Here is a 55,622-nt window from a genome sequence, read left to right as displayed (position 1 = left end):
CCCTTGGCTAGACTGTAGCGGTTTTCTTAGGGCTGGTTCAGCCAGCCTTGCCATCCCCATATTGCACAGCACTTACGCCGGCCCTGCCGGCTTTTTTTTACCTGCCAAAGCACAAAAAAAACAAGCGGCTAAGGCCACTTGCATTAATAGGGTATTCGTTTGGGGGATTTATTGGCAGTGACTGACAGGGTCAGTCTTCACAGTCCCACATCATCCGTTCGTCCAATACCAAGCCGGGGTCTAGCTGGGATATATGGGCGACTGTGGTGTGGCTGTGGTCCAGGTCACGTATGGTGACCAGGTCGTCCGAGTCGTCGATAGCGACGATACGGCCTATACCGTTTAGACTCTTGTAAAACATCCCTACCGACAACATCTCCTTACTCACCATTGGAAGCTCCTCCTTTGTCTTGCTAGGCTGCCATTAAAAAATATGGCACATGGAATAAAAAATGGCCTACTGGTTGATGAAAACCGAACCCGACCTGTTTTCTATTCAGGATCTCCTCAGTCAAAAAGTCAGTCCCTGGGACGGCGTGCGCAATTACCAGGCCCGCAATTTCATGAACGACATGGCCCTGGGGGACAGAGTCTTTATCTACCATTCCAGCTGCAAGGACGTGGGTATTGCCGGCATAGGGGAAGTGGTCAAGACTGCCTACCCGGACCATAGCCAGTTCGATCCCCAAAGCCCCTACTTCGACCCCAAGGCCAGCCCCGACAAACCCCGCTGGACCCGGGTCGATTTGGGCTTTGTGGAAGCCTGGCCGGCGGTATTGTCCCTGGCCCGCCTCAAGGCCGACCCGGCCCTGGCCGAGATGGCCTTGGTGCAAAAGGGCAGCCGGCTGTCGGTAATGCCGGTGAGCAGCGGCCAATGGCAGCACATATTGGGACTAAAACCGTGAAGAAGGCCAAGTACCTTGACGCCCTGGCGCCCCTGCAACGGGAGCTGGTGCAACTGCAGCAGTGGGTCCAGGCCCAGGGACTGAGGGTAGTGGTGCTGTTCGAAGGGCGCGACGCCGCCGGCAAGGGCGGCATCATCAAGACCCTGACCCAGCACCTCAATCCACGCCACGTCAAAGTGGTGGCCCTGGGCGTGCCTACCGAGCGGGAACAGAGCCAGTGGTATTTCCAGCGCTACAGCGCCCACCTGCCTGCTGCCGGCGAATTGGTGCTGTTCGACCGCTCCTGGTACAACAGAGCCGGGGTGGAAAAAGTAATGGGCTTTTGCAACGACGAGGAGTACGAGCGCTTTTTAGTCAGCTGCCCAGTCTTTGAAAAAATGCTGGTGGACGACGGCATAGTGCTGATCAAGTACTGGCTCAACGTCTCGCCGGAAGAACAGGAAAGGCGCTTCCAGGCCAGATTGGACAATCCCCTTAAGCGCTGGAAGTTCTCCAAGATGGATCTGGAAGGCCGCGAGCGCTGGCAGGCCTACGCCAAGGCCCGCGACCGCATGCTGGACGCCACCGACAGCGGCCATTGCCCCTGGTACATCATCGACGCCAACGACAAGAAAAAGGCCCGCCTCAACTGCATCAGCCACCTGCTTGGCCTGCTGCCTTACCGGCCCCAGCCCTACCCGCAAGTAACCCTGGGGGACGTCAAAGGCAAGGAGCTGCCCCCGGGCAAAGACCGCCACTGGATCCCTGAGCCCTATTGAAAAAGGCGCCCTGAGGCGCCTTTTTTACCCTTTGATGTCGTTTTCGAAATCGGCGCGGGCGATATGCCGCACGTCTTTACCCTTGACGAAATAGATGATGTATTCGCAGATGTTCTGGCAGCGATCGCCGATACGCTCCAGGGCACGGGCCGCCCACATCACTTCGATGACCTTGGGGATGGAGCGAGGATCTTCCATCATGTAGGTCATCAATTCCCGGAACAATGACTCGTACTCCCGGTCCACCCGCACGTCTTCGGCGTGCAGGGCCAGGGCCGCATCCACGTCCATACGGGCGAAGGCGTCCAGGGTGTCGCGCACCATTTTCAGCACATGGTGGGCCATGGATTCGAGGCTCACCAGCAGGGTCATCTGCTGGGTCTCAAAGCTGCCCTGGGCAATCTTGGCGATGCGCTCTGCAGTGTCACCGATGCGTTCCAGGTCAGCAATGGTCTTGATGATGGCGATCACCAAGCGCAGATCCGAAGCGGCTGGCTGGCGCTTGGCGATGATGCGGGTGCACTCTTCGTCGATGGCCACTTCCATGGCATTGACCTGGCGGTCACCGTCAATAACCTTTTCGGCCAGAACGGTATCCCGGTCATGAACGGCGCGGATAGCGTCATCCAACTGCTTTTCCACCAGGCCGCCCATGGTCAGCACCATGTTGCGCACATGCTCCAGTTCCTGGTTGAACTGTCCGGAGATGTGCTTGGAAAGATTCATGTTGTCCATGGCGTCTCCTTAGCCGTAACGACCTGTGATGTAGTCTTCGGTTTTCTTCTTCGCCGGTTTGGTGAAGATGGTGTTGGTGTCGGCGTACTCGATCAGTTCGCCCATGTACATAAAGGCAGTCTGGTCCGATACCCGGGCCGCCTGCTGCATGTTGTGGGTAACGATAACCACGGTGAAGTTCTTCTTCAGATCGTTGATCAGCTCTTCAATGGTCAAGGTGGAAATAGGGTCCAGGGCCGAGGTGGGTTCGTCAAGCAGCAGCACTTCGGGCTCGATGGCGATGGCGCGGGCGATCACCAGGCGCTGTTGCTGGCCGCCGGACAGGCCAAAGGCGTTGTCGTGCAGGCGGTCCTTGACCTCTTCCCAAAGGGCCGCCCCCTTAAGGGACTGCTCCACCGCTTCGTCCAGCACCCGCCTGTCATTGATGCCCTGCAGGCGCAGGCCGTAGACCACGTTCTCGTAGATGGACTTGGGGAAGGGGTTGGGACGCTGGAACACCATGCCCACCCGCCGGCGCAGGGCCGCCACGTCCACCCCCTTGTCGTAGATGTTGTTGCCGTGCAGGGCTATGCCCCCCTCGATACGGCAGCCGTCCACCAGGTCGTTCATACGGTTGATGCAGCGCAGCAAGGTGGACTTGCCGCAGCCGGACGGGCCGATAAAGGCAGTGACCTGGCCCTTGGGAATGGCCATGGAGATATTGTGCAGGGCCTGCTTCTGGCCGTAGTAGAGGTTCAGCCCCTCTATGGTCAGGGCCGTCTGCTCCGGCGTCAGCTTGTTCAGGTCCAGCTTCTGCTCGCCTGTGGTCATGTCGGGTCGGATGGAGATCATATCGTTACCCTTAAAGCTTAGTGTTCCAGCGATCGGAATTTTTCCCGCAAGTGGTTGCGGATGCCGATGGCGGTGATGTTCAAGGTCATGATCACGCTGACCAGCAGGAAGGCTGTCGCGTAGACCAGAGGCCGGGCCGCTTCCACATTGGGACTCTGGAAGCCGACGTCATAAATGTGAAAGCCCAGGTGCATGAACTTGCGGTCCAGGTGCACAAAGGGGAAGTTGCCGTCCACCGGCAGTGTCGGGGCCAGTTTGACCACCCCCACCAGCATCAGTGGCGCCACTTCACCGGCCGCCCTGGCCACCGCCAGGATAAGGCCGGTCATGATGGCGGGGCTGGCCATGGGAATGACGATACGCCACAGGGTCTCGGCCTTGGTGGCCCCCAGGGCCAAAGAGCCCTGGCGCAGGCTCGACGGAATGCGGGTCAGGCCCTCTTCGGTCGAAACGATCACCACCGGTAGGGTCAGTATGGCCAAAGTCAATGCCGACCAGAGCACCCCTGGGCTGCCGAAGGTGGGAGTGGGCAGGGCTTCTGGGTAGAAGAGCTGGTCGAGGCTGGAACCCATGAAATAGACGAAAAAGCCCAGGCCAAAGACCCCGTAGACGATGGAAGGCACCCCGGCCAGGTTGATAACGGCGATGCGGATCACCTTGGTCACCGCGTTCTTACCGGCGTATTCATGGAGGTAAATGGCGGCAATAACCCCGAAAGGTGTCACTATCACCGCCATCAGCAGCACCATGAACACGGTGCCAAAAATGGCCGGGAACACCCCCCCTTCGGTATTGGCTTCCCGGGGCGCGTCGGACACAAAGCGACCCAGCTGCACGAAGTAGCGGCCGGTCTTGGCCAGCAGCCCCATGTCGTTGGGGTAACTCACATCCAGCACCTTGTCCAAGGGTAGCTTGATATCGCGCCCGCCCATTTCCCGGACTATGACAAAGCTGCCTTGCATGGCGTCGCGCAGGGCAAAGAGTTCTTTCTCCAAACCCTGGTATTGCTCATGCAAGGCCTGGCGCTTGGCTTCCAGGTCGGCCTTGGCTGCGGCGGTCAGGGCACCGTCCAGCTCCAGGCCGCGCTCTTGCAGGCGCAGCCGCTCCAGGTCGTAGTTGATACGGCCGATGTCCTTGCTTTGCAGGTCTTGGGCCTGTTCACGCAGGGCCTCTATCTCTTCCAGGCGCGTTTCCAGCTCGGCTTTCACCGTCTCGCCGGAAATGGTCTGACCATTTATATCCAAACCCTGGATAAAACCGTAGAAATTGCCGTTCTCTTCCCGCTCCAGCACCGCCAGCCCTTGGGGGACGGTCTGGGACAGGATGTCGGGCGCCAGCAGAGTGCGAAAATCCAAGCCCACCACGTCGCGGTTACCGGTCTTGATAAGGTAGCGGGTCACGTCGGCATCGTCGGCCAGCCCCGGCAGGGCGATGTTGTTGTTGCGCAGCCGCTCGACCGGCACCTGTTCCTTGTCGTAGATCTCCCCTATCACCACCTTGGCACCGCCATCGGCCTGGCGTACCTCAAACTGGTAGACGTCGGCAGGCCAGAAGTAGGTCAGGCCGCGCCAGGCAATCAGCAACAGCAGGCCCAGCACCGAAATAAGGCTGATGCTGACGGCGCCTGCCGTCATCCAGATCCAGGGAGAGCCTGATTTAAACCAATTGTTCATGCCAATCCTCAATCCGGTGCTTAGAGAGAGCTGTATTTTTCGCGCAGCCGCTGGCGAATGAACTCAGCGACAGTGTTGAACAGGAAGGTAAAGACAAAGAGCACGAAGGCTGCCAGGAACAGTACCCGGTAATGGGAGCTGCCCACTTCCGACTCGCCCATCTCAACGGCGATGTTGGCTGACAGGGTGCGCATCCCTTCAAAGATGTTCCAATCCATGATGGCGGTATTGCCGGTGGCCATCAGCACTATCATGGTTTCACCCACGGCGCGGCCAAGGCCCATCATCACCGCCGAGAAAATACCGGGGCTGGCGGTCAGCAACACCACTCGGCTCAGGGTCTGCCAGGGGGTGGCCCCCAGGGCCAAAGACCCCTGGGTCAGATGTTTGGGCACCGAGAATACGGCGTCTTCAGCGATGGTGAAAATGGTAGGGATCACCGCAAAGCCCATGGCAATACCCACCACCAGGGAGTTGCGCTGGTCAAAGGAGATATTCCATTCATTGGTCACGTACAGGCGGGTATCACCATCGAACAGCCAATGCTCCAGCAGCGGGCTCATGGCCATGCTCAAATAGCCCATCAGCAGCAGCGGCGGCAGCAACAGCAGGGCCTGCCAGCCGTCCGGCACCAGGTGGCGGATACGCTCGGGCATCTTGTGCCAGGCAAAGGCGGTGGCCAGCATGGTCAGGGGCAACACCAACAGCAGGGTGATGATGCCGGGCAGGTGGTCTTCCACCAAAGGCGCCAGCCACAGGCCGGCCAAAAAGCCGAGGATCACCGTCGGCAGAGCTTCCATGATCTCCACCGTCGGCTTGATAAAGCGGCGCATGCCCGCCGACATGAAATAGGCGGTATAAACCGCCCCCGCCAGGGCCAGGGGGGTGGCGAACAGCATGGCATAGAAGGCAGCCTTGATGGTGCCGAACGCCAGGGGCATCAGGCTCAGCTTGGGCTCAAAATCGTCAGAGCCTGAAGTGGACTGCCAGACATAGTCCGGCTCCTTGTAGCCCTCGTACCAGACCTTTTGCCACAGGGCCTTCCAGCTCACCTCGGGGTGTTCGTTTTCCAGATGGAAAAAGTGCAGCTGTTTGCCGTCCACCGCCAGCAGGCCGTTGGCACGGGGGGCGTAAGCACTCATCAAGATGGCATCGCTGTTATTAAGTTCCGCCAGTTCCACTTCTGAGGTGGCATGGAACAGGGCCAGGCGCCCTTGGCTGCCGGTGGCCACAAAACCTTTGCGGTTAAATTCGGTGGTCAGGCTTTGCACCGGCTGACCCAGCTTGAAGTCGCGGATATGGCGAAAACGTCGGCCGTTCTCCCCTACCACTTCGAACCACTGGCCAATGATGCCCTTTTGGGTACCGATCAACAGGGAGTTGGCGCCGGACATCAGGGCCAGGGCCGTGACCGGGTTGCTGGCGTCGGTTACATCCAGCACCTGGGCCAGCTCGGCATTTTGCGGGTCGCTGATGTCGTACACCACCAGTTGGTGGCCGGCCAGGGCGTAGATCTGGCGCAGGTTGGGATTGACCCGCAAGGCAGTGAGTTTACGGCCGTCGGTGGCCAATTCCACCCGGCTCTCGGTCCATTCCTTTTCGCCGGTCAGGAAGTTCTCTTCGGCTTCCAGGCGGGTCAGCCACAGGCGCCCTGTGTCCCCCAAGGCCAAGATAACGGCGCCGTCGTTGTTGAATTCAAAGCCCAGCAGCTTGACGGTGCGCCCCTCTGGCAGCACCTGGTGGGCCTCTTCCCCCAGAGGGAAACTCAGCACAGGTACCGTCTCGCGGCCGGTCTCGGTGTAGTTGACTTGGAAATCCGGCTTGATGATGCGCACTTCATTGCCGCTTTGGGCAATGGCGTAGGCCTGCTGCACCGGCAGTGCCGGCGCCAAGGCACTGATGGGGCCACCCAGATCCAGGCTGGTGAGCGGCTGGCCAGCCTGGTCACCATTGGCGGCAAAAAAATCCAGTTTGCCGGCGGCGTCCAGGCGATAGCCAAGGGCATTTTGCTCATCCAGCCCCAGGGCCAAGGTTTGGCCCTCAACAGCCCAGCTGTGTTCCTCTTCAAGCTCGGCCCCTTTAAAGAGTGGCGCCACCACGTACAGCAGGTAGAAGAAAATCAGCAGCAGGGCCACCAGCACCATCACCCCGCCTAAAGTCACGCCATACTTGGCAAGACGATCCTTGAACAGGCGTCGGCGGTTTGCCGCCAAAAGCAGAGATTGCGCTTGAGCCATGGAGACCTCTGGGGATGGGAAACGGCGGGAATTATATGGAAGTTTTATGACACTAAAGTTACAGGTCACGGCCTTTACAGGCCGCCACCAGGGTGCTAATTCTTTTTATAACAGTAACATAAGGTAGTTTTATGCGTCACTTGGCATTATGTGTTTTTGGTCCAGACAAGCCCGGTATCGTCGAAAAACTGTCCCGACTGGTCTTTGACCACCAAGGCAGCTGGTACGGGGCCAGCCTCGCCCACCTGGCCGGCCGCTTTGCCGGCATTGTCGATGTGAAGGTTCCAGAGGAGCACTACAGCGCCTTTGCCGCCGCCCTGCAGGACATCGACGAGCTGGATATCCGCATCGCCGAAGGCAACCTGGCCCCTGGCACCGGCAACTGCCGGGACGTCACCCTTAACCTGGTGGCCAATGACAGGACCGGCATAGTCCACGAGCTGACCAGTACCCTGTCAAGGCTGGGGGTCAATATCGAAGAGATGACCACCGGCTGCCACCCGGGCCACAACTATGGTGAGCTGTTCTTTGCCAAGGCCCGCCTCAAGGTACCGGCCGAGGTGAAACTGGATGCCATCCGCCAGCAGCTGGAAGACTGCGGTGATGACTGGATGCTGGAACTGGACGAGTAGCTGTCACACAACTGTCATATTGAGGGGCGCCGCCCCCTCTAGAATGACGACTCCTCCGACTTATGGATGTGCGGTCGATGAGCCCTGTCGTTGTCCCCTTTATTGAGAAAGAATTGTCCTGGCTGTCCTTTAACGAGCGCGTGCTGCAGGAAGCCGCCGACAAGTCCGTGCCTATCATCGAACGGATCCGCTTTTTGGGCATCTATTCCAACAACATGGACGAATTTTTCCGGGTTCGGGTGGCCGACGTCAGGCGCCGAGCCCAGCAACACGAAGAAGACGGCAAAGACCCCGAGGCCTTGGTACTGCTGGGGCAGATCCAGCAAAAGGTCATGGCCCTGCAAAGCCGCTTTGACGCCCTCTACCATGAATGCATGCTGGCCCTGGCCCGCTACCACATAGTGCTGGTCAATGAACAGCAGTTGGGGGAAGGCCAAAAAGCCTGGGTGGAGAACTACTTCGAACAGAAGATACTGCGCCACGTCGCCCCCATCATCATCCGCAAGGGGGTGGACCTGGTGGTCAGCCTCAAGGACGACGCCACCTATCTGGTGGTTGAGATCAAAAAAGGCGAGGACGTTCAATACGCCATGGTGGAAGTGCCCGCCACCTCGGTACCCCGCTTCGTCAAGGTACCGGACGACAGCCCCCGCCAGCGCACCACCCTTATCCTGCTGGACAACATACTGCGCCTTTGCCTGCCCCAGGTATTCAAGGGCTTTTTCGACTTCGACAGCCTGGCCGCCTACTCCATGAAGATGACCAGGGACGCCGACTACGAGCTGGAAGACGAGATATCCCTGAGCCTGTTGGAGCAGACCAGTCTGGGGCTCAAGCAGCGATTGACCGCCGAGCTGGTGCGCCTGGTCTATGACCGGGAAATGCCCCAGACCATGCTGGACATGCTGGTGCGGGAGCTGGGGATCAGCAACCTCGATGCCATGGTGCCGGGGGGGCGTTACCATAACTTCAAAGACTTTATGGGCTTTCCCAATGTGGGCCGCAAATACCTGGAAAACCCCAAGCTGCCGCCCCTGACCAGCCGTGATTTTCGCGACCACGACACCGTTTTTGACGCCATCAGCGCCAACGACGTGCTGGTGCACTACCCCTACTACAAGTTCCGCCACTTCACCGAGTTCGTGCGCCAGGCCGCCTTCGACCCCAAGGTCAAGACCATCAAGATCAACTTCTATCGCCTGGCCGGGGACTCGCGCATCGTCCAGTCCCTGATGGACGCGGTCCATAACGGCAAGCAGGTGCTGGCGGTGATTGAACTGCGGGCCCGTTTTGACGAGGCGGCCAACATCGAGTGGGCCCAGAAGATGACCGAAGCGGGGATCCGGGTCGCCTTTGGTATTCCCAGCCTCAAGGTGCACTGCAAACTGTGCGTGGTGAGCCGGGAAGAGGAAGGGGAGCTGCGCCATTACGCCCACATCGGTACCGGCAACTTCCACGAGAAAACTGCCAAGGTCTACACCGACTACAGCCTCTTTACCAAACACCAGGAGCTGGCGACGGAAGCGGACAACGTCTTCGACTTCATCATCAACTCTTACAAACGTTTTAAGTTCAACCACTTGCTGGTATCCCCTGTCAACGCCCGGCGCCGGCTGCTGGCCCTTATCGACCAGGAAATAGAGAACGCCAAGAAAGGCCTGGCGGCGGCCATCACCTTCAAGGTCAACAACCTGGTAGACAGGGAGATAAACCAGCGCCTCTACCATGCCAGTCAAAACGGGGTCAGGGTGCGCCTTATCATCAGGGGCATGTGCTCGCTGCGCCCCGGTGTTGCCGGTCTGTCGGACAACATCAGGGCCATCAGCATTGTCGACCGCTTCCTGGAACATCCCAGGGTGATGGTGTTTCACGGCAACGGCCAGGAGCACGTCTTTATCAGCTCAGCCGATTTGATGACCCGCAACCTCGACCACAGGGTGGAAGTGGGTACCCCCATCCTTGACCCCAGGCTCAAGCGCCGTATTCTCGATACCCTGGACCTGCACTTTCGCGACACCACCAAGGCCAGGCTGCTGGATAAGGACCAGCAGAACAATTACGTCAGAAGGGGCAACAGGCGCAAACTGCGCTCCCAGGTCGCCATATATGAATACCTGATGAGACTGGAACAAGGAGAAGGCCTTGACCGATGAACCGGAGATCCCCCTGGTATGCGTGGACCTGGGCTCCAACTCTTTCCACCTGCTCAAGGCCAGCTACTGCAAGGGGGCCTTTCGGATCCTTAACAAGGCCAAGGAAAGGGTGCGCCTGGCCGAAGGCCTGAGTGACGACCACCAGCTCAGCGAGGCCGCCTTTCAGCGCGGCCTGGACTGCCTGGCCCGCTTCAAGGAGATCATCGGCAACCTGCCTGCCAGCCGGGTGCGCACCGTCGCCACCTATACCCTGCGCCGGGCCGCCAACGGCGATGCCTTTATCAAGGCCGCCAGGGCCGTCTACCCCTACCCCATCGAAGTCATTGCCGGGGCCGAGGAAGCGCGCCTTATCTACCAGGGGGTAGCCCACACCCAACCGGGCCGGGACAGCCGCCTGGTAATGGACATCGGCGGCGGCAGCACCGAGTTTGTCATAGGCCGGGGCCTGGAGACCCGGCGCCTGGCCAGCCTGGCCATGGGTTGTGTCAGCTTCCAGCAACGCTTTTTCAAAGACGGCAAGATAACCGAAGGGGGCTTCAAGGCCGCCGAAACCGCCGCCGCCCAGGAACTGGAGTCCATTGAGCAGAGCTACAAGGACGAGGGCTGGCAACAGGCCATTGGCTGTTCCGGCACCATCAAGGCCGTACAGGCCTGCATCCAGGCTAAATGGCCCAGCGAAAGCGCCATCAGCCTCAAGCGCCTCAAGGCCCTGAAAAAGCTCTGCCTGCAGGCAGGTGAGCTGCAAAAGCTCAAGTTGCCTGCCGTCAACGACGAGCGCCTGCAGGTGTTCCCTGCCGGCCTTGCCATCTTGCTGGCCAGCTTCAAGGCCCTGGATCTAGCCGGCCTGGAATACTCCGATGCCGCTCTGCGCGAAGGCTTGATGTTTCAGATGGAGCCCGGCCTCGGCTTCCAGGACGCCAGGGAACGAACCGCCGCGTCCCTGGCCGCCCAATACCATGTGGACAGGCCTCAGGCCTTGCGGGTGCGCCACCTGGCCCTGGCGTTGTACCGGGCCCTGGGGGACAACCCCGAGCACGCCATGCTGCTGGGCTGGGCCGCCGAGCTTCACGAAGTGGGGCTGCAAATTAACTTCCACGGGGTGCAGCGCCACTCGGCCTATATCCTGGAAAACAGCGACCTTATCGGTTTCAACCAGGAACAGCAGCTGCTGCTGGCCACCCTGGTGCGCTATTCCCGCAAGGGCCTCAAGCAGTTCGCCCTGCCCCGCCTCAACCTCTTTGGGGATGACGAAGTGCGGCTGTTGGTGCGGCTGCTGCGCCTGGCGGTGCTCCTAAATCGGCGCCGCCAAAGCCAGCGCCTGCCCAAGATCGCCCTGCGCCTGGACGGCCAACAGCTGACCCTGCGCTTTCCCGCCCCCTGGCTGGCCCGCCAAGACCTGGTCAGTGCCGACCTTGCCCAGGAGGCACAGTACCAAGCCCAGGCGGGCTGGCCCCTGGTCATCGAATCCCAGGAATGAAAAAGCCGGCTTGTGCCGGCTTTTTTAATTGCGGGTCAGGGCAAAGCGGTTTAGCAGCCCATCGAGCAGGTAGGCAAACACCATCAGTATCGCCACCGCCACCAGCACCGACGAGAAGCGGTAAAGGCTGCCGTAGAGGATGTCCTTGTCCGGTTGCATGTACTGGCCGAAGAGGATGCCGATTGTGGTCAGGGCACCAAAACCCATGCCGGAGCCGGCCCGCTCGATAAGGTGCAGCTTGGCGGTCAGCAACACCGTGATAAAGAGGGCCAGCACCACCAGCAGGAAGTGCTCTATCAAGTCGTACATCAGCACCTGCACCACGATCGCCAGGGCGCAGCCCAAAGCCACCCCCCTGGCCCGGTTCCAACCGGCAATCAGGGTGCCCTGGTAGGTCATGGGAAAGAGCACCAGCATGGTGGCCACCTGGGCCGACAGGGAGTCTTTGAGGTCCATGGCCTGGAACACCATAAAGGACAGGGTCGCCAGCACGGCCCCCATCAGGGTGCGGTGGTTTACCTGGGATGGACTGAGGTTCAGCTTGGGGGGCGCCGGTACCGGATCGGTCTCGGGAATAATCCAATAGAGCAAGGCGGCGCTCACCACCGACAGGGTCGAAGCCAGGCCGGTGGCCACCACCATATCCATGATGTTGGTGGTGGGGTAACTGGAAAAATGCAGCAGGGTAGACAATGTCACCAGGCCGGTGGCCCCCAGCAAAAAATAGGGGGTGGAGGCCATCAGCCGAAAATGCCAGCAATAGACCAGGAACACTCCCAGGGTCATCAACAGGGGATAAGGCTCGAAGAAGGCGCAGAGCAGCCAGATCTCCACCACGTTGAGCGCAGCCCCAAACAAGAATTGGGCGGCGATCAGGCGGTCGAACTTGGGCAGCATGCCCAGCAGCAGCATGGGGTAGACGGTAAAGAAGACCCCATAAGGCCAGTTGGCCAGCTTGGACACCAGAAAGCCGATACAGCTGCCAAGGGCTATACGCAGCAGCCGGCGTTGCTCCTGGGCGCTCAGCTCAGTAGACATAGTGCAGCAGGCTCACGACGCGCATCTGGACTTTGCCCAACCAGTCGATGACGACGTTCTGGCTGGCCTCGAGCATCACGGTAGCCCTGGACCCTGACACCAAAGAAGCCGGCAGGCGCTCGTCCAGGTTCACATAGACCCTGACCCTCTGGGCGTCACGCACCCAGCGGTCACTCTGCTCGGGCTGGGCCAATTGGCCGTTTGGCAACAGCTGCCCCTGGGCCACGCCCTGATCACGGCTGCTCAGAGTGGCGTTAAACACCTGTCCCGGCAGGGCGTCGAATACCACCCATGCCTGGGCACCGTCTTTAACCCTGGCCAGGCTCTTTTCACGAAAATCGGCGGCGATACGCTCCTTGCCGCTGACCACCAGGGACAACAACGACTGCTTGGCCTGGGTCTGGACACCGGCCACCAGCTGCAGGTTGGAGATAACGCCGTCTTCCGGCGCCCGCACCTGGGTGCGTTCCAGGTTGAGCCTGGCCTGGGCCAACTGATTACGGGCTTGGCGAAGACGCAGGTTCTGCTCGCCGCTCTCCCCCAACTGGGCTTGCACGGAGCGCTGCTGTTGCTGGGCGGCAACCAGGCTGGCGGCAGTAGCGTCAACATTGGTGGCGGTCTGGTCCAGCTGCTGCTGGCTGACCAATTTTCGCCCGCGCAGGGCCTCAAGGCGGTTGAACTCTCGCTTGGCCTCGGCGGCGGCCACCTGGGCCTGGCGCACCGCAGCCCCGGCCTGGGCCAACTGGGCCCTGAGGCTGTCATTGGTCTGCTGGGCCTCGCTCAGGGCCAGCTCGGCCTTTTCCACCGCCAACTGGTAGTCCCTGGGTTCAATGCGAAACAGCAGATCACCGGCCTTGACGGCCTGGTTGTTGCTGACCGCCACTTCCACCACCTCACCGGCGACCTGGGGCGCTATGGTCAGCACCGGGCGTTGCACCATGGAATGGGGGGTCATGGGAATGGTCATATCGGCCATCAACACATAAGCGAGCACCAGCAGGAACAGCGCCACGGCACGGCGCATCCAGCGGTTGAAATGCTTGTCGGCAGTCATTTTTTCTCCATCGCAAGAACAGACTGAGCGTTGCTAATCACGGTTTCGAGGACCTCGTGGAGGGTCTGACGCTGCTGGGAGGAAAGGCCCTCCAAAAGATCCTGGCGCCCCTTGGCGGCCAGGGCCGCCACCTCCTGGATAAGTTCCAGGCCCTTGGGGGTAAACCAGAGAGTGCGACAGCGGGCGTCAGCCGGACTGGGACGGCGCTCAACAAGGCCGGCCTCTTCCAGTTGGTTAAGGGTGCGCAGCAAGGAGGGTTGTTCGACGCCGATATTGGCGGCCAAGGCACTCTGGGTGCAGCCCTCCCCCATGCGCTGCAAGTGCAGCAAGGCTATCCAACGGGTTTGGGTCAGGCCCAGTTCGGCCATGTACTTGTCTACGGCGGCGCGCCAGCTAAAGGCAGCCCGGCTTAGCAGCCAACCTAAGTTGCTTTCCATCTGCCCTCCTTACTTAGCAGGCTAAGAATAATAGCATCTAGTTAGCAGGCTAATCAATTAGCCTATCCAAAAACGCAAAACTGGAACAATCCCGGCCGGGCAAAGCCATTATCATCAAAGCGTCAAACAGGAGGCCCGATGCTCACCAAGACACAGCTGCAACAGTATCTCGACCGGTTGGAACTGGACCGCCCTGCCTCCTTGCCCCAATTGCACCTGGCGCACCTTCGGCACCTGCCCTTTGAGAACCTCGATATCACCTTCAAAAGGCCCATAGTGCTGGGCCACGACCCCATCCTTGGCAAGCTGCTCAATGAGCAGCGCGGCGGCTTTTGCTATGAGCTGAACTACGGCTTTTACTGCCTGCTGCGCACTCTGGGCTTCGAGGTGGCGCTTATCCAGGCCAGGGTCTTTGACGGCGAGGGCAAACCCGGCCCGGACTTTGACCATATGCTGCTCAAGGTCGAGCATGCAGGCCAAAGATGGCTGGCCGATGTGGGCTTTGGGGACAGCTTCCAAGAGCCCCTGGCCCTGATTGAAGGTGAGCAAAGGGAGATGGGCGGCCGCTTTTTGCTGTCCAGGCAGCAAGAGCACTGGCTGATGCAGCGGGACGACAAGGCGGCGCTGTTGATAGACCCAAGGCCCAGGGACCTGGCCGAATTCACCCAGATGGCCGCCTGGCATCAGGGCCCGTCGTCACACTTTACCCGCAAAGCCATCTGTTCCATGGCCACAGCCAGCGGGCGCATCAGCCTCTCTGACAACCAGTTGCTGGTGACGCACCAGGGTGAGCGCAGCACGCTAGCGGTGCGTGACGAGGGCCACTACCGCCAGCTGCTGGCGAAACATTTCCAGGTCCAGCTGCCTTTTGCCGATGTAGCCGGGTGGCTGGCAAAATGGCAATAAAAAAGCCGGGATAACCCGGCTTTTTTGCGTCTTAAGCTTGGCTCAGTGGATGCCGAGCTTGGCCAGCTCACGCTTGGCGACGCTGGCAGGTACCGCCACGTAGCCGTCTTTTTCCACCACTTCCTGGCCGGTCTTGGACAGCACCATCTTCACGAACTCGGCCTGCATGGGATCCAGCGGCTTGTTGGGGTGCTTGTTCACATAGACGTAGAGGAAGCGTGACAGGGGATAGGCGCCAGTCACGGCGTTCTCGTGGGTGGCATCGATGAAAGTCTTGCCGCCATCCTTGGACAGGGGCACCGTCTTGACGCCGGAGGTCTTGTAGCCGATACCGGAGTAACCGATGGCGTTCAGGGAAGTGCTCACCGACTGCACCACGGAGGCCGAACCGGGCTGCTCGTTAACGCTGTTCTTGAAGTCGCCTTTACAGAGGGCTTCTTCCTTGAAGTAGCCGTAGGTGCCGGACACGGAGTTACGGCCGTAGAGCTGGATGTCCTTGGCTGCCCAGTCGCCGGTCAGGCCCAGCTGGCCCCAACGGTCAATAACCTGGCCACCGCACTTGAGGGTGGAGGAAAACACGCCGTCCACCTGCTCCATGGTCATACCTTTGACCGGGTTGTCCTTGTGCACGTACACCGCCAGGGCGTCGATAGCCACACGGATCTCGGTGGGCTTATAGCCGTAGCGCTTTTCGAAAGCCTCAATCTCGCCGGATTTCATCTTGCGGCTCATGGGGCCGAACTGGGCAGTACCTTCGGTCAGGGCCGGCGGCGCCGTGGAAGAACCGGCCGCCTGGATCTGGATGTTGACATTAGGGTACTGGCGTTTGAACTCTTCGGCCCAGAAGGTCATCAGGTTGGCCAGGGTATCGGACCCCACCGATGACAGATTACCGGACACCCCGGTGGTCTTTTTGTAATCGGGCAGGTTCTTGTCCACTGCGGCAGAGGCTGAAGCGGCGAAACCTGAGGCAACCATCAAGCCGACAATGCCGACCATGTTCTTAATTTTCATTACATCGCTCCTGATAAGCGGCGTTGAGAAAAGGTTCACTTCGACGAGTATGTGGCGAACCGATGACAGCCCCATTACTCATTGATGACACTTTTATGACTCACCACCAATTCCCTAGGAATATCAAAGGAAAAGGTACTGCCCTTGCCCAGTGTAGACTGGATGTCCAGCCTTGAGCGGTGACGGCTGAGCACGTGCTTGACGATGGACAGCCCCAGCCCTGAACCGCCGGTATTGCGGCTGCGGGCCTTGTCTACCCGGTAGAAACGCTCGGTCAGGCGCAGCAGGTGCTCCGAGGCAATACCATCGCCACTGTCCTTGACGCTGAAACGGGCACGGCCGTCCGGCAGCAGGCTCCAGCTCACTTCGATACGGCCACCGGCCGGGGTGTAATGAATGGCGTTGGCCACCAGGTTGGTGAAGGCCGACATCATCTGCTCGCTGTCCCCCAGCATCTGGGCCGGGGCGGCCTGGAACAGGATCTGGTGCTGTTTCTGGGCGTTGAGGGCCTGGCTGTCGGCTTCCAGCTTGGTCATCAGGGCCGGCACATCCACCGTTTTCGGGGCTTCCACGTCCTGGCGCACTTCCAGGCGCGACAGGGCCAACAATTGCTCCACCAGGCTGTACATGCGGTTGACCTGGTCGGTCATCATCAGGTGCGGCTTGGCCCAGGGCGAACCTTCCAGGCGCGGATCGTCCCCTATCATCTCCAGATAACCGCGCAGCACCGTCAGGGGGGTGCGCAGCTCGTGGGAGACGTTGGCCACGAAGTCGCGGCGCATCTGCTCCAGCTGCTGCAACCGGGTCACGTCCCTGGCCACCATCAGGGTCTCGCTGGCGGTGTAGGGAATGACCCGGATCTCAACACTGGCCGAGGACATCACCGGCGAGGGGATGATCAAGGGTTCTTGGAATTGCTGTTTCTTGATGTAGGAGACGAACTCGGGGCGGCGCAGCAGGTTATCTACCCGTTGGCCGTGATCCTCTGGCCAACGGATACCGAGGATGTTGGTGGCCAGCTTGTTGCACCAGACAATCTCCCGTTCTTCGTTCATCACCACCACGGCGTCGGGCAGGGCTTCGGTGCCCTCGCGAAAGCGCTTGAGCAGCCGGCCCAGTTCCTTGCGGCGCTTGAGGTTCTTGCGTTGCAGGAAGTAGACGCCGTCAAAGGCGAACTGCCAGGAGCCTGAGCCCCTGGGCGGCGTGAACTGGCGGCCGTCCCACAGCCAGCGGCTGAGCATATGCAGCTGCCAGTAGTGCCAGAAAACCAGGGCCAGGGCACCCAGCAGCAACACCAGCAACGGCGCCCCCAGCAGCAAGCCTACGCCCCCCAGCACCAGCCCGTAGGCCAACAGTGTCCAGCCCAGGCGCCACCAGGAAAAACTATGCATCAATCAGACCCGGCTGGAAAAACGGTAGCCGGCGCCCCGTACTGTCTGTACCAGGCGGTCATGGCCGTGGCCTTCCAGGGCCTTACGCAGGCGGCGGATATGCACATCGACAGTGCGGTCTTCCACATAGACGTTGGTTCCCCAGACGTTATCCAGCAGCTGCTCACGACTATACACCCGCTCGGGATGGGTCATGAAAAAATGCAGCAGCTTGAATTCGGTGGGGCCCATGTCAACGGAGCTGTCAAAGGCGGTCACCCTGTGGGAGACCGGGTCCAGGCGCAGCCCCTGCACTTCGATGACATCATCGACGTTGGTGGGGGACGCACGGCGCATCACCGCCTTGATCCGGGCCATCAGTTCCTTGGGGGAGAAAGGCTTGGTGATGTAGTCGTCGGCGCCCACTTCCAGGCCCCGGACCTTATCCTCTTCCTCACCTCGGGCGGTGATCATGATGATGGGGATCTGGCGGGTGTACTCGTTCTGCTTCATGACCTTGGCCAGTTGCAGGCCGGAACCGCCGGGCAGCATCCAGTCCAGCAACACCAGATCAGGAAAGGGTTCCTGCAGTTTGGCCTGGGCCGAGCCCAGATCCTCGGCCTCGACAGGCTGGTAGCCGTTCTGATCGAGAATAAAGGCGAGCATTTCCCGGATCGGGGATTCGTCTTCAACAATCAATACACGTCTTGCCATGGGGGCATCCCTGTTCATTGCAACTGGCTGACATTATTGTGAAGCATTGTGACACTTTTATGACTCGGCATGCTTCTTCAGCCAGAAATTTACGCATAAGGCACTGATAATAATAAAAAAGGAGGCAATAAGCCTCCTTCTTGCTCAACCCAGAAGCTTAGAACTTCTGTTCCAGGCCAATGCCCAGGTAGTCGGCGTCTTCTTCGCCGTTGATGGCGCTGAATTTGGTGTAGAAACCGAACACCTTGGTGCTGTCGCCCAGCTTGTAATCCACGCCGGCAGAAACGGCGTCTTCATAAGTGGTGCCGCCGATTTCGTTCAGGTCGGAATCCTGGTACTGGACCTTGAAGGTGGCCTTGTCCCACTTGTAGGCAGCGCTGACCAGGTAGCCGTCATAGTCCTTGCTGCTGTCGCCGGACTTCTCGCCGCTCTGGTACATGGCGCCCAGGATGACGGGGCCGAACTTGCCCTGCAGGGTGCCACGGACGGTGTCGTAGCCCTTGACGTCGTCGTCGTAGGCAACGGAGGCAAAGTAGTTGGCTTTCTTAAAGCCGGCATCGCCGTACATCAGGGCCAGGGAGTAACCGTCGGCGCGGTCGTTCTGGTCCACATCCTTGATGCGTTGGTCGGAGTTGTCTTCGGTGATGTAGGAGACACCGGCCTGGAACAGGCCGAACATGGGGGTCTTATAGGTGATGGAGTCACCCATGCGGTTCTCGCCCTTGAACAGGGTCTTGATGTCGCCTTCCAGGTCGTTGAACTGGTCGATGCTGCCCTGGGATTGCTTGAGCAGGGTGTCGTTGCGACCCACCAGCACTTCACCGAAGTTGCCACGCAGGCCGACGAACTGGTTACGGGCCTTGATGTTGTCTTCAGAGCTGTCGGCAGCGCTCTGGTCAGAGACGTTCACTTCCCATTCCAGTTGGTAAATCGCTTCCAGGTCTTCGGTCAGGCCGACAGCACCCTTCACACCAAAGCGAGAGGCATTGCTCTTAACTTCAGTCTTGGCGTCACCTTCATCGGAGTTTTGGACGGTCAGGTTCAGTTTGCCGTAGACGGTGACCGGCTCGGCGGCAGCAGCCACACCAGTCATACCCATCAGCAGCGCAGCAGCAACAGCGGACTTTGCAAATGTCATTTTTTCTTACCCAAAAAAGTGTGCACAAGCACGAAAGGCCTTTCGGCGAACGGCGGCATCTTGGCAAAGGTTTGTGACAGTTTTATTTCCCGAGAAGCCTTATGCCGAGAAAAATAGCAAACGTTTTCTATCGGCGCCCGGGCAAGCGCAAAGAAAGCCGATGAAAATCAGAAACTAAGAAGGGAATTTATAAGCTGGGCCTTGCTGCCAGGGCTTCTTGCCAAAGGGTGCACTGATGCTGGTCGTACCCCACCAGCCAGATCTGCTTGGACAGATGGCAGTCTTCAAAGGCCTGACATAGGCTGTTCACGGCTACCTGGGCCGCTTCCCTGGCCGGGTAACCGTAGACACCGCAACTGATGGCAGGGAACGCCAGGCTTACCACTCCCTCGGCATCCGCCAGCAACAGGCTGTTGCGATAGCAGGCGGCCAGGGCCAACGCCTCCTGCTGGCCACCGCCGTGCCAGACCGGCCCCACCGTATGCACCACATATTGGCTGGGCAGGGCAAAGCCCGGGCTAAGTTTGGCCTGGCCGGTTTCACAGCCACCAAGGCCGGCGCAATAGGTCTTCAGCTCGGGCCCGGCACTGCGGTGAATGGCGCCATCCACGCCACCGCCTCCCAACAGGGACGGATTGGCGGCATTGACGATGGCATCCACCGGCAGGGTGGTGATGTCCCCCTGCCATACCCGTAGCACCAGGGTGATGTTGCTCGATTTCATTTGCTCTGATCCGACCAGTTGAGTGGGAAAGCGTTTTCGGCTTTTTTATCAGCTGAAATTCTCTTTTACCCTGGCTAAGCTGACTTTTCCAGTTAACAGCGCTGGCATTTTGTAAGTAATTTTCATACATTCCATGACAAGAGGGAACCATGGCCAACCAACTTTCCCAGCTGGGTAGCTTTACCACCATCGTAGCGGATACCGGCGAAATTGAGGCCATTCGTCGTTACCAGCCCCAGGATGCGACCACCAACCCGTCGCTGATCCTCAAGGCTGCCGGCCTGGCCGAGTACCAGTCCCTGGTCGACGATGCCCTTGCCTATGCCAGGCTCTATGGGGGCGAGGCCCAGGTACAGCTGGACAACGCCATGGACAAGCTGGCCGTCAATTTCGGTGTGGCCATTCTCGACATAGTACCGGGGCGCATTTCCACCGAGGTGGACGCCAGGCTGTCCTTCGATACCCAGGCCACCCTGGACAAAGCCCGTAAGCTGGTCGCCCTCTACAAGGAAGCCGGTGTCGAAAAAGATCGGATACTGATCAAAATCGCCGCCACCTGGGAAGGGATCCGTGCCGCCGAAGTGCTGGAGCAGGAAGGGATCAACTGCAACCTGACCCTGCTGTTCTCCTTTGCACAGGCCAGGGCCTGCGCCGAAGCCGGGGTTTATCTGATCTCGCCCTTTGTGGGCCGCATCCTCGACTGGTATAAAGCCAGCACCGGCAAGGACTACAGCCCGGCAGAAGACCCAGGCGTATTGTCTGTTGCCCAAATTTACAGCTATTTCAAGGACCATGGTTACCCCACCGTGGTCATGGGAGCCTCCTTCAGGAACACCGGTGAGATCCTGGAACTGGCCGGCTGCGACCGCCTGACCATAGGGCCTTCGCTGCTGGCCGAACTGGAAGCCAGCGACGCCCCCGTGGTGGCCAAGCTGCAACCGAGCAAGGAGCGCAAGCCGCGCCCCGAACCCCTGAACGAGGCCCAGTACCGTTGGCAGCACAACCAGGATGCCATGGCCGTAGAAAAACTGGCCGAGGGTATCCGCAAGTTTGCCGAGGACCAGGAGAAGCTGGCCTCGCTGCTGTCGGCGAAACTCTAATTGCACCGGGGCCCAAGGGCCCCTTTTTTATTGCCAGAGGAAGCCATGACCGGATTGACCCGATACCCATGCAATGACGCCCTAGCCCAGCACCTTGACGACCTGCCGGATCTCAAAACCCTGTTCCGCCAGGACCCGAGCCGGGGTGAGCGTTACAGCCTGGATGCCGCCGGCCTGACCCTGGACTACAGCAAGAATCACCTCAACGAACAGACCCTGGCCCTCTTTGCGCGCCTGGCCGAAGAAGCCGGCCTTGAGGGCAAGATAAAAGCCATGTTTAAGGGCCAGCCCATCAACCACACCGAAGGGCGTGCCGTGCTGCATTGCGCCCTGCGTGGCAGTGTCGATAGTGACGTGATGGTGGATGGCGTCAAGGTCAGCCAGGAAGTGAGCCAGACCCTGGCCAAGATGGCCACCTTTGTCGACAGCCTCTACCAGGGCCGCTGGCTGGGCTTTACCGGCAAGGCCATTACCGACGTGGTGAGCATAGGTATCGGTGGGTCCTTCCTTGGCCCCAAGATAGTGACCGAAGCCCTCAAGCCCTTCTGGCAGCGCAAGGTAGCGGTGCACTACGTGGCCAACATCGACGGCGCCGCCCTGGCCGACAAGCTGGCCGGCCTCGACCCGCAAACCACCCTCTTTATTACCGCCTCCAAGTCCTTTGGCACCCAGGAAACCCTCAGCAACAGCGAAAGTGCCCGGGATTGGCTCAAGGCCGCCGGCGCCAGCTTTGAGGACTTGGCCAAACACTTTGTGGCGGTGACCGCCAACGTGCCCAAGGCCGAAGCCTTCGGTATTGCCGCCCAGAATTGCTTTCCCATGTGGGATTGGGTCGGCGGCCGTTACTCCCTTTGGTCCGCCATCGGCCTGCCCATCGCCCTGGCCATCGGCATGGCCAACTTCGAGGCGCTGCTGGCCGGCGCCAGGGACATGGACCAGCACTTTGTCAGCGCCCCCATCAGCGCCAACATGCCGGCGCTGATGGCCCTAATCGGCGTCAGCTATATCAACTACCAAGGGGCCAGTTCCCATGCCCTGCTGCCTTACGACCATGGCCTGCGCGCCCTGCCCGGCTATGTACAGCAACTGGATATGGAGTCCAACGGCAAGGGCTGTCACCAGGACGGCAGCGCCATCAGCCACCTGACCGGCCCCGTTATCTGGGGCGCCGAGGGCACCAATGGCCAGCACGCCTTCCACCAATTGCTGCACCAAGGCAAGCAGCTGATCCCGGCCGACTTTATCCTGCCCCTTGAGAGCCACTATAAGCTGGGCCGCCACCACGCCATGCTGGCGTCCAACTGCTTTGCCCAAAGCCAGGCGCTGATGCAGGGCAAGACCCTGGCCGAAGCCCAAGGGGAACTGCGCCAAGCCGGACTGGGCGAGGCCGAGGTTGCCGCCCTGGCCCCCCATAAGGTAATGCCCGGCAACCGCCCTTCCAATACCCTGCTGATGGACAAGGTGACCCCCCAGACCCTGGGTGCCCTTATCGCCCTTTACGAACACAAGGTGCTGGTACAGGGCCTGATTTGGGACCTGAACTCCTTCGACCAATGGGGGGTAGAACTGGGCAAGGTGCTGGGCAACGCGGTGCTGGACAAGCTCGAAGACCAAAGCCAGCCGCTGGATCTGGACAGCTCCACCAACGGCCTTATTGCCCGTTTTCGCCAACAACAGCAAAAAGGTGGCGCGCTTTAACACAAGTGCAACAAAGGTGTTTTATTTTTGAGCCTCGCGTGGTAATTAATGCGTGACAACAATTCCTACAGCGGGGAGGTTCCATGGACGATTTGTTGGATCTGCAGTCTGTTCTGACCGGGGATAAACGTGAAAGCAAGGGCCGTGGCAGTAAGAAACGGCGCTGGCGTGAAATCGAAAGCCTCAAGGAAAGGTACCGCCTCAAACGCGAGCTCGAAGACATCGATTGGAACAGCGAGTATTCGCTAGACCGCCTGGATATCTAGCAGCGCAAAAAGCCCGGCTTAAGCCGGGCTTTTTTTATTCCTCGGTTTCCTCGTTAAGCCGTTCCCAGAGCGCCCTGTGGTCGGCACGCACCTCGGCGCCGAACAAAGGGTCTTTCTCGGCTTTTTGTTCCAGGCGCTGGCGCACTGCGGCCCAGTCCTGAGTGCTGAGCTTGGCTTCAAGCACAGGGAAGAGTTTTTCCTCTTCAAAGGCCAAATGTGCCCGCTGCTCGCAGATGAATTCTTCCAAGGACCTTAACATCTCGTCCTGGGGCACCACCGCATCCAGCAGCACCATGTCCACCCGTTGACCCAGGCATTGGGTGGCGTCGTCCAGCTTGTGGTGCTGACGCTTGATGTCTGCCTTGAGGTTGTCGTCTGCCAGTATCGCCAGCAGCTCGTCCTCTTCACTGTGGTGCACACCGTCTACGTAATGATGAAGGTAATCCAGCACATCCTTGAGCAGATCGTATTGGATCTCCTGCTCGGCGCGAATGGCCGCCGCCTTGGCGTCCAGCAGGGCCAAGAGACGACGAATACGATGATGGTCCTGACGCAGCAAATCCAGCATAGGGGGTCCTCCTTACTACACCATTTAAGGATAGTAGACCCCCGTTCAAGACAGTGCCGGATCAGCTCTGCCAGTCGATGGGATCAAGCCCTTGGCGCATCAGTATGGCGTTGGCCTGGGAAAAGTGGCGACAGCCCAGAAAGCCCCGATGGGCCGACAGGGGCGAGGGGTGGGGGGCGGTCAGCACATGGTGACGCTCCCTGTCGATCATGGCGCCTTTTTTCTGGGCATGGCTGCCCCAAAGCAAAAACACCAGGCCCTGGCGCTGCTCGTTCAAAGCGGCGATCACTGCGTCGGTGAAGGTTTCCCAGCCCCAGCCGGCATGGGCATGGGCCTTGCCCCCTTCCACCGTCAACACGGTGTTGAGCAGCAGCACCCCCTGGCGGGCCCAGGCTTCCAGGTTGCCATGGCCTGGGTGCTGAAAACCGGGAATATCAGTAGCCAGTTCCTTGAACATGTTCTGCAAGGAAGGGGGCGGCGGCACCTCCCCTTTTACCGAAAAGCACAGGCCATGGGCCTGGCCCGGGCCGTGGTAGGGGTCCTGGCCGAGGATCACCACCCGTACCTGCTCAAACTCGGTAAAACGAAAGGCGTTGAACACCTCGTCCTTGGGGGGATAAATCACTTGGCCGCTGTCCCTGGCTGCCTGTACTCTGGACATCACGGCCTGGAAATACGGCTTTTGCTTTTCGCCACCTATGATGTCGGCCCATTCTTTGCTCATGGCTCGGCTCCTCGATTTTGGTGGCGCCCATGCTGCCCAAGGCCGCCGGCCGGTGCAAGTAAAGGATGCCCATGGACCCCATCAGCCAGACATTTCGCGCCTACTGGCAAGACTTCCTCCACCTGACCGCCAAGGCCAGCCAATGTTTTGCCGACGCCGACTGGCACGGCCTGCAGCAGCTGAGCCGGGTTCGCTTCGAACGTCACGACCAGGTGGTCCATGAACTGGTGACCAGCCTCAATGGCAGCCTGCTGGATTGGCCAAGGCTCAAAGCCGGCTTTTTACAGGCCCTGAGCCAGCACCCGGCCAGGGAACTGGCTTTGACCTTCTTCAACTCGGTTTATGCCCGGCTGCAGCCGGGGGAGGACAGGCCCTTTAACGGCCGTGAATTTGCCCCCATTGCCCTGGCCCCTTATCTGCGCCTGCCCATGAAGCAGGACCTGGCCGCCGTCATGGAAGCGGTGCTCGACAGCGCCAACCTGCCCATGGCCCTTAAATACAAGGGCAATGCCGCCACCCAGTTGGCCCAGCGCCTGGCTCCCATGCTCAGCCGCAGCGACTACCCCCTGCATCTGGATGTGCTGACCGAGCCCTTCTACCGCAACAAGGGCTGCTACCTGGTGGGGCGCCTCAATACCGATCACCTGGCCATTCCCTTTGCCATCGCCCTGCTTAACCACAGAGGCCAGCTCAAGGTGGATGCCCTGCTCTTTCAAAAAGACCATTTGTCGGTGCTGTTTGGCTTTGCCCGCTCCGACTTTTTGTCCCTAAGCCCCACCCCCTCGGCCCAGCTGGATTTCCTGCGCTCTTTGATGCCTCATAAGCCCGCCTCAGAGCTCTATAACGCCTTGGGCTATTACAAGCACGGCAAGAGCCTGGTGATAAGTGAACTGGAAGACGCCCTGGCCCGCCAGGGGCGCTTTATCACCGCCCCGGGTATCGCCGGCCTGGTAATGATGGTCTTTACCCTGGAAGGGCAGGACCAGGTGTTCAAGGTGATCCGCGATCGCTTCGGGGATTCGAAATCGGTGACCGCCGAGCAGGTGGTAGAGCGCTACCACCTGGTGCAGCGCCACGACCGGGTGGGCCGCATGGCCGACACTCAGGAGTTTGTCGACCTGCGCCTGCCCCTGAGCCATTTCGATTCAGACACCCTGGCCGAGCTGACCCAAAGCTGCGCCAGCCGGGTGCGCATAGAAGGAGACTGGCTGCTGCTCAGCCACTGTTTCACAGAGCGGCGCATGACCCCCATGAACATCGCCCTAGGCCAGTGGCCGGAGCGGCGCCGGGATATCCTTCGGGAATACGGCCAGGCCCTCAAGGACATTGCCACTGCCGGCATTTTCCCCGGCGATATGCTGTTTAAGAATTTTGGGGTGACCCGTCATGGACGAGTCATCTTCTATGACTATGATGAACTTTGCCCCCTTAGCGACGTGACCTTTCGCGCCCTTCCCCCAGCCCAGTATGACCAAGACCATTTGTGCAGCGAACCCAGCGTCTGCCCCGGTGACGTATTCCCCGAAGAATTCCGGTATTTTCTGTGTGTGGGTGACGACGCCAAGGCCGTGTTGGGGGAGGAATTTGCAGAGCTGTTCAGCCCCGATTTTTGGCAGCAGGCCCAGCAACAAGCTCAGGCCCAGCAGCTGGGGGACTTCTTCCCCTACCCCAAAGCCCTTCGCTTCTAAAAGGGGCTTGCTGCTAGACTAACCATTAATAAAAACGATATGAGACAACAGGATGCGTAAATCTCTTGCCATTGCAGCAGCCCTTTTCAGCCTGACGGCGGCGGCCAAGGAGCCCAAGAACATTATCCTGATGATAGGCGACGGCATGGGCCCGGCCTACACCAGCGGCTACCGTTATTTTGCCGACGATCCCACCACCCCTGTGGTAGAAAGCACCGTCTTTGACCAGTTGCTAAGCGGCATGGCCAGCACTTACCCGGACGAACCCGACACGGTAGTGACCGACTCGGCGGCGGCCGCCACCGCCCTGGCTACAGGCCACAAGACCTACAACGGTGCCGTCGGGGTTGATCGCCAAAAAGTGGCTTTGGCCTCCATCATGGAAATCGCCAAACGCCAAGGCAAGAGCACCGGCATTGCCGTCACGTCCCAGATCAACCATGCCACCCCGGCCGCCTTCCTGGCCCACAACGAGAACCGCTCCAACTACAACGCCATCGCCGACGCTTTCTTCGATGACAGGGTGGACGGGCAGTTTCGCGCCGACCTGATGTTCGGTGGCGGCAGCCAATACTTCCAGCGCCAGGACCGCGACCTGGTGGCCGAATTCGAGGCCCAGGGTTACCACTATGTCCATGACAATGCCGGCCTGGCGGCCCTCACCGCGCTGCCGGCCCTAGGACTGTTCGCCGACGTGGCTCTGCCCAGCGCCATCGACGACAAACAGGGGCCAAGGTTGGCAGCCCTGACCGCCAAGGCCGCCACTCTCTTGGCCCAAAACGACAAGGGTTTTGTGTTGTTGGTGGAAGGCAGCCAGATTGACTGGGCAGGCCACGACAACGACATCGTTACCGCCATGCACGAAATGAAAGACTTTGCCGATGCCATCCGCTGGGCCAAGGACTTTACCGAAAGCCGCGACGATACCCTGTTGGTGGTCACCGCCGACCACAGCACCGGCGGCCTGACCCTGGGGGCGGCCGGCAAGTACCAATGGCGAGCCGACTTCCTGCGAAAGGTCCCTCATTCACCGGGTGTGATAGCCACCCGCCTTGGTCAGGAAGCGGAGCCGGTCAAAGCCCTGCCTGCCCTGCTGGGCTTTACCCCCGCCAAGGACGAAACCGAAAAGCTGATGAACGCCAAGGGTGAAGGTGACGAAGCCCTGGTCAAAGCCATCAAGCGCCTGATCGATAAGCGCAGCCTCACCGGCTGGACCACCACAGGCCACACCGCCATAGATGTGCCCCTCTTTGCCGCAGGCACCGGCAAGGAAGCCTTCCAGGGCTTGTTGGACAACACCGAGATCGCCAAGCGCCTGATCGCCCTGGTACAGCCAGGTACCCAGGGTTCAGAGCAGCTTGTTAAGGATAAACAGCAGTAATTTCAGGTCCCGCTCGCCGGCCCGGTTGAGGTTTTCCATAGCCCACTGAGCCGGCGCCTCCTCAGGCCCTATCTCGGCCTTGGCCAGCACCGCCTCCAAACGGGTCCTGGCCGTTACCAGCAATCCTTCTGCTACCGTTTCCTGTTCCTGGCCGTGGTCCAGATCCTGCAGGCCATAGGCGTACAGCATCACCGCCTGGCCCAGGTTCAAAGACGGCTGGGTCTGGGCCAAGGGCAGGTAGGAACGCAGCTGGCACTGCTCCAGCTCCTCGTTGGCAAGCCCTGACTCCTCACAACCAAAGACCAGGGCAAGACGCCTGACGGCACCCTGCTGCGCCAGGGCCTGGGCCTTGAGTTCGTTGGGTGTCAGATAAATGTGCTTGCCGCTGCGGGCCCGGGCCGTGGTGCCCACCGCCAGATCGCAGTCAGCCAGGGCATCCTTGAGCTGGTCAAAGGCCTGGATCTGCGCCATCACCTCCTGGGCGCCGTGGGCAACCCACTGGGCCTGGGGTGCCAGGTGCGCGTCCGACCCCACTACCCGTAACTGGCTGAAGCCCATGGTTTTAATGGCCCTGGCCGCAGCCCCTATGTTTTCTGGCCGGGCAGGCCTCACCAGTACGAAACAGATCTCCATCTCGCCACTCCAGATTCAAAAAGGGGAACAAGCTTAATGATTTACAGCGGTCTACACTAGAGTGGACCCAAGAGGGAGAGCCTGCTATGCACCTGAGTGATGAGATCCACAACCTGGTTGAACGCCTGCTGCTGGACGAGCTAAACCAGTCCCCCCCCGATCTACCCAGCGAAGAGTGGGCCGACCTGTGCTGCCTGGTGCTGAACAAGGTGCAACCCCGTTATGTGCGCCACGACGTGGACGCCCTCTACTACATGGGAGACGGCGATTGGGACAACCTGCGCCGCCAGATCAAGGCCGCCATCAAGGAGTCATTGGATTTCCTGACCAGCGAAGGGGCCCGCCACTAGCGGGCCAATGGCAGGGCCTTCAGACCCTGGTTGAGGATATCCCGCCAGCGTTTGCCCTCTGGGCTGCGACGAAAATTCAAAAAGAGCCGTTTGTCTTCCAACAAGCGGGGCGCCATCACCAGGTCTTCGGCGAAGGGTTTTAGCTTGTCGTCGTGGGCCAGCCAATAAGCCATCACCTGGCCGTCCACCACCACCGCATCCACCCGGCCATAGGCCAGCTTCAACAGGTTTTGGCGATCCGAATCGGCCAGGTCCACCTTTTGCAGGCCTGCGGCCACCGCATCATCGAAGGATTGGGTATTGACGTAGTCACGCACTATGCCGATGCGAAAAGGATAAAGGTCGGAGGGGCTTCGCCAGAACAGCGGCTTTTCACGACGATAGGCAATGCCCAGAGGGCCCGAGGCGATGCTGTCAGAGGTGTAATAGCCCTTATCCCTTTCTACGTCCTGGTACTCGGGCCCATAGGCCAGGTAGTCGGCGTCCTGATTGACCAGCAGCAGGGCACGCTGCCAGGGCAAGAAATGCACCTCCAGTTGGTGCCCCTGGGTGGCCAGGGCGTCACGGACCCGGCTGATCATGGTGCCCTGCCCCGGCAGCTGGGCACCGGCATAAGGAGGCCACTCCAGGCTGGTGATCTTAAGGACATCGGCCCAGGACAGGCTTGGCAGCAGCAACAACAAGGCAAGAATGGAACGCATCTAGGCTCTCCCAGGGAACTGCCTCTAGGCTACCCCAAGCGCCAAAGTAAATTAACTGTTAAATAACTTCTGTGCGCCCTGGCCAGGGCGCAACCCTTCAGGGCCGCCAGGGCACGGCTTTACCTGGGGCAAAGCCTTGAAATACCTGATTGAACCAGCCGCCAATACCATTACCCTGAGAGGGCAGTTGGAACTGGACATTCCGCCGCATTCCTTGACGTCTACCCACATTTTACGGCCGCCCTTCAGGTGGCCTTTTTTCATGGAAAAATTTCTTCGGGGCCGGAAACGAAAAAAGCCCCCGTTAAGGAGCTTTTTCTGAAAAAACTTGCGAAGCAAGTGGTGCCTAGGGCCGGACTCGAACCGGCACGGTTTTACCCGGCTGATTTTGAATCAGCTGCGTCTACCAATTTCGCCACCCAGGCAGTGACGCCGCATTATACGCATTTACTTAAAGGGTGCAAGTCTTTGCTAAGTGGTGAAATTTGCTACAATTTTGCTCACCTAGCCGGTGAGACTGCCCATGCCCGAATCTTTTCCAAGAGCCCCCCTGTGGCGCCGCCTGGCGGCCCTGGTCTACGACTACCTGCTGGGAGCCGCCGTGTTCATGCTGGCCCACTTCCTGGGCTTTGTGCTGTTGGCCTTGCTGGCCCTACTGTTCCCGGGCCTGACCCAGGGTTACCCGGATCTGGCCAGCTATATCAGCGCCAGCCATCTCTACAAAGGCTATCTGCTGCTGTGCGTGCTGGGCTTTTTCGTCTGGTTCTGGACCCATGGCGGCCAAACCCTGGGGATGCGCGCCTGGCGCCTTAAGGTGCAGCGCCAAGGGGGCGGCCGCCTGGGCCTGGGCCAGGCCTTGCTACGGGCCCTGGTGGGCCTGGGGGGCGTAGGCCTGCTGTGGATGCTGGTCAGCCGCCAGCGCCTGGCACTGCACGACCGCCTGGCCGGCAGCGAGGTGGTGGAGCTGAGCCAAGAAGCAAACAAGCTGAAAAACTGGCAAGGCCTATAAAGAAGGCCGCCCATTGGGCGCCTTCTTTTTCAGGCCGGCCTTCGCATCAAATAGACCGAGAAGCCGATAAAGAGTACCGCCGGCAGCATGGCCCCCAAGACGGGCGGCACCTGGTAGACCAGGCTCAAGGGGCCGAAGATCTCGCTGACCAAAAAGAAGCTGAAACCGGCAATGATCCCCAGCAGGATACGGGCGCCCATGGTGACCGAGCGCAAGGGACCAAACACGAAGGAACAGGCCAGCAGCAGCATCACCGCCAGGTTCAGGGGGGCCATCAGCTTGCGCCAGAAGGCCAGCTTATAACGGGAACCATCCTGTTTGTTGTTCTCCAGGTATTCCACGTACTTGCTCAGGCCGCGCATGGACAGGGCTTCAGGCTTGACCGTCACCACCCCCAGCTTGTCGGGGGTCAGCTCCGACGGCAGCAACATACTGGCACTGTCGGCAATGCGGGTGCTGTCGCTCTCCAGGAAGGTTTCCTTCACATCCTGCAGACGCCAGGCGTTGTGCTCCCAGAAAGCCCGTTCGGCATGGATAAGGCGCTTGAGCTGCAGGCCATCGAATTCATAGAGGGTGACATCCCCCAGCTCTTCGGCGTCCACCAATTGCTGGATATGCACAAAAAGGTGCCCGTCCCTGGCCCAGAGGCCGTTGGCGTCAGACAGCAAGGTGCCGCCCGACATGGCTTGGGTCCGCATATCCCTGGCATAGCGCTCGGCGCCGGGAGCCACGAATTCGCTCAGGGCCACGATCACCAGCATCAGCAAAAACACCGTCTTCATGGCCGAGAAGATAATGTCGAACTTAGACATGCCCGAGGCCTGCATCACCGTCAGCTCGGAGCTGCTGGCCATCATGCCAAGGCCGATAAGCCCTCCCAGCAAGACCCCCATGGGGAAGAAGATCTCAAGGTCTCGGGGCACGGAAAACAGCACAAAGAGGCCGGCGTCGGCAATGTCATAGACGCCCCGCCCCACGTATTTAAGCTGCTCGACAAACTTGATAAGACCAGACAGGCCCACCAATACCACCAGGCACAGCAGGGTGGTGGCCAGTATCACCCGGCCTATGTAGAGATCCAGGATCCGCATCATGCTCTCCTCAGCCAGCCGCGCACCTTGGTGCCCAAGGTCCGGCCTTTGACGATCAGCGCCACCCCGATAAAGAGCGCCAGGCCATGTATCCACCACAGGCCGAGGGAGATGGGGATCTTGCCGTCCTCCAGGGCGCGGTTACCGGCCAACAGCAACAGCAGGTAGCCAAGGAAAAGCCCCAGGGCCGGCATCAGCTTGGCAAATTTGCCCTGGCGCGGCCCGGTCTGGGCCATGGGAACGGCGATCAGCGACAGCAGCATGATGGCAATGGGCAACGCCATCCGCCATTGCAGCTCGCCCCTGGCGTCCACCGAGTCGTCCGCCAATAGGTCGACCAGCGGCAGGGCCGCCAGCTTGCGGCGGCGCTTTTGCACTTCCTGATCCCCAATCTGCATCTTGTAACTGCCAAAACGCACTTCCTGCAATGCCGCCTGGCCCGCTTCCCCTTCGTAGCGGTAGCCCTGGGTCAACTCCATGGTGTCGTTGCCCTGTTCGTTCTTGGCCACTTCCCCACCCTTGGCCATCAGCACCGAAGGCGACTGGCCGTCACCGGGCAGCTGGGCCACAAACACCGAATCGAGCTTTTTGTTGTCGATGTTTTCGATAAAGACCACGGCCCTGTTGTTGGCGGTGCGCTGGAAGCGCCCTTCCTGCAGGGTGGCAAGGCCGCTGCTGGACTGGGCTTTTTCAATCAGCTGGTATTCCTGTTCCATGGCCCAGGGGGCGAACCAGAGGGTGATAAAGGCCGAGATCAGGGCAAAAACCAAGGCCACGGCCAGGGTAACCCTGGCCACATACCACTCGGAGATACCGCAGGCATGCAGCACCGGCATCTCGTGTTCCGAGTACATGCGGCTGTGGGCCATCAGTATGCCGATAAAGACCGCCAGGGGCAGAACCATCACCAGCAGGGACGGCAGGTGCAAGCCTATGACCTGGGCCACCAGGGTGCCGGGAATGTCGCCGTCGGCGGCGTCGGAGAGTACCGACACGAACTCCCGGCTGACGAAGATGGCCATCAGCACCAGGGTCACGGCCACGGTAGACTTGAATGCTTCAGCGAAGAGGTAACGGAAAACTATCAAGAGAATGCCCTGTTTTCGCGAATATTTGCCATTTTACTAAAATCCGGCCAGATCCCCGACCTAAGACTTGTTTTTACAAGTTTAAGTGGCTTTAATCGACCTATCAGGCTTTATGACAGGTTCCGGCGGAAAAAATTTCAGGCGTTATCGGGCTTGATGGCCCAGTCAAATCAAGTGCCTGCATTATCCATAAATCCGCCGCCCTTGTCTTTATGACTCCAAGGAGTGTGCATGGAATTTAGCGTTAAGAGTGGCAGCCCTGAAAAACAGCGTAGCGCCTGCATCGTGGTCGGTGTCTACGAACCCCGCCGCCTGTCCCCTGTGGCCGAACAACTGGACCGTATCAGTGACGGTTATATCTCCAATCTGCTGCGCCGTGGCGACCTGGAAGGCAAGGTAGGCCAAACCCTGCTGCTGCACCATGTGCCGGGGGTCCTGTCCGAGCGGGTACTGCTGATCGGTTGCGGCAAGGAACGGGAGCTGGACGAGCGCCAATACCGCCAAATCATCCAAAAAACCATCGCCACCCTCAATGACACCGGCTCCATGGAAGCGGTCTGCTTCCTGACCGAACTGCACGTCAAAGGGCGCGACACCTACTGGAAGGTGCGCCAGGCGGTGGAAGCCACCGAGGCCAGCCTCTACAGCTTCACCCAGCTTAAATCCAAGAAGGAAGAGCCCCGCCGCCCCCTGCGCAAGCTCACCTTCAATGTGCCCACTCGCCGCGAACTGTCCCTGGGCGAAAAGGCCATCCGCCACGGCCTGGGCGTGACCAAGGGTATGGCCCTGTGCCGCAACGTGGCCAACATGCCCCCCAATATCTGCAACCCCGCCTACCTGGCCAGCCAGGCCCAGGAACTGGCCGCCAGCTATAACAAGCTGAACATCGAGGTGGTGGGCGAAGCCCAGATGGCCGAGATCGGCATGCATTCCTACCTGGCGGTGGGCCAGGGCTCGGAAAACGAGTCCATGATGACCATCATCCGCTACAACGGCGCCAGCGACCCTGCCGCCAAGCCCATAGTGCTGGTGGGCAAGGGCCTGACCTTCGACTCCGGCGGCATCTCCATCAAGCCGTCCGAAGGCATGGACGAGATGAAATACGACATGGGCGGCGCCGCTGGCGTGATCGGTACCATGGCGGCCCTGGCCGAACTGGACCTGCCCCTGAACGTCATCGGCGTGCTGGCCGGCTGTGAAAACATGCCCGACGGCAAGTCCTATCGCCCCGGCGACATCCTCACCACCCTGTCCGGCCAGACCGTCGAAGTGCTCAACACCGACGCCGAAGGCCGCCTGGTGCTGTGCGACGTGCTGACCTATGTGGAGCGCTTCGAGCCCGAGTGCGTCGTCGACGTGGCCACCCTCACCGGCGCCTGCGTCATTGCCCTGGGTAAGGTGGCCTCCGGCCTGATGTCCACCCATAATCCCCTGGCTCACGAACTGACCAACGCCGCCGAGCAGTCCGGTGACAAGGCCTGGCGCCTGCCGCTCTTTGACGAGTACCAGGAAATGCTGGAAAGCCCCTTTGCCGACATGGCCAACATCGGGGGCCGCCCGGCCGGCGCCATCACCGCCGGGGCCTTTTTGAGCCGTTTCACCAAGAAGTACAACTGGGCACACCTGGATGTGGCCGGTACCGCCTGGGTGTCGGGCAAGAACAAGGGGTCCACCGGCCGTCCCGTGCCGCTGCTGACCCAGTTCCTGTTGAACCGTGCCGGTGAAAAGCCCGAAGATTAACGACAGATTGTCTTAGCAAGGGCAGTCTGACTGCCCTTTTTTGCATTTGGAGCCCTTATGTCGACCGTCACCTTCTGCTCCTTGCCAGGGGACGACCTGCTGGCCTTTGCCTGTGAGCTTGCCGCCCACTTTCACGGCCAAAAGCAGCCGGTGCTGATCACCTGCCAGGACAGGGCCCAGGCCGAGGCCCTGGACGAGGCCCTGTGGATCAGGGAACCGGCGTCGTTTATCCCCCACAACCTGGCGGATGAAGGCCCCAAAAGCGGCTCCCCGGTGGCTATCTACTGGCCAGAGGCGCCCATGCCCCGAGGCCGGGCCGTTTTAATCAATCTCCATGAAGCCATACCCCATGTTGCGGTACAATGTGCGCAAATTTTTGAGGCCGTGCCGAACAGCGAGCCCCTCAAGGTAGCAGCGCGGGCCCGTTTCCGTGCCTACCAGCAGCAGGGCGCGGCGCCCAAACACATGACGCTCGCGGACTTTTTGGCGCAAACCCACTGAGATAAACCATGGACAAGACTTACAATCCTTCCGCCATCGAAGAGGCGCTTTACCAGGCCTGGGAAGAAAAGGGCTACTTCAAGCCCAGTGGCAACCTTGATGCCGACAGCTACTGCATCATGATCCCGCCTCCCAACGTCACCGGCAGCCTGCACATGGGCCATGCGTTCCAGCAGACCATCATGGACGCCCTGACCCGCTACCAGCGCATGCAGGGCAAAAACGCCCTGTGGCAGGTGGGCACAGACCACGCCGGTATCGCCACCCAGATGGTGGTGGAGCGTAAACTGGCCGCCGAAGGCCAGCCTGACCGTCACGCCCTGGGCCGCGACGCCTTTATCGACAAAATTTGGCAGTGGAAGGAAGAGTCCGGCGGCACCATCACCCGCCAGATGCGCCGCCTTGGCAACTCCGTGGACTGGGAGCGCGAGCGCTTCACCATGGACGAAGGCCTGTCGGGGGCCGTGCTGGAAGTCTTTGTCCGTCTTTATGAAGACGACCTGATTTACCGTGGCAAGCGCCTGGTCAACTGGGACCCGAAACTGCACACCGCCATCTCCGACTTGGAAGTGGAGAACAAGGAGCAAAAGGGCCACATGTGGCACCTGCGCTACCCCCTGGCGGACGGCGCCAAGACCGCCGACGGCAAAGACTACCTGGTGGTGGCCACCACCCGCCCCGAGACCGTACTGGGCGACACCGGTGTGGCCGTTAACCCCGAAGATCCCCGTTATAAGGATCTGATCGGCAAATACATCGTGCTGCCCCTGGTGGGCCGGCGCATTCCCATCGTCGGCGACGAGCACGCCGACATGGAAAAAGGTACCGGCTGCGTCAAGATCACCCCGGCCCACGACTTCAACGACTACGAAGTCGGTAAGCGCCACAACCTGCCGATGATCAACATCCTGACCCTGGACGCCCATATCCGGGCCGAGGCCGAGTGCGTCAATTCCGACGGCTCCGCCAACAGCGACTTGGACAACAGCCTGCCGGCCCAATTCCAGGGCCTGGAGCGCTTTGCCGCCCGTAAGGCCGTGGTCCAGGCCTTTACCGACCTGGGTCTGCTGGAAAAAGTCGACGATCACACCCTGTCCGTGCCTTACGGCGACCGTGGCGGCGTGGTCATTGAACCCATGCTCACCGACCAGTGGTACGTGCGGGTGGCCCCCCTGGCCAAGCCCGCCATCGAAGCGGTGGAAGACGGCCGTATCCAGTTCGTGCCCAAGCAGTACGAAAACATGTACTTCTCCTGGATGCGCGATATCCAAGACTGGTGCATCAGCCGCCAGCTGTGGTGGGGCCACCGTATCCCCGCCTGGTACGACGAAGCTGGCAAGGTCTATGTGGGCCGCAGCGAAGAGGAAGTGCGCGCCAAGCACAACCTGGCTAGCGACGTGGTGCTCAAGCAGGACAACGACGTGCTGGACACCTGGTTCAGCTCGGCCCTGTGGACCTTCTCCACCCTGGGCTGGCCCGAGAAAGTTGAAGACCTGAAAGTCTTCCACCCCACCGACGTGCTGGTTACCGGCTTTGACATCATCTTCTTCTGGGTGGCGCGCATGATCATGATGACCATGCACTTCATCAAGAACGATGACGGCACGCCGCAGGTGCCCTTCAAGACCGTCTACGTCACCGGCCTTATCCGCGACGAAGAAGGCCAGAAGATGTCCAAGTCCAAGGGCAACGTCCTTGACCCCCTGGACATGATTGACGGCATCAGCCTGCCGGCTCTGCTGGAAAAGCGCACCGGCAACATGATGCAGCCGCAGCAGGCCGAGAAAATCGCCAGCCGTACCGAGAAGCAGTTCCCCGAAGGCATAGTGGCCCACGGCACCGACGCCCTGCGCTTTACCCTGGCGGCCCTGGCCACCACAGGTCGCGACATCAACTGGGACATGCGCCGCCTCGAAGGCTACCGCAACTTCTGCAACAAGCTGTGGAACGCCAGCCGCTTCGTGCTGATGAACACCGAAGACAAGGACTGCGGCTTTGACGGCGGCGAGCTGGAGCTGAGCCTGGCCGACCGCTGGGTGCTGGGCCAATTCGCCGAGACCGTTAAATCGGTACGCCAGGCCATGGACAGCTACCGCTTCGACCTGGCCGCCAACGCCCTCTACGAGTTCACCTGGAACCAGTTCTGCGACTGGTACCTGGAGTTGACCAAGCCGGTATTGTTCAAGGGCACCGAAGCCCAGCAACGCGGCACCCGCCATACCCTGGTCACCGTCCTCGAAGCCCTGCTGCGCCTGATGCACCCGGTGATGCCCTACATCACCGAAACCATCTGGCAGCGGGTCAAGCTGCTGGCCGGTATCGATGCCGACTCCATCATGCTCCAGCCCTACCCTGAGTTCGATGGGGCCCAGGTGGATGCCACCGCCATGGCGGATCTGGAGTGGATCAAGGAATTCATCTTTGCCATCCGCAACATCCGCGCCGAGATGGACATCGCCCCCAGCAAGCTGCTGGAAGTGCTGCTGGTGAACGTATCCGACACCGACCAGCGACGCCTGGAAGAGAACCTGGGCTTCTTGACCAACATGGCCAAGCTCGAGTCCATCACAGTGGCCGACGGCGAACTGCCCCCCACAGTGACCCAGCTGGTCGGCACCATGGAAGTGCGTATTCCCATGGCCGGCCTTATCGACAAGGACGCCGAACTGGCCCGCCTTGGCAAGCAGCTGGAGAAGCTGGCCCAGGATCTGGGCCGGGTCGCCGGCAAGCTGAGTAACGAAAGCTTCGTGGCCAAGGCCCCGGAGGCCGTTATCGCCAAGGAGCGCGAGAAGCTGGCCGAGCTGGAAGAAACCCAGGCCAAACTCAAGGCCCAATACGCCAGTATTGAAGCCCTCTGAGCAAATTAAGGCCCGGCCATCATGGCTGGGCCTTTTTCTTGCGGCCCATAAGTGACTAAAGTAAAGACAGAACAACAACCTTAGAGGACTGCCGTGGCAAGCACGGATACCTTGCTTGAGCATCTGCCCTGCCCTTTGGCATGGCTGACAAAGGACGGAACATTGCTGGGTCACAACCCGGCTTTAGTCGATCTGGTAGGCGACCCCCAAGCCTTTTTCCAGGACGGCCTGGGCCGCCATTGGCCCGAGCAATGCCAGACGCTCCCCCATCATTGGCAGCAGGGCTTGCCAGGCAAAGGCCTGATACGCGTCCATGTCAGCGCTTTGGACGACAAGGGCGGCCTGCTGTTCTACCTGCAACCTGTGGTGGACCCCCACGGTTCGGTGCTCGATCTGCTCGCCCACCCTATTTTCGTGCAATGTCCCGACGGTAGCCTGCTGGCCTACAATCGCAGCTTCGCCGACTTCATGAGTACCAGCCAACCGCTGCTGGGCACCCCCTGCGACCAGCTGTTCTGCCAGGATTGGCACCAGGGCCTGGACCAGGGCCGTGACGCCCTGCTGGCCGGTTCAGGCCTGCCCCCGGGCAGGGTGACCAGCCCCGACGGTAAACTCTGGTGGGTGCAAAAACGCCTGTTGACCCAGGACGGCCAGGCCATAGCCCTTATCAGCGAAATGTGGGACATGACCCGCCAGTTGCAGATGGAAGCCGAACTGAGCGGCGACCGGGGCGACAAGCTCACCGGCCTGTCGTCCAGGGAGGAATTCCTGCAGCAACTGGAAGACCAGGCCCATGTGGCCAAGCGCATCAAGATGAAGATGGGCCTGATGCTGCTGGACTTGAAGAACTTCCAGCAGATCAACGATGACTTCGGCCATCAAGTGGGGGACGCCCTGCTCAAGGCCGTCAGCCAGCGGGTCCGCCAAACGCTACGAGAAACCGACGTGCTGGCCCGCCTGGAAGGGGACCGCTTCGCTATCATGGCGGTACACCTCAATAATTCAGAGGCCATGGCCCAGGTGCACCACAAGCTGGCCCTGGCCTTTGAGAAACCTTTTGAACTGGACGGCAAGCCGGTGCCCCTGGGCTTTAGGGCCGGGGTGGCCATTTACCCGGACGACGCCGAAAAGGCCGATACCCTCTTTAACAACGCCGAGCTGGCCCTGCACCAGCTGAAAAAAGACGGTGGCGAAGTGCGCTTCTATGATGAGCGCATCGACGCCATGGTGCGCCTGACCAGAGAGCTGGGCCGGGATCTGCGCGGCGCTGCCGAGCGGGGCGAGTTTTTCCTGCGCTTCCAGCCCATTGTCAGCGCCTACGGCAACAAACTGCTGGGAGTGGAAAGCCTGGTGCGCTGGCAGCACCCCAAGCACGGCATGCTGGTACCCCAGGAGTTCGTCTATATCGCCGAGCACGTGGGCCTTATTACCGAATTGGGCAGCCATGTGCTGGATCTTTTGAACCAGGAGCTGCATCGCTGGCTGGACTACGGCATCTACAACCTGTGCATGACGGTGAACATCTCCCCCCAGCAGCTGCGCACCCCCGAGCTGTTCGACAAGACCCGGGAGCTGCTGGCCGAGCTGGGTGGCCCGGACCAGTTCGACATGGAGCTGGAGTTGAACGAAGCGGCCATCCATAACGACGGCCAACGTTACGCCCAGCAGCTGCACGACCTGAAAAAACTGGGCATACGGCTGTCCATCGACGAGTTTGGCTCCATCAACGGGGCCCTTAACAACCTCACCAAGCTGCCCATAGACACCATCAAGATAGACCGGCATTTCATTGCCAAGCTGGGCCGGGACCCGGACGCCGAAACCCTGGTCAAGGCCATCATCCGCCTGGGTAAGGACCTGGGAATAAGAACCAGCGCCGTGGGGGTGGAAGAGCTGGAACAGCTCAATTTCCTGCGCAACGAACGCTGCGACCAGGTGCAGGGCTTTGCGGTGTCCGAGCCCATGAGCGGGGAAGACTTCATCACCTGGTACCACAACTTCAATCTGGTCAGGGGCGGTATCCAGCCCTGATAAAAACGGGAGCCAAGGCTCCCGTTTTTTATGACACCAGTTTAAGCCCCACCAAAGACACCACCAGCAGTGTTAAAAAGCCCAGGCGGGCCAGGCTGGCGGGGTCGTTGAAAAAAGCGATGCCCACCATGGCGGTGCCAAGGGCACCGATACCGGTCCAGATGGCATAGGCGGTACCCACAGGGATCTGCCCCATGGCTTTGGTCAGACAGTAAAAACTGGCCGCTCCCAGGGCGATAAAGGCCACAGTCGGCCACAGCTTGGAAAAGCCGTCCGACAGCTTCAGGCAGCTGGCAAAGCCCACTTCAAAAACACCGGCAAGAATAAGAAAACCCCAGGGACCCATAAAACACCTCCAACTATCTTCCCAGAAAGATATTTCGCCGTGATAATATCTTCCAAGAAAGATAAATTCAAGGAGTCTTCCATGGCCCGCAGCCGCGCCGCCTTCAGCGAACTCAAGGACAACTGGCAGGCCCATTGGCCCCAGGCCTGTGACCAATCCGGGCTGCTGGTGGCAACCCTCTACCGCTTGCAAGAATACTTCGCCCAGCTTGACCAGCAGGTGTTCGCCCGCTTTGGCCTGCAAGGGGCCGAGTTTGAAGTGCTGGCCACCCTGCGCTCGGTGGGTGCTCCTTACTGCCTCAGCCCCACCGAGCTGTACCGGTTGATGCTGGTGAGTTCAGGGGGCATGACCAAAATTTTGGCCCGCCTGGAAGACAAGGCCCTGATCAGCCGCCCCCAAAACCCGGAAGACGGCCGCTCACGGCTGGTGCAACTGACCGGCGCCGGCCAGGCCCAGGTAGAAGCCTGCAACCAGGCCTTGCTGGCCAAGGAGCACCTTGCCACCCAATGGCTGCAAGGGGATCAGCAGGCCCTTAGCGAGCAGCTGCAACAATGGCTTAACCAACTGGAAAGTCGTGGTTAATTGTCATCTAACCGTCACACCGTTGTCATAAGCACAAGGCCGGCGACAGCGACAATAGCCCCCCGATACTGGGCCTCGCCAAGGGGCCCTTTCAGAGGGAGTGTGCGGGTACATGGCGAAGTCAGATGCAGTTTTCTTCAAGCCTTTCACCCTGCTGGGCCGGCGCCTGGCGATAAGGCTCTCCATCACCCAGAAGGTGATGTTGGGCTTTTTGATGCTGGTGCTCTGCCTCTTGGTGGGCAGCCTGGTTACCCTGCTGGCCGGCCGGCAGATCCAAAACCAGACCAGCGCCATGACCGACAAGGCCACCCCCTTGGTGCTGCAGACCAGCCAACTGTCGGTAATACTGCTTAACGCCGATCGCCAGCTCAAGGCGGTGCCCGGTAGCCAGGACAGCCACTTGGCCATTACCACCCTCAATAATTTCGACGAGCTGCAAAGCGACTTCGACCAGGCCTTGGGGCGCCTTAAAACCCTGGCCTTGGGCTCGGCCGAGCTGTTGTCACTGATCGAACCCCTGGATAACCTGGACCAAGACTACTTCGCCCTTGGCAAAGAGCTGGGGCAAAAGCAGTTGGCCCTATTGCAAAGCCTTGACGACCTGACCCGAGCCCGCCAGGACTGGCACCAGGCCCTGGCCGAGGCCGGCGGCGACCCGCAATTGGCCGATGCCGCCCAGCAAGCCCTGGGGGCCGATGACAGCTTCGCCCTCTCCGGTCCCCGCAGGCTACTTGAAGCCGCATCACCAGCCTTGGCCGAACCCGCCAAACGTCTGCTTGATACCAAGGAAAACAGCCTGACCCTGGCCCAGGACGTGCGCGATCTGGCCGACCAGAGCGGTGGCAGTATCGATTACGCCATCGCCGTATTGGGCACGGTGGACCAGACCGCCCACGATAGGGTCACCCAAGGGGCCAAGGCGGTGCGCCAGTCCCTGTCTTTAAGTTTCTGGCTATCCCTGCTGACCCTGGGGGTGTCCCTGCTATTGGCCTTGGGGGTGGCGGTCAGCATCTACCGCTCCATCAAAAAGCCCCTGGCCGAGCTGCTGGCGGTGCAGGGCGCCGCCGTTCAGGGGGACATGACCCGCAGTGTCAACTTCCAAAGCCACAACGAGTTTGGCCTGCTCTCCAGCAGTACCAATCAGCTGCTTGAGCACCTGCGCCAGCTACTGGGTCAACTCAGCCAGGGCGCCCAGCAACTGGCCCAGGTGTCGGAGCTTAACCGCAACCAGTCCGTTGAAACCCGTCAGGCCCTTGAGCAGCAGCGCCAGCAGACCCAGCAGGTGACAGTGGCCATGACCGAGATGGAAAAGGCCGTGCAGGAAGTGGCCCAGGCGGCGGCCCTGACCCTGAGCCGAGTACTGGATATGGAGCAGGCGGTCGCCAAGGGCCAGACCCGGGTCAAGGACGGTATGGCCCTGAGCCAGCAACTGGCGGGCCAGCTCAGCAGCGCCGGCCAGGCCATAGACGAAGTAGAAAGCTTTTCCCAGCGTATCGGCGGCGTGCTGGACGTGATCCAGGGAGTTGCGGAGCAGACCAACCTGCTGGCCCTGAACGCGGCCATCGAAGCGGCCCGGGCCGGTGACCATGGCCGGGGCTTTGCGGTGGTGGCCAGCGAAGTGCGGGGCCTGGCCCAGCAGACCGCCGAGTCGGCCAAGACCATTCACGGCATGATAGACAACCTGCAGCGCAGCACCCAGGGCGCCGTCAGCCTGATGGCCCAGTGCCACCAGGAAATGGATAAGGGCCTGGAGCAAAGCCAGTTGGCGGCCCAGGCCATGGGGGATATTCAGGCCCTGATCCGGGAAGTGAGCGGCAACAGCGAGCAGATCGCCACCGCCGCCGCTCAGCAGCAGGCCACCACCGAAGACATAGCCCTGAGCCTTAGCCAGATAGCCGACATCACCGAGCGCAATCACCAGGGGGTGGCCGCCTTTACCGATTCAAGCCGCCAAATTGAAGATCTGGTGTTGGCCCAGGACCAACTGGTACGCCGCTTTCAGCGATAATCCCGGCGCAATACCTCCAATATCAAGGCCACAGCTTGGGGAGCCCGATAGGCGTTATGGTCGCTGGGCACCACCAACTCGGGCAGGCCGTCCTGGTGAGCGCTCTGGTAAGTCACGACACCGTCGAAGGCGCAGCCGTCCCTAGCCTCTTCACAGCCCGCTACCTGATTGCCGATCACCGACCAGCCGGCAATGCCCTTGGCCAGGGGCAACGCCGCCAGGCGGCCCAGCAAGGGATGGTCGGCCCGCAGCACCTCCACGCTGGAAGGTCGCCCTTGTTGCAGGTAGGGGCGCATCTCGGGCCTGACCAGGTCCTGCTCCTGCTCGGTAAAAGAAAAAGCGCTGAACAGCTTTTTGGGCAGGGTCACGAAAAAGGCGGCCAGCCGCGCCAGCCAGGAGCGGGATACCGGCGCCCCCCGGTGGGGCGTATCCAAAAAGAACACCTTGTCGACCCCACTGACCGGGCTAAACGCCAGGATCTGCCGCGCCTCGTCCACCTTGCTGCCCAGGCGCTGGCGCACTTGTGGATAGGATTGGGTAAAGGCGGTATCCCACAGCGCCTCTTTTGGGTCGCTGGCCAGCAGTTTGGCGATAATGCCTCCCATGCTGTGCCCTACCAGGGCCAGCTGTGGCTGGCGCCCAGCCTGATGAAAAGGTGCCAGCCTGGTCTCAAGCTGGCGGCGGATACGGGCGGCGTTGTAAAAGGGCGGGCCGCCGGTTTCATAATAAAGGTGCCACACCTGCACCCGCTCGCGCAGCACAGGGTCGTGCAGTATGCCCAGGGTCAACTCCCGCCAGATAAGGGGGCTGGAGTTGAGGCCGTGGATCATCAGCACTATGTCCTTGTCCAAGTCCAAGGGCTGGATCTGGAAGATGCCAAAGTGCTGCTCCTTGTCGGCCGCGAAAAAACCGGCCATCTCGAAATTGTCGATGTAAGCCGCCCCCAGCAGCGCCTCGTAGCCCAGCCCTAAATCCTTACAAGCGCCTTGGGGCAGGGGTTGGCTCAGGGGTAAATAGGCTTGGAAATAGCGTTCTGCCCCCTCCCCTACCGGTAGCCAGGTTACCGGTTCAAAGACCCCTTCCACCGGATAAAAGGGCTCGGTACTGGCATCCCTGGGCCTGAACCTGTAGCCCAATGCCCCGAGGCAGCCGGATTGTTGCCGGCCCTGGGGCGCCAGGTTGTAGCCGAGACAGGGCCCCTGACATTGCACCTTCAGCTGGCAATCCTGGCCCGCCAGGCAAGCCGGCAGGCTGGCGGCAAGCAGGCGGTTAAAAAGGCCTGGGTGCTCAGCCGGGCCCTGGGCCAGGGCCTCTGTCAGGGGCGCTCCCGGCGCCAACCACCCCAGAGCCTCGGCCTCAGCTTGCAGTTCTGGGTCAGGGGGCGAACTGGCACAGGCCGCCAACCCCAGCAGTAATAACAGGTAATAGCAACGCATGGGCCTTCTCAAAATCCCAAATATTTCACTACTTTAGATTATCTTTTAGCCTCTGCACCAGCTTGGCTGACCGCTGGCCTTATCCGCAGCGACACTGGGCCTGATTGGCCTTGGGCTGCCAGGGGCTGCTTTGCTAAAGTGCCGCCTTTTGTTGCCAGGAGGCCCCATGAGCCAAGCCCAGTCCACCCAGGTTACCAGCACCGGCCTGGGCGAGTTTTCCCTCGCCATCGGCGGCCTTGCCATCGGCACCGGGGAATTTGCCGCCATGGGCATACTGCCGAACCTGGCCCAAGGCATAGGGGTGGACATTCCCACTGCCGGCCATACCATCAGCGCCTATGCCCTGGGTGTAGTGGTAGGCGCCCCGGCCTTTGCCCTGCTCTGTGCCCGGCTGCCACGGCGGCTGTTGCTGGTGATGCTGATGGCCGTGTTCGCCCTTGGCAACCTGCTGAGCGCCACCATGGACAGCTACCTGCCGCTGATGGCGGCCCGCTTTGTTTCGGGTCTGCCCCATGGTGCCTACTTCGGGGTAGCGGCCTTGGTAGCCGCAGCCATAGTGCCCCACCACCAAAGGGCCTCGGCAGTGGGGCGGGTGATGTTGGGGCTGAGCGTGGCCAATGTCATTGGGGTGCCCCTGGCCACCTGGGTAGGGCAATGGCTGGGCTGGCGCAGCCTCTTTGTAATAGTGGGTGCCCTGGCCCTGATCACCGCCTTGGCGGTGCAGCGTTTTGTGCCGCAAGTACCGGTAGCCGCCGATGCCGGCCTGCGCAACGAATTGACCGCTTTTAAAGAAGGGCAGATCTGGCTGACCCTGCTGGCTGCGTCCATCGGTTTTGGCGGCATGTTCGCCGTCTACAGCTACATTACCCCGACCCTGACCCAGGTAACGGGGCTGAGCCAGGGTAGCGTGCCCTGGCTGTTGTCCATATTTGGCCTTGGCAACATTGCCGGCAGCCTGGTGGGGGGCAAATGCGCCGACAAGTCCCTTAAGGGCACCATACTGGGGGCCTTTATCTGGAGCGCCTTGGCCCTGGGGCTCTTTGTGTTTGCCGCCCATGCCCTGTGGAGTACGGTACTGCTGGTGTTCTTTATCGGCTGTGGCGTGGCGGTGGTGCCGGCCATGCAAACCCGCTTGATGGACGTGGGCAAAAAGGCCCAAACCCTGTCCGCCGCCCTCAACCACTCGGCTTTTAATATCGCCAATGCCAACGGTGCCTGGCTGGGCGGCCTGGCCATCTCTGCCGGCCTTGGCTGGACCGCCACCGGCTGGGTAGGTGCCCTGTTGGCCGCAGGGGGCCTGCTGGTGATGCTGCTGGCCTTTGCCCTGGACAAGCCCGCCAAGGACTAGCCAACAAAAAGGCCATCCGAGGATGGCCTTTTTTCAGTGCAAGGCAGCGCCTGCCTGGCCACCTTGGCTATTGCGCTCTAAGGCCCGGCCGCATTGGTAAAGGCGACTGTAGTCAAAGAAAACCCCCGCCAGTTCGTCGCCATTGCTGCTGAATCTACCAAGGGGCTGCTGTTCGCAGCGGGCCTGGAAGTCCGCCGCCGCCAAGGGGCTGGCGTACTTGAGGGCAAAGTATTGCAGGCTTGCCTTGCGCGCCTCTTTCAAACAGGCCTGCTGGGCTCCCTTATCGGCCAACTGGTGGCGGCGGCAGTACAGCAAAGCCCCCTCTTCCACCATGTAGGCGTCCCGGATATAGGCCTTGAAGGTCTTCTCCCCTTGGGGGAAATGGCGGGTCTGGCTGAGCAGGGCCTGGGTGTCGACAATACACAGATAAAGCCGCTTATTGCTGACCCGGCCGTCGGGTTGCTGGACCTTGTGCCGGCAAAGCCGTTCCAAACGCTCACTGCGCCCGGCCTCAAGCCGGGCCAGTTTCCAGTTCAGCAGCTTGTCCGTGTAAGGTGACAAGGCGCTGTTGCAGTGCGCCGTCGCTGCCGGGGTTGTCCTGGCATCACAATAGTTGCGCTGGTCCCCTTGGGTGGCCGCCTGGTAAACCACCGTCTGGCGTGCCAACTGGTCGGCCCTTCCCGACTCGGCCGTGCTGATGCCCTGGCAAGCGGTCAACAACATAGCTGGCAGTAACAGCAATCCCCTTCTCATCCTCAGCCCCTCTCCTGTCCTTTGGCCTCAGGGGTTAGCGCCCCTTACTGACGAAAAAGCGACCTGGTAGCCAGCCAGCTTGAACCGGACGATGAGGAGAAAAGGCCAAGGCGCCAAGCATGGCGAAGTGCCCAATAAAATGCATTAACAACGCCGGGGCGGCGGGGCTACACCGGTATTATCAGCTCAGCACCAGCTGCGCCACTTGCTGGCCGCAGCCTCGTTGGCATCGCTCCCCTGGTTGATACCGGCTGTGTGGACACACCTCGAATTCAAGCTTCATGGTTACTCAGAAGATGGGCGTTCTTTATTTTCGGCGAAGAAGGGGCCAATGCCGCCAGGGCGCTGCTTAACCGCCTGAAATTCAACGGCAGTAAGCTGACGCTACCGGCCTAGCGGCCACAAAAAAGCCTCCCGGTGGGAGGCTTTTTCACAACTGCGCCCTTACAGGGTGAAGCTGTAATCCAGGTAGTATTCGGCGCCGCATTTGGCGGTAAATTCTTTGTCTTCCATCATCGCCTGGGGCTTGCCGTCGCCCTTGATCAGGCTTATCCAGTGGCGCATGGCGGCCATGCTGGGGGGCAGGGCCGGGCCCTGGCTGAAGGTGGTACAGCTTTCCAGTTGGATATCTTCAATCTCCACCAGTTCCACGGCGCCGCTGCCCTTGCGGCACCCCAAAGACAACTCCAGGTGGCAACCGCTGCCATCGCGCAGCAAGATGGCGCAGGGGTCTTCCTTCTCGCCGGTAAAGGCCACGAACTGGCTGGCGTCTTTCAGGCCGTAATGGCTGCCGTCTTTGAAGTAGGCCAGCAGGTGGTGGTAATCGATGACGTAGCAGGTTACGTCCTGGTGGGAGCCGGCATCGAGGGGGAACAGGTTGTCCAGCACCGCTTTGGCTTTGAGCTGCTTCTCGCTTTGCTCGCCGGCGCTCACCGCTTCCACCGCAAAGATGGCCTCGGCGATAACGGGTTTGTGCTGGTCGTGCAGGTCTGTTCTGTTCAATGCGGGCATGTTCATTTGTGGTTACCTCGTTGAAAGTGTCCTCGTTACTGGGCAGTTGCCCACCTGATTTTTCTGCCGCCAGGGCTTTTGAGCGGCTTGTTTTGTAGCCTAGCCAAATCCTGACTATAATTTGACAACAAAAATTTCACAGTGTGAATTTTACAAAATGGCAGTGTCAAAAAGTCTGGTAAGGCAATCCCACTTCCTCGGCACCAAGGTTAGAAACCTGCGTAAAAGCAACAGGTTAACCATGGAAGACCTGTCATCGCGCTGTATCCGAATCAACCCTGAATACGCGCCGTCGGTGTCTTACCTGTCGATGATTGAACGGGGTAAACGGGTGCCAAGCGTGGAAATGCTGGAGGTGATTGCCGAGGTTTTTCAAAAAGATGCCAAGTGGTTTTTGGACAACGAACCCGAGCAAAGCAGCGAGCTGACCCCCGACAAAGGCAGCCGTGGCGGCATCAGCGGTATGGCCCTGGAGCCGGGCTTTTTGTTCTCCAACGAGATTTTGCAAATCGCCATTCCCGAGATGCTGTCGCAAACCGGTATCACCGGCCGCCAGTTCGCTCACTTGCTGATCCGCGCCCACCAGGAAAACCTGCAAAACCACTTCCCCAACCTGGAACGTGCCGCCGAAGACATAGGCCAAAAACGCCTTAACCTAGCGGTGGACGACTTGCTGGCCATGGCCAAGGCCCAGGGCCTGAGCATCCGCTGGGTAAAAAGGCCCCCAAAAGAGGTGGTGGATGAGCTGGGCAACAGCGCCAAGCAGTTGGTGACCTCCTTCTTCGAGCCCCCCGGCACCCTCTACCTCAACGAAGTGCTGCGCCAATACCCCACCCGCCTCAAGTACGACTTGGCGGTGTATATCGGCCACAAGGTGCTGCACAGCACCGACACTTTGCAAAGCGTGCTAGCCATCGGCAATACCCAGCCCTGGGAAGAAACCCCCGACAGCCAACCCACCTCCGATCTCAACGCCCAGGACATACTGCAAGCCTGGCGGGATTTCGAGTCCAGCTTCTTCGCCGGCGCCCTGTTGTGCCCCAAGGTGCCCTTTCGGCAACTGTTGGACCGCAACGGCTACGAGATAGACGTACACACCAAGGCCGGGGTGTCGCCGTCGGTGGCGATGCGGCGGATGACGGTGGTCTCCCCCTACCCGCACTGGCACTACTTCGACGCTTACGGACCAGGCAAACTCAAAGCGGTGTACCGGGGCAACGGCATCCCTCTGCCCTGGGGCAACATGCGTAAGGTCAACGACCCTTGCCAGCATTGGGCGGTATTTCGCCGGCTCAGTGAAGCCCAGGCCAGCAGCCAAAGCTCGGCGCAGATCTCCATTCTCAACGTCGGCGACCAGCCCCGCATTTACTGCTGTGAATCGGTGAACGTTATCGACCCGGCCGGCAACAACCGGGTGCTGTGCGCCGGTATCGACCTGCTACCCGCCCTCGCCGCCCAAGGCTTTGCAGCAGACGCCATCGCCCAAGAACTCAAAGCCTCCTGCGTGAAAAACGGCGGCAGCACCGCCATTCCCAACCCCATCAAAAAAGAGCTGCGCACCGTCGCCAAGATTTTGAATATCAACTGGATAGAAAGAGGCATAGACACCGAAGCCCGCCTTATCTGCTCCCGAGGCGCGGTCTGCCCCAGAAAGCCCAGCTGCTATGCAGGGTGATTTACCTATTGGTGTCAGTGAGTTAGGCTGGAGTTCAGTTTATGGGCATGCCCAAGGAACGGGACAGCGTAGGGCTAGCAGGGAGGATGGAGCCCGTGAATCCAAGGGCGGTAGCGTGCCTTGCCAACACGGTTTATTGTTTGCCGATCACGGCACCGACGAACGGGTTTTCTTGCTTGGCCAAGAAAAGAACCAAAAGAAGGCACCCTGGCGTTAAGCGCCCTTCGGGAACTTCACTTCCCGTCGTTTACCGCTGGTGCTGCACAGGGTGCCCAGCCCCTTGTTGGATAAGTCGTTCCGTTCAGGTTTCTGGATGGGCACACAGTATATCCAGGCGCACTGTGGAAATTAGGCACCTTTATTACGAATGCCAGGCTCGTTTATCCCGGCAGGCACTAGCTACGCAACTGATTAAATTGGATTTTTTTGGTGGTCCGACTTCAAGATATGAAGCCGGTCCGATCAGCAAAAGAAGCCGGCGCGTTTTCACGCAGGGTGATTGATGGCGTCGTATAAATCACTAGGTAAATCAATTAGTTAAAATCACTATCCCAAATGATCTGATGAGTGAAAACGAGCCGGATTCATAACTATTGTTATGGCTACAAAGGAAACTAGGGTGCAGCATTTTTTATTTGCTTCTCCAAGCACAACAGACAGAAATGTTTTGAATTCAATTTCTAGTTTGGATGAAGTATGTGAAGGGTTTTTCGAAGTATATTTGTCTGGGCTAGTTGAGCTAAAAATATTGTTTAGTCTTATAGGTATCAATAATGTCACGGAAGAACCGCTTCCACGAAGTGATGATTTCGCAAGCGTAATCGACATTTCGCAATATAAAATACCAGAGTTTTCTACAGAGGATTTTGAAGGGTTCTACGAAAAATGGCTACAGGCAACTGGAAGAGAATCCACTATGGACGAATACGGGCAACTTGTTTTCTTGCAAAGCCAAAGCAAAATCTGGAATAGTCGCCCCAGCAAGGTTGTATTAAGTGAAAAGCCATAACAAAGCAAGCAAGCGGGACAATTGTTACGCTTCGCTTCACAATTGCCCCTTCTCGCGGTGTTAAATTCAAAATGTATGGAGTGAAAATGTGGGTGGGTTACCAATTCCAAAACCCTCCATTCTTGATAGCTGCAGTGTCGTAGGTATCGAAGGTGGAAGGAAGGTATACAAGGATGATGCAGAGAAAATTTACTATACCTGGGACTCACTCCATGGTGAGTTAGAAGTGTTTAATAAGAATGGTCGTCACTTAGGCGCAGCGTGTCCTCAGACCGGTGTTATTTTGAAGCCCGCCGTAAAAGGCCGCAGGATTAGTAAGCAAAACTAGGAGATGAAGATGAGTTTTGTCGATTTGTGTCTCGATGGTGACGTCCTAGAAGATGAGATTGATGATTTTGTAGAGCGTTGGCATGAAGATGAAGAAACTCCTTTGGAGTTACATGACTACCTGGGAATGACGTGGGAAGAGTATTCTGCGTGGGCAACTAAGCCCTCAATACTTCCTTTCATCCTTTCAGCAAGAAAGAGAGGGACAACTTTTGATCAAGAGATGAATCAAGAAAGGTTGGCTTTAGCTGCACGTGCTGAAACGGCTGAAGAAGCAAGAAAAATGGAATCTTGGCTGAAACTCATTGGGAAGCTCAAGTGAATCCAGTTGAAAAAATGGCCGCACGCGTACTGTCAAGACACAGGCTACGACCGCCATATGACTTGGAAAGCTTGGTAAGTGAATATGGGCAAATTGAATACCATTCGTTTCCTATTAATGCGGATGGAATAACTGTAGGGATTGGTGGGGAGACCAAGCCTAGTATTTTGATAAATACACAACTGCCTGTTACTCGGCAGAAATTTACACTTGCACATGAGCTCGGCCATATCATTATTCCGTGGCATACCGGAACAGTCGTGTCTCATATCGATAGCATTTTGGCTGATCTTGAATATAGAGAAATGGAGTCGGAAGCCAATCAGTTTGCCTCTGAGCTTTTGATCCCTCAGTTATGGCTTTTGGAGATAAAAGAGGATTTCAATTCCATTGAAGGTTTCATCAATAGAGTGCTAGTAGATACTGGCGTTTCTCGAGACGCCGTTTTAATTAAAATTTTCAACGTGTTGGATATTCCGATTGTATGTGCGCATGTAGACATATTTGGTCAAGTAGAAAAAGTTTATAGAACGAAAAGCGCTCCCAACGGTGCTAATTTAATTGGTAAAAATCCGTTCGCTGAAAAAATCTTCTCAACATACAAAACCGAAGAAGAGTTTAGCTTGGGAGATCGTGACTACAAAGCCTGGGTTTTTGATAACTTGGATGTGAAAGAAACCGATGATAGGCCTTGGAGAGATATCCTTAATCAGATATTAAGTGAGACGGCTAGCGAAAGCTTGTTGCAAAGCGTAAACGCTACTATGGCATCGAGATATAATTCCAATAAAGGAAAAAGCGAAACTGAAATATGCTCTAGGATAATACAGTCATATGATGGAGTGAAAAAATTTGAAAAGATAGCAGCGCACCCTTTGTTTTCACAGTATGTGATCAAGAGAGTGAGAGAGCTGAATATAAGAAATAAAATTTAACAATCGGCTGCACAGCGACCAGCTTTTAATAACAAGAAAAATATAAAGGAGAAATATAAAAATATAAAGGACACCCATCTTTTGAGTAACCGTAAAAATAGAAATAAAGGACATCCATCTTCTGAGTAACCAAAGTCCAATTTTTTCAATGCATTGCCTGTGCAGTATTAATCAGCCTTAAAGGGTATTTTTTAAACACTGATACCGCGTTTTGTCGTTAAAAACGCAAATCCAAGGCGAGCGGGATTATCAGCGGGTGCCGAAGGTCTGTGAGTGTGGTGGTGCGGGGAAAGTTAAGCGGCTTTTATCGGTGGGCCGACCACGTGTCGTCGATGATGGGCTTTGGCGTAGGCACTTTGGGCCTGTTTGTGCCCAATCACAGAGCCTCGGGAAAGTTGATGTTGGCCAAGGGCGATAAGGAAGCTGTCGGCATCAAGACCTAAGCGTTCCAAAATGGCAGGGGTTTCTGGGGTGATAAAGCCGCGCTTGTCTGCTCGTTGTGCCCGACCAGTCCAATCCACCAGCGCCAAGTAATCGGCCAGCGCAAAAGGAATACCCTTGGGGCTGTCTTTAAACTGGGTAACAAAAGGCAGTAACGCTGGCTTGCTGTCGTCTTCAGTATTAAGCCTTGCTGACAATGGCACATCTGCTGAGGCTTCAGGGGTATCCACTATCTTGGCGCGAAGGAGATTGAGGTCGACATAGGCCATGCAAGCCAGTAAACCGGCTTCATCCAAAATGACTTGCGACTTAAAACATGATGGGATGGGTGTCTTTTTTCTTAAAGGACGTATATGGATGTCCCGTATTTTGCAACTGTCGATGAAAAGCGGTTTGTGAGCGGTTGTGGAAATACATGTCCTTTTTTTACTTTTTTCTTTTATTTTTATGTGAACCTATGAAATTCAAAATAACAGAAATCTACGGCGTAGAAATTTGCAGGGATGGAGGATCTTATTCCTTATCGTTCAAAGCGGATGACGGCGACTGGTACGAGTTTTTTGTCCAGGTTAAAGAAATTGATAGCACAGAGTACTACGAGCCAAAAATGTATAAGGGCGGTGTAGATGGTGGGGGGGTAGTTAAAGAATATAGCTGGAAAAGTGCACGCGAGTTTCTCTCAAAAATACAGTGCCAGGAAGAAAGGTTTCCAGAAATTATTCGACTCGTAGATGCTGGCGGTGTACTCACATAAAAAGCAGCTAAATTAGTTATTGGACCTCACCCGCTTTAATGGACTGCATCACTTACTCCCCCAAAGGGGAGCGATAAACGCATACAAAACTTGAAATGCACACAGCAACACTGGCCTAAATACGATATAACAACATCATTTTCCGAATCTTATAGGTTAACCCAGGCTCTTAAGTAGCCTGGGCTAATAAATATCACCGTTTTCGTAAACCTATGTATTCAGACTAGATTTTATAAAAACTATTCCGCTACGTAACTAAAACACCCCAAAAATACTGGATCGTCGGAAACTTCTCTCTTCACTTTGCTCGGGTTATATTCGAATTCATACTGAACTATGACCCAACGTGCTTCTGACAATCCTTTTTCCCTAGCCCTATCTAATGCATCTATCATGAAGGACTTAGAGTAGGAAATGTCTTCAAGCAGCTCCTGTAATGTCACTAAATTAAAATCAAAACAGTTAGCTTCTTGATTATCTAGTTCATAATATCCAACACCACACAAATCCTGTAATGCATCTAGCTCTTCAGGGTCATTGGCATTGTCTGTTAATCCAACCCAAATAGATACTACTCCTTCCTTTTCGAATTCTTGGGTGTAGTAATCGTCTTCATCAGAGTAGTCTTTTAACGACATATCATTGCCTGTTCAAATAAGTGAAAGCTCATTTCCTCGAAAAACCTCGATTTCTTTAGATGGGTATCTATTATTTTTCCACTTCCCCTTATCTTCTATATTTCTATGTTTTTTTCTAAAAAATTTAAATACTTCGGGTCATCTTCCATGAAGATATCCATGCCAGCTCCCATGTATACTCTTGTCAGTTCATCAGCTGCCTTACTCATTTTCCCTTGCTCAAAATACATTTGGCCGAGTCTTAAGTGTATAAATGGATTTCCTAATCCCTTCGGGCATTGAACAGCATTATAGAAACATTTAAAGCATTTATCGTAATTACCCAAACGAAAATGAATATCACCAACAGCAACATATATCCACGTAGCTGCTTCCCAATTATTTCTTTTTTCAGGTAATAACTTTAGCGCCGAAACATACTTCGACCTTGCCTCTTCTAACTTATCTAGCTTAATCAATTCATCGCCCTGCTTACAGAGCAAGGTAATATCAGCATACAATCTATCTGGCAATCCAGTCATTTAACCCTCTACTCAATTTCATCTATGTCAAAGACATGAAATCTTCTCAATATCTGTCGCCTCTGGTAAGTATCTTAATCTAGGTGATGCGCCTTAACTTCGATTAATACTCAATCGTTCGAGTGTATAGTTATCTAGCTGAATATAATAATATAAAGGACACCCATCTTCTGAGTAACCATAAAGAGTGGGCCAGAGGAATGTCCTCTTTGCCACTTCAATACGCTTTGGACGATGCTGGTTTCACGCTGACACAGCGTTTTTCTGTTAAAAAACGCAAATTAGATGCGATCGAGATTATCAGCGACTGCTGAGGGTATGTGGATGTGGTGCTGTAAGGGGATTAAGCGGCTTTTATCGGTGGGCCGACTACTTACCGTCTAGGCAAAGAAGGCTCCGGCCACCCCTAGGCAACCGGAGCCTTGATACCCTATTTACAGCGACTTGAGGAAGCTCAGCAACTGCTGGCGCTCTTGCGCACTGAGCGCTGCAAAACGCTGTTTACTGGTTTGCGCTTCTCCGCCATGCCACATAATGGCCTCGGTCAGGTTACGCGCTCGGCTGTCGTGCAGATATCCAACAGGTGTGCCCGCCGCAACATATTCGGTGTAGCCAATGCCCCACAGCGGTGATGTGCGCCACATGCTGCCCGTTGCCAAACCTTCTTGAAAGCCATCGGCCAACCCGTCACCCATATCGTGCAACAGCATGTCGGTGTAGGGCTTTATCGTCTGATTGCGCACTTCGGCAAATTCTGACGTGTTGCCGGTTTGCAGCTCCACCACATGGCAACTGCTGCAACGGATATCGGTAAAGAGTTTCTCCCCTTTGGCTATCGCATCTGGGTCGACATCCAGATACGGCAAGGGGGTTACGCCTTTGGGAAAGCCACTGACCAGGCTGCGCTGCGCCGGGACGCCCAGCAGCTGCAAGTACTGGGTCATGCGCTCGACCGCTTCGGCAGAAAGCCCCATATCTAGCCCATCACTGGCATTACAGTGGGCAGAGCCTGCCAAGCACAGCCGATTGGGGTAGACCGGTGAGGTGACCGACATATCCAGCAATGCTGCGTTGGTTACTTGATGGCGCAAGCTGACTTTACCGGCCTTCCAGCCATAGCGGCCGAGATGTACTTCGCCGGTTTCTGGGTCGTAGCCGTAGTTTGCTGTGCCTTTCACGCCATCTTCGTCTGGGCTGGTGCGCACCCGAGATAAAATCTCGGCATCGGGGATGGCTTCGAGCAGCCCCATGCCGATCATCGGCTGCGCCGCACGCAGTGAATAGACCGCAGGCGCCGGCCCCTCGAACGCTATCTTGGGTTTTCGAAGCGCCACCACGGTGCCATCGGCCAAGGTTGCTGAGGAATCGTCAAACCCTTCCAACCAAACCCCGGTGCCCCAATTTTGCGCTTCGCCGGTGGTTACTGAGCGGGCGTTCATCTGTACCGCAAGGCCGTAATGGCGGTCTGGCCAATAGGTGCCATCGACGGTGGATTCGGCGGTGCGTACCGCCATGGTATCGAGCCGCTGATTAACCACCGTTGGCGCTGCACTGCGGCCATTATTGATGTGGCAACCAAAACAGGAAGACTGGTTGAAGCGTGGCCCCTGCAACGCCATGCCCGCATCGTTGCGGTCGTTATCCGGCTCGTTGTGCTCGCCAGTCCACAGGTTGGTATGGATCCAACGGCGCCCTTCCACAAAGCGTTGCATGTTTTCCATGGCAATGGTGGTTTGCGGTTGCTGGAACATAAAAGCGGCATTATCGGCGTAATCGTAAGAAATAGAGCCCGTGCCGCCTTGCAGTGTTTCCTTGGGCAGTGGCTCGTTTTTCAGCCGTGGCTGCACCCCATACCAAGGCCGCAAACCTTCACCCATGACGTAAGTCAGCTCATTGGTGTAGTAACGATAACCGTGGCTGTCGCCCAGAGAATCCATGATCTCGCGGGTGGTAAAAAACGAGCTGGAAAACTCCAACACATCGCCTACTTCCAACGGACGAGCGTCGATGGTTTTACCGTTCGGCACCATGACGCCGTTGGCGTCGGGTGAATTGTCGCGATGGCCCGGAAAGGTATCAAACAACACACTGCAACCGTCGTTTGCACCAATTACGCCGCCATAGCCACTGTCGGGACGCAGCAACACACCATTAGCGGGTTTAGCCACTACCGGGCAGGGGGCACCATCGGTCAAATAGGTGGAGTCATCCAGCAAATCACCCGGGCTCATCCAGCCATAACCGGTCACATAGGGATTATCAAAGCCACGAACAAAGACATGCCCGCCGCCTT

General features: G+C 58.5%; 53 protein-coding genes and 1 tRNA gene. 26 read left to right on the top strand and 28 right to left on the bottom strand.

What is annotated here, in order from left to right; translation table 11 throughout:
* Positions 1–190 precede the first annotated feature (190 nt).
* The gene (locus B3C1_RS08505; RefSeq protein ID WP_008484214.1) at positions 191–391 is read right to left on the bottom strand and encodes a hypothetical protein; all 201 of its coding nucleotides are present in this window, start codon (positions 389–391) and stop codon (positions 191–193) included.
* 61 nt (positions 392–452) lie between these two features.
* On the opposite strand from B3C1_RS08505, the gene B3C1_RS08500 reads away from it, so the two are divergent.
* Positions 453–905 carry an EVE domain-containing protein gene (locus B3C1_RS08500; RefSeq protein WP_008484213.1) on the top strand — a complete coding sequence of 151 codons (453 nt, stop codon included), beginning with the start codon at positions 453–455 and terminating at the stop codon, positions 903–905.
* Positions 875–1,663: a polyphosphate kinase 2 gene (ppk2, locus tag B3C1_RS08495; RefSeq protein WP_035481553.1), complete on the top strand. Its 789-nt coding sequence runs from the start codon at positions 875–877 to the stop codon at positions 1,661–1,663. The genes B3C1_RS08500 and ppk2 overlap by 31 nt, the downstream gene beginning before the upstream one ends.
* Before the next feature lie 24 nt (positions 1,664–1,687).
* Here the strand turns inward: ppk2 and phoU are convergent, their stop codons facing one another.
* The 4 genes from phoU to B3C1_RS08475 are packed head-to-tail and all read right to left on the bottom strand — an operon-like array spanning position 1,688 to position 7,046.
* Positions 1,688–2,398 (bottom strand): phosphate signaling complex protein PhoU, encoded by a 711-nt coding sequence (phoU, locus tag B3C1_RS08490; RefSeq protein ID WP_008484211.1) that lies wholly within the window; start codon positions 2,396–2,398, stop codon positions 1,688–1,690.
* 9 nt (positions 2,399–2,407) lie between these two features.
* Positions 2,408–3,208, bottom strand: a complete 801-nt coding sequence (gene pstB, locus B3C1_RS08485; protein WP_336391113.1) for a phosphate ABC transporter ATP-binding protein PstB — start codon at positions 3,206–3,208, stop codon at positions 2,408–2,410.
* Positions 3,209–3,246: 38 nt separating this feature from the next.
* Positions 3,247–4,902 carry a phosphate ABC transporter permease PstA gene (gene pstA / locus B3C1_RS08480; protein ID WP_008484208.1) on the bottom strand — a complete coding sequence of 552 codons (1,656 nt, stop codon included), beginning with the start codon at positions 4,900–4,902 and terminating at the stop codon, positions 3,247–3,249.
* A 20-nt stretch (positions 4,903–4,922) separates the two neighbouring features.
* The gene (locus B3C1_RS08475; protein ID WP_008484206.1) at positions 4,923–7,046 is read right to left on the bottom strand and encodes an ABC transporter permease subunit; all 2,124 of its coding nucleotides are present in this window, start codon (positions 7,044–7,046) and stop codon (positions 4,923–4,925) included.
* A 224-nt stretch (positions 7,047–7,270) separates the two neighbouring features.
* Between B3C1_RS08475 and B3C1_RS08470 the strand changes: the two genes are divergently transcribed.
* From B3C1_RS08470 to ppx, 3 genes are all read left to right on the top strand, one after another.
* Positions 7,271–7,771, top strand: coding sequence for a glycine cleavage system transcriptional repressor (locus tag B3C1_RS08470; protein WP_008484205.1), 501 nt, complete (start codon positions 7,271–7,273; stop codon positions 7,769–7,771).
* Between the two features lie 77 nt (positions 7,772–7,848).
* Entirely contained in the window at positions 7,849–9,924 is a 2,076-nt protein-coding gene (ppk1, locus tag B3C1_RS08465; RefSeq protein ID WP_008484204.1) for a polyphosphate kinase 1, read from the top strand.
* Complete coding sequence (gene ppx, locus B3C1_RS08460) at positions 9,914–11,401, top strand: exopolyphosphatase (RefSeq protein ID WP_008484203.1); 1,488 nt, start codon at positions 9,914–9,916, stop codon at positions 11,399–11,401. The genes ppk1 and ppx overlap by 11 nt, the downstream gene beginning before the upstream one ends.
* Before the next feature lie 24 nt (positions 11,402–11,425).
* Here ppx and B3C1_RS08455 read toward each other — a convergent pair whose 3' ends face one another.
* Genes B3C1_RS08455 through B3C1_RS08445 form a run of 3 tightly spaced genes read right to left on the bottom strand, consistent with a single transcriptional unit; the run spans position 11,426 to position 13,930 of the window.
* On the bottom strand, positions 11,426–12,439 hold the full coding sequence (locus B3C1_RS08455; protein WP_008484202.1) for a DUF2955 domain-containing protein: 1,014 nt from the start codon (positions 12,437–12,439) through the stop codon (positions 11,426–11,428).
* Positions 12,429–13,493 carry an HlyD family secretion protein gene (locus B3C1_RS08450; RefSeq protein ID WP_008484201.1) on the bottom strand — a complete coding sequence of 355 codons (1,065 nt, stop codon included), beginning with the start codon at positions 13,491–13,493 and terminating at the stop codon, positions 12,429–12,431. The genes B3C1_RS08455 and B3C1_RS08450 overlap by 11 nt, the downstream gene beginning before the upstream one ends.
* On the bottom strand, positions 13,490–13,930 hold the full coding sequence (locus B3C1_RS08445) for a MarR family transcriptional regulator (RefSeq protein WP_008484199.1): 441 nt from the start codon (positions 13,928–13,930) through the stop codon (positions 13,490–13,492). Before B3C1_RS08445 ends, B3C1_RS08450 begins: the two co-directional genes overlap by 4 nt.
* 138 nt (positions 13,931–14,068) lie before the next feature.
* Here B3C1_RS08445 and B3C1_RS08440 point away from each other — a divergent pair, with 138 nt between their 5' ends.
* Entirely contained in the window at positions 14,069–14,836 is a 768-nt protein-coding gene (locus tag B3C1_RS08440) for an arylamine N-acetyltransferase family protein (RefSeq protein WP_008484198.1), read from the top strand.
* A 42-nt stretch (positions 14,837–14,878) separates the two neighbouring features.
* Here the strand turns inward: B3C1_RS08440 and B3C1_RS08435 are convergent, their stop codons facing one another.
* The 5 genes from B3C1_RS08435 to B3C1_RS08415 all read right to left on the bottom strand — a co-directional run bounded on the left by B3C1_RS08435 (position 14,879) and on the right by B3C1_RS08415 (position 19,781).
* On the bottom strand, positions 14,879–15,850 hold the full coding sequence (locus tag B3C1_RS08435) for a PstS family phosphate ABC transporter substrate-binding protein (protein WP_008484197.1): 972 nt from the start codon (positions 15,848–15,850) through the stop codon (positions 14,879–14,881).
* A gap of 74 nt (positions 15,851–15,924) precedes the next feature.
* Positions 15,925–17,244: a phosphate regulon sensor histidine kinase PhoR gene (gene phoR, locus B3C1_RS08430; RefSeq protein ID WP_419177197.1), complete on the bottom strand. Its 1,320-nt coding sequence runs from the start codon at positions 17,242–17,244 to the stop codon at positions 15,925–15,927.
* On the bottom strand, positions 17,245–17,934 hold the full coding sequence (gene phoB, locus B3C1_RS08425) for a phosphate regulon transcriptional regulator PhoB (RefSeq protein ID WP_008484195.1): 690 nt from the start codon (positions 17,932–17,934) through the stop codon (positions 17,245–17,247).
* A gap of 157 nt (positions 17,935–18,091) precedes the next feature.
* A complete protein-coding gene (locus B3C1_RS08420; protein WP_008484194.1) occupies positions 18,092–19,072 on the bottom strand; it encodes a porin in 981 nt (326 codons plus the stop codon).
* A gap of 187 nt (positions 19,073–19,259) precedes the next feature.
* A complete protein-coding gene (locus B3C1_RS08415; protein WP_336391112.1) occupies positions 19,260–19,781 on the bottom strand; it encodes an O-acetyl-ADP-ribose deacetylase in 522 nt (173 codons plus the stop codon).
* Between the two features lie 164 nt (positions 19,782–19,945).
* On the opposite strand from B3C1_RS08415, the gene tal reads away from it, so the two are divergent.
* The 3 genes from tal to B3C1_RS08400 all read left to right on the top strand — a co-directional run bounded on the left by tal (position 19,946) and on the right by B3C1_RS08400 (position 22,860).
* Positions 19,946–20,896 (top strand): transaldolase, encoded by a 951-nt coding sequence (gene tal, locus B3C1_RS08410; RefSeq protein WP_008484191.1) that lies wholly within the window; start codon positions 19,946–19,948, stop codon positions 20,894–20,896.
* A gap of 45 nt (positions 20,897–20,941) precedes the next feature.
* Positions 20,942–22,594, top strand: a complete 1,653-nt coding sequence (gene pgi, locus B3C1_RS08405; RefSeq protein ID WP_008484189.1) for a glucose-6-phosphate isomerase — start codon at positions 20,942–20,944, stop codon at positions 22,592–22,594.
* 83 nt (positions 22,595–22,677) lie between these two features.
* Positions 22,678–22,860 (top strand): DUF3545 family protein, encoded by a 183-nt coding sequence (locus tag B3C1_RS08400; protein WP_008484187.1) that lies wholly within the window; start codon positions 22,678–22,680, stop codon positions 22,858–22,860.
* Between the two features lie 34 nt (positions 22,861–22,894).
* Here the strand turns inward: B3C1_RS08400 and B3C1_RS08395 are convergent, their stop codons facing one another.
* Positions 22,895–23,428 (bottom strand): hemerythrin domain-containing protein, encoded by a 534-nt coding sequence (locus B3C1_RS08395; protein ID WP_008484186.1) that lies wholly within the window; start codon positions 23,426–23,428, stop codon positions 22,895–22,897.
* Positions 23,429–23,489: 61 nt separating this feature from the next.
* Entirely contained in the window at positions 23,490–24,152 is a 663-nt protein-coding gene (gene ung, locus B3C1_RS08390) for a uracil-DNA glycosylase (RefSeq protein WP_008484185.1), read from the bottom strand.
* Between the two features lie 71 nt (positions 24,153–24,223).
* Here ung and aceK point away from each other — a divergent pair, with 71 nt between their 5' ends.
* Both aceK and B3C1_RS08380 read left to right on the top strand, forming a co-directional pair.
* On the top strand, positions 24,224–25,840 hold the full coding sequence (gene aceK / locus B3C1_RS08385) for a bifunctional isocitrate dehydrogenase kinase/phosphatase (RefSeq protein ID WP_008484184.1): 1,617 nt from the start codon (positions 24,224–24,226) through the stop codon (positions 25,838–25,840).
* A 52-nt stretch (positions 25,841–25,892) separates the two neighbouring features.
* On the top strand, positions 25,893–27,221 hold the full coding sequence (locus B3C1_RS08380) for an alkaline phosphatase (RefSeq protein ID WP_008484183.1): 1,329 nt from the start codon (positions 25,893–25,895) through the stop codon (positions 27,219–27,221).
* Here the strand turns inward: B3C1_RS08380 and B3C1_RS08375 are convergent.
* The gene (locus tag B3C1_RS08375; RefSeq protein ID WP_008484182.1) at positions 27,189–27,854 is read right to left on the bottom strand and encodes a tRNA/rRNA methyltransferase; all 666 of its coding nucleotides are present in this window, start codon (positions 27,852–27,854) and stop codon (positions 27,189–27,191) included. The genes B3C1_RS08380 and B3C1_RS08375 overlap by 33 nt on opposite strands.
* 86 nt (positions 27,855–27,940) lie before the next feature.
* Between B3C1_RS08375 and B3C1_RS08370 the strand changes: the two genes are divergently transcribed.
* A complete protein-coding gene (locus B3C1_RS08370) occupies positions 27,941–28,204 on the top strand; it encodes a late competence development ComFB family protein (protein ID WP_008484181.1) in 264 nt (87 codons plus the stop codon).
* Here B3C1_RS08370 and B3C1_RS08365 read toward each other — a convergent pair.
* Together B3C1_RS08365 and B3C1_RS08355 are read right to left on the bottom strand one after the other, a co-directional pair.
* Positions 28,201–28,905, bottom strand: a complete 705-nt coding sequence (locus B3C1_RS08365) for a substrate-binding periplasmic protein (protein WP_008484179.1) — start codon at positions 28,903–28,905, stop codon at positions 28,201–28,203. The two genes, B3C1_RS08370 and B3C1_RS08365, sit on opposite strands and share 4 nt — an antisense overlap.
* 340 nt (positions 28,906–29,245) lie before the next feature.
* A tRNA-Leu gene (locus tag B3C1_RS08355) sits at positions 29,246–29,330 on the bottom strand.
* 98 nt (positions 29,331–29,428) lie between these two features.
* Between B3C1_RS08355 and B3C1_RS08350 the strand changes: the two genes are divergently transcribed.
* On the top strand, positions 29,429–29,914 hold the full coding sequence (locus tag B3C1_RS08350) for an RDD family protein (protein ID WP_008484177.1): 486 nt from the start codon (positions 29,429–29,431) through the stop codon (positions 29,912–29,914).
* A gap of 29 nt (positions 29,915–29,943) precedes the next feature.
* Here B3C1_RS08350 and lptG read toward each other — a convergent pair whose 3' ends face one another.
* On the bottom strand, positions 29,944–31,008 hold the full coding sequence (gene lptG / locus B3C1_RS08345; protein ID WP_336391111.1) for an LPS export ABC transporter permease LptG: 1,065 nt from the start codon (positions 31,006–31,008) through the stop codon (positions 29,944–29,946).
* On the bottom strand, positions 31,005–32,093 hold the full coding sequence (gene lptF, locus B3C1_RS08340) for an LPS export ABC transporter permease LptF (protein WP_008484175.1): 1,089 nt from the start codon (positions 32,091–32,093) through the stop codon (positions 31,005–31,007). Before lptF ends, lptG begins: the two co-directional genes overlap by 4 nt.
* Positions 32,094–32,324: 231 nt before the next feature.
* Here lptF and pepA point away from each other — a divergent pair, with 231 nt between their 5' ends.
* The 4 genes from pepA to B3C1_RS08320 all read left to right on the top strand — a co-directional run bounded on the left by pepA (position 32,325) and on the right by B3C1_RS08320 (position 39,223).
* A complete protein-coding gene (gene pepA / locus B3C1_RS08335) occupies positions 32,325–33,833 on the top strand; it encodes a leucyl aminopeptidase (protein ID WP_008484174.1) in 1,509 nt (502 codons plus the stop codon).
* Positions 33,834–33,890: 57 nt separating this feature from the next.
* The gene (locus B3C1_RS08330) at positions 33,891–34,334 is read left to right on the top strand and encodes a DNA polymerase III subunit chi (RefSeq protein ID WP_008484173.1); all 444 of its coding nucleotides are present in this window, start codon (positions 33,891–33,893) and stop codon (positions 34,332–34,334) included.
* Positions 34,335–34,342: 8 nt separating this feature from the next.
* On the top strand, positions 34,343–37,192 hold the full coding sequence (locus B3C1_RS08325) for a valine--tRNA ligase (RefSeq protein WP_008484170.1): 2,850 nt from the start codon (positions 34,343–34,345) through the stop codon (positions 37,190–37,192).
* 162 nt (positions 37,193–37,354) lie between these two features.
* Positions 37,355–39,223 carry a sensor domain-containing protein gene (locus tag B3C1_RS08320; protein WP_008484169.1) on the top strand — a complete coding sequence of 623 codons (1,869 nt, stop codon included), beginning with the start codon at positions 37,355–37,357 and terminating at the stop codon, positions 39,221–39,223.
* A 28-nt stretch (positions 39,224–39,251) separates the two neighbouring features.
* Here B3C1_RS08320 and B3C1_RS08315 read toward each other — a convergent pair whose 3' ends face one another.
* Positions 39,252–39,569: a DMT family transporter gene (locus B3C1_RS08315; RefSeq protein WP_008484168.1), complete on the bottom strand. Its 318-nt coding sequence runs from the start codon at positions 39,567–39,569 to the stop codon at positions 39,252–39,254.
* Between the two features lie 81 nt (positions 39,570–39,650).
* On the opposite strand from B3C1_RS08315, the gene B3C1_RS08310 reads away from it, so the two are divergent.
* Together B3C1_RS08310 and B3C1_RS19350 are read left to right on the top strand one after the other, a co-directional pair.
* Positions 39,651–40,151, top strand: a complete 501-nt coding sequence (locus B3C1_RS08310) for a MarR family winged helix-turn-helix transcriptional regulator (protein ID WP_008484167.1) — start codon at positions 39,651–39,653, stop codon at positions 40,149–40,151.
* 112 nt (positions 40,152–40,263) lie between these two features.
* Positions 40,264–42,159 carry a methyl-accepting chemotaxis protein gene (locus B3C1_RS19350; protein WP_008484166.1) on the top strand — a complete coding sequence of 632 codons (1,896 nt, stop codon included), beginning with the start codon at positions 40,264–40,266 and terminating at the stop codon, positions 42,157–42,159.
* Here the strand turns inward: B3C1_RS19350 and B3C1_RS08300 are convergent.
* On the bottom strand, positions 42,150–43,595 hold the full coding sequence (locus B3C1_RS08300; RefSeq protein ID WP_008484165.1) for a lipase family alpha/beta hydrolase: 1,446 nt from the start codon (positions 43,593–43,595) through the stop codon (positions 42,150–42,152). The two genes, B3C1_RS19350 and B3C1_RS08300, sit on opposite strands and share 10 nt — an antisense overlap.
* Positions 43,596–43,761: 166 nt before the next feature.
* On the opposite strand from B3C1_RS08300, the gene B3C1_RS08295 reads away from it, so the two are divergent.
* The gene (locus tag B3C1_RS08295) at positions 43,762–44,943 is read left to right on the top strand and encodes an MFS transporter (protein WP_008484164.1); all 1,182 of its coding nucleotides are present in this window, start codon (positions 43,762–43,764) and stop codon (positions 44,941–44,943) included.
* A gap of 33 nt (positions 44,944–44,976) precedes the next feature.
* Here the strand turns inward: B3C1_RS08295 and B3C1_RS08290 are convergent, their stop codons facing one another.
* Together B3C1_RS08290 and B3C1_RS08285 are read right to left on the bottom strand one after the other, a co-directional pair.
* A complete protein-coding gene (locus tag B3C1_RS08290) occupies positions 44,977–45,696 on the bottom strand; it encodes a hypothetical protein (RefSeq protein WP_156804506.1) in 720 nt (239 codons plus the stop codon).
* 444 nt (positions 45,697–46,140) lie between these two features.
* Positions 46,141–46,713, bottom strand: coding sequence for an aldolase/citrate lyase/malate synthase family protein (locus tag B3C1_RS08285; protein ID WP_008484160.1), 573 nt, complete (start codon positions 46,711–46,713; stop codon positions 46,141–46,143).
* 235 nt (positions 46,714–46,948) lie between these two features.
* Here B3C1_RS08285 and B3C1_RS08280 point away from each other — a divergent pair, with 235 nt between their 5' ends.
* The 5 genes from B3C1_RS08280 (at position 46,949) to B3C1_RS08270 (ending at position 50,975) form a co-directional block, all read left to right on the top strand.
* Positions 46,949–48,382, top strand: a complete 1,434-nt coding sequence (locus tag B3C1_RS08280; RefSeq protein ID WP_035481544.1) for a DUF3612 domain-containing protein — start codon at positions 46,949–46,951, stop codon at positions 48,380–48,382.
* Between the two features lie 619 nt (positions 48,383–49,001).
* Positions 49,002–49,391 (top strand): hypothetical protein, encoded by a 390-nt coding sequence (locus tag B3C1_RS20150; protein WP_156804505.1) that lies wholly within the window; start codon positions 49,002–49,004, stop codon positions 49,389–49,391.
* 88 nt (positions 49,392–49,479) lie between these two features.
* Positions 49,480–49,719, top strand: a complete 240-nt coding sequence (locus B3C1_RS20850) for a colicin E3/pyocin S6 family cytotoxin (RefSeq protein WP_008484157.1) — start codon at positions 49,480–49,482, stop codon at positions 49,717–49,719.
* 9 nt (positions 49,720–49,728) lie between these two features.
* Positions 49,729–50,040, top strand: a complete 312-nt coding sequence (locus B3C1_RS08275; RefSeq protein WP_008484156.1) for a hypothetical protein — start codon at positions 49,729–49,731, stop codon at positions 50,038–50,040.
* The gene (locus B3C1_RS08270; RefSeq protein WP_083858286.1) at positions 50,037–50,975 is read left to right on the top strand and encodes an ImmA/IrrE family metallo-endopeptidase; all 939 of its coding nucleotides are present in this window, start codon (positions 50,037–50,039) and stop codon (positions 50,973–50,975) included. Before B3C1_RS08275 ends, B3C1_RS08270 begins: the two co-directional genes overlap by 4 nt.
* Positions 50,976–51,268: 293 nt before the next feature.
* On the opposite strand, the gene B3C1_RS19780 is transcribed toward B3C1_RS08270, so the two are convergent.
* Positions 51,269–51,712: a hypothetical protein gene (locus tag B3C1_RS19780; RefSeq protein ID WP_192813359.1), complete on the bottom strand. Its 444-nt coding sequence runs from the start codon at positions 51,710–51,712 to the stop codon at positions 51,269–51,271.
* 119 nt (positions 51,713–51,831) lie between these two features.
* Here B3C1_RS19780 and B3C1_RS08265 point away from each other — a divergent pair, with 119 nt between their 5' ends.
* Positions 51,832–52,170 carry a hypothetical protein gene (locus B3C1_RS08265; RefSeq protein WP_008484154.1) on the top strand — a complete coding sequence of 113 codons (339 nt, stop codon included), beginning with the start codon at positions 51,832–51,834 and terminating at the stop codon, positions 52,168–52,170.
* Positions 52,171–52,409: 239 nt separating this feature from the next.
* Here B3C1_RS08265 and B3C1_RS08260 read toward each other — a convergent pair whose 3' ends face one another.
* The 3 genes from B3C1_RS08260 to B3C1_RS08250 form a co-directional block, all read right to left on the bottom strand.
* Positions 52,410–52,808: an immunity 22 family protein gene (locus B3C1_RS08260; protein ID WP_008484153.1), complete on the bottom strand. Its 399-nt coding sequence runs from the start codon at positions 52,806–52,808 to the stop codon at positions 52,410–52,412.
* A 95-nt stretch (positions 52,809–52,903) separates the two neighbouring features.
* Complete coding sequence (locus B3C1_RS08255) at positions 52,904–53,329, bottom strand: tetratricopeptide repeat protein (RefSeq protein ID WP_035481542.1); 426 nt, start codon at positions 53,327–53,329, stop codon at positions 52,904–52,906.
* A gap of 434 nt (positions 53,330–53,763) precedes the next feature.
* Positions 53,764–55,622: di-heme oxidoreductase family protein (locus B3C1_RS08250; RefSeq protein ID WP_008484149.1), on the bottom strand; the 1,859-nt coding region annotated here is incomplete at its 5' end.

It is taken from the genome of Gallaecimonas xiamenensis 3-C-1, assembly GCF_000299915.1.
GTDB lineage: Bacteria > Pseudomonadota > Gammaproteobacteria > Enterobacterales > Gallaecimonadaceae > Gallaecimonas > Gallaecimonas xiamenensis.
The sequence above is the reverse complement of the archived record's forward strand: the minus strand, read 5'-3'. Positions and strand labels throughout refer to the sequence as shown.

What these genes read in the sequence shown, in the direction of transcription:
- B3C1_RS08505 (WP_008484214.1), bottom strand. Translation starts at nt 391, where the DNA reads ATGGTGAGTAAGGAGATGTTGTCGGTAGGGATGTTTTACAAGAGTCTA.
- B3C1_RS08500 (WP_008484213.1), top strand. Translation starts at nt 453, where the DNA reads ATGGCCTACTGGTTGATGAAAACCGAACCCGACCTGTTTTCTATTCAG.
- ppk2 (WP_035481553.1), top strand. Translation starts at nt 875, where the DNA reads ATGGCAGCACATATTGGGACTAAAACCGTGAAGAAGGCCAAGTACCTT.
- phoU (WP_008484211.1), bottom strand. Translation starts at nt 2,398, where the DNA reads ATGGACAACATGAATCTTTCCAAGCACATCTCCGGACAGTTCAACCAG.
- pstB (WP_336391113.1), bottom strand. Translation starts at nt 3,208, where the DNA reads ATGACCACAGGCGAGCAGAAGCTGGACCTGAACAAGCTGACGCCGGAG.
- pstA (WP_008484208.1), bottom strand. Translation starts at nt 4,902, where the DNA reads ATGAACAATTGGTTTAAATCAGGCTCTCCCTGGATCTGGATGACGGCA.
- B3C1_RS08475 (WP_008484206.1), bottom strand. Translation starts at nt 7,046, where the DNA reads ATGGTGCTGGTGGCCCTGCTGCTGATTTTCTTCTACCTGCTGTACGTG.
- B3C1_RS08470 (WP_008484205.1), top strand. Translation starts at nt 7,271, where the DNA reads ATGCGTCACTTGGCATTATGTGTTTTTGGTCCAGACAAGCCCGGTATC.
- ppk1 (WP_008484204.1), top strand. Translation starts at nt 7,849, where the DNA reads ATGAGCCCTGTCGTTGTCCCCTTTATTGAGAAAGAATTGTCCTGGCTG.
- B3C1_RS08455 (WP_008484202.1), bottom strand. Translation starts at nt 12,439, where the DNA reads ATGTCTACTGAGCTGAGCGCCCAGGAGCAACGCCGGCTGCTGCGTATA.
- B3C1_RS08450 (WP_008484201.1), bottom strand. Translation starts at nt 13,493, where the DNA reads ATGACTGCCGACAAGCATTTCAACCGCTGGATGCGCCGTGCCGTGGCG.
- B3C1_RS08445 (WP_008484199.1), bottom strand. Translation starts at nt 13,930, where the DNA reads ATGGAAAGCAACTTAGGTTGGCTGCTAAGCCGGGCTGCCTTTAGCTGG.
- B3C1_RS08440 (WP_008484198.1), top strand. Translation starts at nt 14,069, where the DNA reads ATGCTCACCAAGACACAGCTGCAACAGTATCTCGACCGGTTGGAACTG.
- B3C1_RS08435 (WP_008484197.1), bottom strand. Translation starts at nt 15,850, where the DNA reads ATGAAAATTAAGAACATGGTCGGCATTGTCGGCTTGATGGTTGCCTCA.
- phoB (WP_008484195.1), bottom strand. Translation starts at nt 17,934, where the DNA reads ATGGCAAGACGTGTATTGATTGTTGAAGACGAATCCCCGATCCGGGAA.
- B3C1_RS08420 (WP_008484194.1), bottom strand. Translation starts at nt 19,072, where the DNA reads ATGACATTTGCAAAGTCCGCTGTTGCTGCTGCGCTGCTGATGGGTATG.
- tal (WP_008484191.1), top strand. Translation starts at nt 19,946, where the DNA reads ATGGCCAACCAACTTTCCCAGCTGGGTAGCTTTACCACCATCGTAGCG.
- pgi (WP_008484189.1), top strand. Translation starts at nt 20,942, where the DNA reads ATGACCGGATTGACCCGATACCCATGCAATGACGCCCTAGCCCAGCAC.
- B3C1_RS08400 (WP_008484187.1), top strand. Translation starts at nt 22,678, where the DNA reads ATGGACGATTTGTTGGATCTGCAGTCTGTTCTGACCGGGGATAAACGT.
- B3C1_RS08395 (WP_008484186.1), bottom strand. Translation starts at nt 23,428, where the DNA reads ATGCTGGATTTGCTGCGTCAGGACCATCATCGTATTCGTCGTCTCTTG.
- ung (WP_008484185.1), bottom strand. Translation starts at nt 24,152, where the DNA reads ATGAGCAAAGAATGGGCCGACATCATAGGTGGCGAAAAGCAAAAGCCG.
- aceK (WP_008484184.1), top strand. Translation starts at nt 24,224, where the DNA reads ATGGACCCCATCAGCCAGACATTTCGCGCCTACTGGCAAGACTTCCTC.
- B3C1_RS08380 (WP_008484183.1), top strand. Translation starts at nt 25,893, where the DNA reads ATGCGTAAATCTCTTGCCATTGCAGCAGCCCTTTTCAGCCTGACGGCG.
- B3C1_RS08375 (WP_008484182.1), bottom strand. Translation starts at nt 27,854, where the DNA reads ATGGAGATCTGTTTCGTACTGGTGAGGCCTGCCCGGCCAGAAAACATA.
- B3C1_RS08370 (WP_008484181.1), top strand. Translation starts at nt 27,941, where the DNA reads ATGCACCTGAGTGATGAGATCCACAACCTGGTTGAACGCCTGCTGCTG.
- B3C1_RS08365 (WP_008484179.1), bottom strand. Translation starts at nt 28,905, where the DNA reads ATGCGTTCCATTCTTGCCTTGTTGTTGCTGCTGCCAAGCCTGTCCTGG.
- B3C1_RS08350 (WP_008484177.1), top strand. Translation starts at nt 29,429, where the DNA reads ATGCCCGAATCTTTTCCAAGAGCCCCCCTGTGGCGCCGCCTGGCGGCC.
- lptG (WP_336391111.1), bottom strand. Translation starts at nt 31,008, where the DNA reads ATGATGCGGATCCTGGATCTCTACATAGGCCGGGTGATACTGGCCACC.
- pepA (WP_008484174.1), top strand. Translation starts at nt 32,325, where the DNA reads ATGGAATTTAGCGTTAAGAGTGGCAGCCCTGAAAAACAGCGTAGCGCC.
- B3C1_RS08330 (WP_008484173.1), top strand. Translation starts at nt 33,891, where the DNA reads ATGTCGACCGTCACCTTCTGCTCCTTGCCAGGGGACGACCTGCTGGCC.
- B3C1_RS08325 (WP_008484170.1), top strand. Translation starts at nt 34,343, where the DNA reads ATGGACAAGACTTACAATCCTTCCGCCATCGAAGAGGCGCTTTACCAG.
- B3C1_RS08315 (WP_008484168.1), bottom strand. Translation starts at nt 39,569, where the DNA reads ATGGGTCCCTGGGGTTTTCTTATTCTTGCCGGTGTTTTTGAAGTGGGC.
- B3C1_RS08310 (WP_008484167.1), top strand. Translation starts at nt 39,651, where the DNA reads ATGGCCCGCAGCCGCGCCGCCTTCAGCGAACTCAAGGACAACTGGCAG.
- B3C1_RS19350 (WP_008484166.1), top strand. Translation starts at nt 40,264, where the DNA reads ATGGCGAAGTCAGATGCAGTTTTCTTCAAGCCTTTCACCCTGCTGGGC.
- B3C1_RS08300 (WP_008484165.1), bottom strand. Translation starts at nt 43,595, where the DNA reads ATGCGTTGCTATTACCTGTTATTACTGCTGGGGTTGGCGGCCTGTGCC.
- B3C1_RS08295 (WP_008484164.1), top strand. Translation starts at nt 43,762, where the DNA reads ATGAGCCAAGCCCAGTCCACCCAGGTTACCAGCACCGGCCTGGGCGAG.
- B3C1_RS08290 (WP_156804506.1), bottom strand. Translation starts at nt 45,696, where the DNA reads ATGAGAAGGGGATTGCTGTTACTGCCAGCTATGTTGTTGACCGCTTGC.
- B3C1_RS08285 (WP_008484160.1), bottom strand. Translation starts at nt 46,713, where the DNA reads ATGAACATGCCCGCATTGAACAGAACAGACCTGCACGACCAGCACAAA.
- B3C1_RS08280 (WP_035481544.1), top strand. Translation starts at nt 46,949, where the DNA reads ATGGAAGACCTGTCATCGCGCTGTATCCGAATCAACCCTGAATACGCG.
- B3C1_RS08275 (WP_008484156.1), top strand. Translation starts at nt 49,729, where the DNA reads ATGAGTTTTGTCGATTTGTGTCTCGATGGTGACGTCCTAGAAGATGAG.
- B3C1_RS08265 (WP_008484154.1), top strand. Translation starts at nt 51,832, where the DNA reads ATGTCCTTTTTTTACTTTTTTCTTTTATTTTTATGTGAACCTATGAAA.
- B3C1_RS08260 (WP_008484153.1), bottom strand. Translation starts at nt 52,808, where the DNA reads ATGTCGTTAAAAGACTACTCTGATGAAGACGATTACTACACCCAAGAA.
- B3C1_RS08255 (WP_035481542.1), bottom strand. Translation starts at nt 53,329, where the DNA reads ATGACTGGATTGCCAGATAGATTGTATGCTGATATTACCTTGCTCTGT.